The 57,671-nt window shown below is 63.2% G+C and carries 48 protein-coding genes, 1 pseudogene and 1 riboswitch (2 of these 50 only partly in view); of the genes and pseudogenes, 23 read left to right on the top strand and 26 right to left on the bottom strand.

The features are described from left to right. From AB8B20_RS11095 to AB8B20_RS11080, 4 genes are all read right to left on the bottom strand, one after another. A protein-coding gene (locus AB8B20_RS11095) for an MFS transporter (RefSeq protein WP_439072594.1) crosses the window boundary here: on the bottom strand, positions 1 to 476 show its 5' end (the start). 916 nt of this gene lie to the left of the window's left edge; only the first 476 of its 1,392 coding nucleotides appear in the window; it begins with the start codon at positions 474 to 476; the stop codon falls past the left edge of the window. Between the two features lie 168 nt (positions 477 to 644). Then, on the bottom strand, positions 645 to 2,051 hold the full coding sequence (locus tag AB8B20_RS11090; protein ID WP_231079783.1) for an MATE family efflux transporter: 1,407 nt from the start codon (positions 2,049 to 2,051) through the stop codon (positions 645 to 647). Continuing rightward, positions 2,048 to 2,551, bottom strand: a complete 504-nt coding sequence (locus AB8B20_RS11085; protein WP_184519770.1) for a helix-turn-helix transcriptional regulator — start codon at positions 2,549 to 2,551, stop codon at positions 2,048 to 2,050. The genes AB8B20_RS11090 and AB8B20_RS11085 overlap by 4 nt, the downstream gene beginning before the upstream one ends. A 199-nt stretch (positions 2,552 to 2,750) precedes the next feature. After that, complete coding sequence (locus AB8B20_RS11080) at positions 2,751 to 4,313, bottom strand: AMP-binding protein (protein WP_439072593.1); 1,563 nt, start codon at positions 4,311 to 4,313, stop codon at positions 2,751 to 2,753. 188 nt (positions 4,314 to 4,501) lie between these two features. Between AB8B20_RS11080 and AB8B20_RS11075 the strand changes: the two genes are divergently transcribed. From AB8B20_RS11075 to AB8B20_RS11065, 3 genes are read left to right on the top strand one after another with little or no spacing between them, the layout of a single operon-like run. Next, entirely contained in the window at positions 4,502 to 5,110 is a 609-nt protein-coding gene (locus tag AB8B20_RS11075) for a LemA family protein (protein ID WP_089265314.1), read from the top strand. A gap of 24 nt (positions 5,111 to 5,134) precedes the next feature. After that, positions 5,135 to 6,016 (top strand): TPM domain-containing protein, encoded by an 882-nt coding sequence (locus tag AB8B20_RS11070; RefSeq protein WP_439072591.1) that lies wholly within the window; start codon positions 5,135 to 5,137, stop codon positions 6,014 to 6,016. Next, a complete protein-coding gene (locus AB8B20_RS11065) occupies positions 6,016 to 6,513 on the top strand; it encodes a TPM domain-containing protein (RefSeq protein WP_439072590.1) in 498 nt (165 codons plus the stop codon). Before AB8B20_RS11070 ends, AB8B20_RS11065 begins: the two co-directional genes overlap by 1 nt. 122 nt (positions 6,514 to 6,635) lie before the next feature. Here AB8B20_RS11065 and AB8B20_RS11060 read toward each other — a convergent pair whose 3' ends face one another. Further along, on the bottom strand, positions 6,636 to 7,247 hold the full coding sequence (locus AB8B20_RS11060; RefSeq protein ID WP_439072589.1) for a glutathione S-transferase family protein: 612 nt from the start codon (positions 7,245 to 7,247) through the stop codon (positions 6,636 to 6,638). 173 nt (positions 7,248 to 7,420) lie between these two features. Here AB8B20_RS11060 and AB8B20_RS11055 point away from each other — a divergent pair, with 173 nt between their 5' ends. The 3 genes from AB8B20_RS11055 (at position 7,421) to AB8B20_RS11045 (ending at position 10,169) form a co-directional block, all read left to right on the top strand. After that, positions 7,421 to 8,389, top strand: coding sequence for a hypothetical protein (locus AB8B20_RS11055; RefSeq protein ID WP_439072587.1), 969 nt, complete (start codon positions 7,421 to 7,423; stop codon positions 8,387 to 8,389). Between the two features lie 94 nt (positions 8,390 to 8,483). Next, positions 8,484 to 9,998 carry a hypothetical protein gene (locus AB8B20_RS11050; protein ID WP_439072585.1) on the top strand — a complete coding sequence of 505 codons (1,515 nt, stop codon included), beginning with the start codon at positions 8,484 to 8,486 and terminating at the stop codon, positions 9,996 to 9,998. 12 nt (positions 9,999 to 10,010) lie between these two features. Further along, positions 10,011 to 10,169, top strand: coding sequence for a hypothetical protein (locus tag AB8B20_RS11045; protein ID WP_176454609.1), 159 nt, complete (start codon positions 10,011 to 10,013; stop codon positions 10,167 to 10,169). Positions 10,170 to 10,240: 71 nt separating this feature from the next. Here the strand turns inward: AB8B20_RS11045 and AB8B20_RS11040 are convergent, their stop codons facing one another. The 3 genes from AB8B20_RS11040 to putA form a co-directional block, all read right to left on the bottom strand. Continuing rightward, positions 10,241 to 10,807, bottom strand: a complete 567-nt coding sequence (locus tag AB8B20_RS11040; protein ID WP_175368393.1) for a fasciclin domain-containing protein — start codon at positions 10,805 to 10,807, stop codon at positions 10,241 to 10,243. A gap of 218 nt (positions 10,808 to 11,025) precedes the next feature. Next, positions 11,026 to 12,231: a CaiB/BaiF CoA transferase family protein gene (locus AB8B20_RS11035; protein ID WP_439072583.1), complete on the bottom strand. Its 1,206-nt coding sequence runs from the start codon at positions 12,229 to 12,231 to the stop codon at positions 11,026 to 11,028. Positions 12,232 to 12,509: 278 nt separating this feature from the next. Continuing rightward, positions 12,510 to 15,512 carry a bifunctional proline dehydrogenase/L-glutamate gamma-semialdehyde dehydrogenase PutA gene (gene putA, locus AB8B20_RS11030; RefSeq protein ID WP_439072582.1) on the bottom strand — a complete coding sequence of 1,001 codons (3,003 nt, stop codon included), beginning with the start codon at positions 15,510 to 15,512 and terminating at the stop codon, positions 12,510 to 12,512. Between the two features lie 112 nt (positions 15,513 to 15,624). Here putA and AB8B20_RS11025 point away from each other — a divergent pair, with 112 nt between their 5' ends. Together AB8B20_RS11025 and AB8B20_RS11020 are read left to right on the top strand one after the other, a co-directional pair. Further along, complete coding sequence (locus tag AB8B20_RS11025; RefSeq protein WP_439072581.1) at positions 15,625 to 16,089, top strand: Lrp/AsnC ligand binding domain-containing protein; 465 nt, start codon at positions 15,625 to 15,627, stop codon at positions 16,087 to 16,089. Positions 16,090 to 16,218: 129 nt separating this feature from the next. Further along, complete coding sequence (locus AB8B20_RS11020; RefSeq protein ID WP_089265708.1) at positions 16,219 to 16,827, top strand: hypothetical protein; 609 nt, start codon at positions 16,219 to 16,221, stop codon at positions 16,825 to 16,827. Between the two features lie 281 nt (positions 16,828 to 17,108). Here AB8B20_RS11020 and AB8B20_RS11015 read toward each other — a convergent pair whose 3' ends face one another. The 3 genes from AB8B20_RS11015 to AB8B20_RS11005 form a co-directional block, all read right to left on the bottom strand. After that, positions 17,109 to 17,309, bottom strand: a complete 201-nt coding sequence (locus AB8B20_RS11015) for a cold-shock protein (RefSeq protein ID WP_068734210.1) — start codon at positions 17,307 to 17,309, stop codon at positions 17,109 to 17,111. Positions 17,310 to 17,631: 322 nt separating this feature from the next. Further along, on the bottom strand, positions 17,632 to 17,877 hold the full coding sequence (locus tag AB8B20_RS11010) for a hypothetical protein (RefSeq protein WP_089265306.1): 246 nt from the start codon (positions 17,875 to 17,877) through the stop codon (positions 17,632 to 17,634). A gap of 166 nt (positions 17,878 to 18,043) precedes the next feature. Then, a complete protein-coding gene (locus AB8B20_RS11005) occupies positions 18,044 to 19,804 on the bottom strand; it encodes an adenylate/guanylate cyclase domain-containing protein (protein WP_439072580.1) in 1,761 nt (586 codons plus the stop codon). Positions 19,805 to 19,923: 119 nt separating this feature from the next. Here AB8B20_RS11005 and AB8B20_RS11000 point away from each other — a divergent pair, with 119 nt between their 5' ends. Beyond that, complete coding sequence (locus AB8B20_RS11000; RefSeq protein ID WP_439072578.1) at positions 19,924 to 21,522, top strand: glycosyltransferase family 39 protein; 1,599 nt, start codon at positions 19,924 to 19,926, stop codon at positions 21,520 to 21,522. Here the strand turns inward: AB8B20_RS11000 and AB8B20_RS10995 are convergent. Further along, positions 21,504 to 22,247, bottom strand: a complete 744-nt coding sequence (locus AB8B20_RS10995) for an ArsR/SmtB family transcription factor (RefSeq protein WP_439072576.1) — start codon at positions 22,245 to 22,247, stop codon at positions 21,504 to 21,506. The two genes, AB8B20_RS11000 and AB8B20_RS10995, sit on opposite strands and share 19 nt — an antisense overlap. A 111-nt stretch (positions 22,248 to 22,358) precedes the next feature. Between AB8B20_RS10995 and AB8B20_RS10990 the strand changes: the two are divergent. Then, positions 22,359 to 22,772: pseudogene (locus AB8B20_RS10990) on the top strand (RidA family protein); the annotation flags it as partial. Between the two features lie 27 nt (positions 22,773 to 22,799). On the opposite strand, the gene AB8B20_RS10985 reads toward AB8B20_RS10990, so the two are convergent. Both AB8B20_RS10985 and AB8B20_RS10980 read right to left on the bottom strand, forming a co-directional pair. Next, on the bottom strand, positions 22,800 to 23,834 hold the full coding sequence (locus AB8B20_RS10985; RefSeq protein WP_439072575.1) for a YcjF family protein: 1,035 nt from the start codon (positions 23,832 to 23,834) through the stop codon (positions 22,800 to 22,802). Then, complete coding sequence (locus AB8B20_RS10980) at positions 23,831 to 25,294, bottom strand: YcjX family protein (RefSeq protein WP_439072574.1); 1,464 nt, start codon at positions 25,292 to 25,294, stop codon at positions 23,831 to 23,833. The genes AB8B20_RS10985 and AB8B20_RS10980 overlap by 4 nt, the downstream gene beginning before the upstream one ends. Before the next feature lie 224 nt (positions 25,295 to 25,518). Between AB8B20_RS10980 and trhA the strand changes: the two genes are divergently transcribed. From trhA to AB8B20_RS10965, 3 genes are all read left to right on the top strand, one after another. Next, positions 25,519 to 26,217: a PAQR family membrane homeostasis protein TrhA gene (trhA, locus tag AB8B20_RS10975; protein WP_089265299.1), complete on the top strand. Its 699-nt coding sequence runs from the start codon at positions 25,519 to 25,521 to the stop codon at positions 26,215 to 26,217. 83 nt (positions 26,218 to 26,300) lie between these two features. Continuing rightward, positions 26,301 to 27,098: an SDR family oxidoreductase gene (locus tag AB8B20_RS10970; RefSeq protein WP_439072573.1), complete on the top strand. Its 798-nt coding sequence runs from the start codon at positions 26,301 to 26,303 to the stop codon at positions 27,096 to 27,098. Positions 27,099 to 27,492: 394 nt separating this feature from the next. Then, a complete protein-coding gene (locus AB8B20_RS10965) occupies positions 27,493 to 28,431 on the top strand; it encodes an IS110 family transposase (RefSeq protein WP_439072572.1) in 939 nt (312 codons plus the stop codon). A gap of 46 nt (positions 28,432 to 28,477) precedes the next feature. On the opposite strand, the gene AB8B20_RS10960 is transcribed toward AB8B20_RS10965, so the two are convergent. From AB8B20_RS10960 to AB8B20_RS10930, 7 genes are all read right to left on the bottom strand, one after another. Next, the gene (locus AB8B20_RS10960; RefSeq protein ID WP_439072571.1) at positions 28,478 to 30,820 is read right to left on the bottom strand and encodes a molybdopterin guanine dinucleotide-containing S/N-oxide reductase; all 2,343 of its coding nucleotides are present in this window, start codon (positions 30,818 to 30,820) and stop codon (positions 28,478 to 28,480) included. Between the two features lie 29 nt (positions 30,821 to 30,849). Beyond that, entirely contained in the window at positions 30,850 to 32,478 is a 1,629-nt protein-coding gene (mdlC, locus tag AB8B20_RS10955) for a benzoylformate decarboxylase (protein WP_439072570.1), read from the bottom strand. A gap of 339 nt (positions 32,479 to 32,817) precedes the next feature. Further along, entirely contained in the window at positions 32,818 to 33,669 is an 852-nt protein-coding gene (locus AB8B20_RS10950) for an FAS1-like dehydratase domain-containing protein (RefSeq protein ID WP_439072569.1), read from the bottom strand. 25 nt (positions 33,670 to 33,694) lie between these two features. Next, positions 33,695 to 34,789, bottom strand: coding sequence for a CaiB/BaiF CoA transferase family protein (locus AB8B20_RS10945; protein ID WP_439072567.1), 1,095 nt, complete (start codon positions 34,787 to 34,789; stop codon positions 33,695 to 33,697). 9 nt (positions 34,790 to 34,798) lie between these two features. Further along, positions 34,799 to 35,974, bottom strand: a complete 1,176-nt coding sequence (locus AB8B20_RS10940) for an acyl-CoA dehydrogenase family protein (RefSeq protein WP_439072566.1) — start codon at positions 35,972 to 35,974, stop codon at positions 34,799 to 34,801. A 65-nt stretch (positions 35,975 to 36,039) separates the two neighbouring features. Continuing rightward, positions 36,040 to 37,311 (bottom strand): cytochrome P450, encoded by a 1,272-nt coding sequence (locus tag AB8B20_RS10935; protein WP_439072565.1) that lies wholly within the window; start codon positions 37,309 to 37,311, stop codon positions 36,040 to 36,042. Between the two features lie 48 nt (positions 37,312 to 37,359). Then, on the bottom strand, positions 37,360 to 38,556 hold the full coding sequence (locus tag AB8B20_RS10930) for a cytochrome P450 (protein ID WP_439073061.1): 1,197 nt from the start codon (positions 38,554 to 38,556) through the stop codon (positions 37,360 to 37,362). A 259-nt stretch (positions 38,557 to 38,815) separates the two neighbouring features. Here AB8B20_RS10930 and AB8B20_RS10925 point away from each other — a divergent pair, with 259 nt between their 5' ends. Both AB8B20_RS10925 and AB8B20_RS10920 read left to right on the top strand, forming a co-directional pair. Further along, entirely contained in the window at positions 38,816 to 39,988 is a 1,173-nt protein-coding gene (locus AB8B20_RS10925) for an isovaleryl-CoA dehydrogenase (protein WP_089265707.1), read from the top strand. A gap of 970 nt (positions 39,989 to 40,958) precedes the next feature. Further along, positions 40,959 to 42,032 carry an NAD(P)-dependent alcohol dehydrogenase gene (locus AB8B20_RS10920; RefSeq protein ID WP_089265289.1) on the top strand — a complete coding sequence of 358 codons (1,074 nt, stop codon included), beginning with the start codon at positions 40,959 to 40,961 and terminating at the stop codon, positions 42,030 to 42,032. Positions 42,033 to 42,228: 196 nt separating this feature from the next. Here AB8B20_RS10920 and AB8B20_RS10915 read toward each other — a convergent pair whose 3' ends face one another. Next, on the bottom strand, positions 42,229 to 42,972 hold the full coding sequence (locus AB8B20_RS10915; RefSeq protein WP_439072564.1) for an SDR family oxidoreductase: 744 nt from the start codon (positions 42,970 to 42,972) through the stop codon (positions 42,229 to 42,231). A gap of 102 nt (positions 42,973 to 43,074) precedes the next feature. Between AB8B20_RS10915 and AB8B20_RS10910 the strand changes: the two genes are divergently transcribed. After that, positions 43,075 to 44,355, top strand: coding sequence for a Zn-dependent hydrolase (locus AB8B20_RS10910; RefSeq protein WP_439072563.1), 1,281 nt, complete (start codon positions 43,075 to 43,077; stop codon positions 44,353 to 44,355). On the opposite strand, the gene AB8B20_RS10905 is transcribed toward AB8B20_RS10910, so the two are convergent. Next, entirely contained in the window at positions 44,352 to 46,340 is a 1,989-nt protein-coding gene (locus tag AB8B20_RS10905) for a putative bifunctional diguanylate cyclase/phosphodiesterase (protein WP_439072562.1), read from the bottom strand. The two genes, AB8B20_RS10910 and AB8B20_RS10905, sit on opposite strands and share 4 nt — an antisense overlap. 306 nt (positions 46,341 to 46,646) lie before the next feature. Here AB8B20_RS10905 and AB8B20_RS10900 point away from each other — a divergent pair, with 306 nt between their 5' ends. Beyond that, the gene (locus tag AB8B20_RS10900) at positions 46,647 to 47,123 is read left to right on the top strand and encodes a tyrosine phosphatase family protein (RefSeq protein ID WP_439072560.1); all 477 of its coding nucleotides are present in this window, start codon (positions 46,647 to 46,649) and stop codon (positions 47,121 to 47,123) included. Here the strand turns inward: AB8B20_RS10900 and cobS are convergent. Continuing rightward, the gene (gene cobS, locus AB8B20_RS10895) at positions 47,116 to 47,880 is read right to left on the bottom strand and encodes an adenosylcobinamide-GDP ribazoletransferase (RefSeq protein WP_439072559.1); all 765 of its coding nucleotides are present in this window, start codon (positions 47,878 to 47,880) and stop codon (positions 47,116 to 47,118) included. The two genes, AB8B20_RS10900 and cobS, sit on opposite strands and share 8 nt — an antisense overlap. Then, positions 47,881 to 48,936, bottom strand: a complete 1,056-nt coding sequence (gene cobT, locus AB8B20_RS10890; protein ID WP_439072558.1) for a nicotinate-nucleotide--dimethylbenzimidazole phosphoribosyltransferase — start codon at positions 48,934 to 48,936, stop codon at positions 47,881 to 47,883. Positions 48,937 to 49,035: 99 nt separating this feature from the next. Continuing rightward, a riboswitch (cobalamin riboswitch) is annotated at positions 49,036 to 49,226 on the top strand. A gap of 109 nt (positions 49,227 to 49,335) precedes the next feature. Between cobT and AB8B20_RS10885 the strand changes: the two genes are divergently transcribed. From AB8B20_RS10885 to AB8B20_RS10860, 6 genes are read left to right on the top strand one after another with little or no spacing between them, the layout of a single operon-like run. Beyond that, on the top strand, positions 49,336 to 49,785 hold the full coding sequence (locus AB8B20_RS10885; RefSeq protein WP_093756702.1) for a DUF1636 family protein: 450 nt from the start codon (positions 49,336 to 49,338) through the stop codon (positions 49,783 to 49,785). Further along, entirely contained in the window at positions 49,782 to 50,312 is a 531-nt protein-coding gene (gene cobU, locus AB8B20_RS10880; protein ID WP_439072557.1) for a bifunctional adenosylcobinamide kinase/adenosylcobinamide-phosphate guanylyltransferase, read from the top strand. The genes AB8B20_RS10885 and cobU overlap by 4 nt, the downstream gene beginning before the upstream one ends. Continuing rightward, the gene (cobW, locus tag AB8B20_RS10875; protein WP_093756700.1) at positions 50,313 to 51,326 is read left to right on the top strand and encodes a cobalamin biosynthesis protein CobW; all 1,014 of its coding nucleotides are present in this window, start codon (positions 50,313 to 50,315) and stop codon (positions 51,324 to 51,326) included. A 15-nt stretch (positions 51,327 to 51,341) separates the two neighbouring features. Next, positions 51,342 to 55,064 (top strand): cobaltochelatase subunit CobN, encoded by a 3,723-nt coding sequence (gene cobN / locus AB8B20_RS10870; protein ID WP_439072556.1) that lies wholly within the window; start codon positions 51,342 to 51,344, stop codon positions 55,062 to 55,064. Further along, a complete protein-coding gene (cobO, locus tag AB8B20_RS10865) occupies positions 55,061 to 55,687 on the top strand; it encodes a cob(I)yrinic acid a,c-diamide adenosyltransferase (RefSeq protein ID WP_068734347.1) in 627 nt (208 codons plus the stop codon). Before cobN ends, cobO begins: the two co-directional genes overlap by 4 nt. Beyond that, complete coding sequence (locus AB8B20_RS10860; RefSeq protein WP_439072555.1) at positions 55,687 to 57,150, top strand: cobyric acid synthase; 1,464 nt, start codon at positions 55,687 to 55,689, stop codon at positions 57,148 to 57,150. The genes cobO and AB8B20_RS10860 overlap by 1 nt, the downstream gene beginning before the upstream one ends. On the opposite strand, the gene cbiB is transcribed toward AB8B20_RS10860, so the two are convergent. Beyond that, a protein-coding gene (gene cbiB, locus AB8B20_RS10855) for an adenosylcobinamide-phosphate synthase CbiB (RefSeq protein WP_439072554.1) crosses the window boundary here: on the bottom strand, positions 57,147 to 57,671 show its 3' portion. Its footprint extends 444 nt past the window's final position; only the last 525 of its 969 coding nucleotides appear in the window; its start codon lies beyond the right edge, outside the window; its stop codon occupies positions 57,147 to 57,149. The two genes, AB8B20_RS10860 and cbiB, sit on opposite strands and share 4 nt — an antisense overlap.

Genomic DNA, 57,671 nt, shown 5'->3' with positions numbered 1-57,671 from the left:
GCCGTCGCGACGACGAGGGCGTTATGACCGAGCCCGCGGCCGAAATGGCTTGGGGGATAAACCACGCGGACCAGCGCGGCATTGACGCTCATGGCGCCGGCGGCGCCGAGGCCCTGCAGCACCCGCGCGAACAGCAAAGTGTCCAGCGACCACGCGAATGCGCAGGCGACCGACGCGATCGTGAACAGGATCAGTCCGCCGAGATAGATGCGCTGATGGCCGATGATCTCGCCCAGCGCGCCGAACGGCAGCAGCGTGGCGACCATGGCGATCTGGTAGACATTGACCACCCAGATGACATCCGCCGGCGTGGCATGCAGGTCGGCGGCGATGGAGGGCAGCGCGATATTGGCGATGGCGGTATCGAGCGAGGCCATGGCAAGGGCGGTAAAGATGGCAAGCCGCGCCCAACGCTGCTGGCTCGGCGTCAGCCCTTCCGTCGGCTGGGGAGCCTGTGCCGCGATACCGTCTGCCATAGCTGGGGATTCCTGGGTGCGGCCGAACTGACCGTCGATCCGCGCTATCTAGGATAGTTCGCTTTGCCCCTACAGGCGTGCAACTGCATGAGGCATATGCACATCTTTATTCCCAGCGGAAAATCCGCTTTCGGCTGATCACATCGCTGTCAGGCGATTACATCGCCATCAGACCGGCTTGGTCTTGAACCAGGTCCCGGACGCCACCGCCGTGACGATGATGGTGCCGTAGACCACCAAGGCGAATGTCAGGCAGGCAAACAGCCAGGTCAGCGATCCCGTCAGCCGTAGCGCCAGCCAGCCGCCGCCGATCGAGATCAGGAGGCGCAGCACGCCGGCCAGCAGGGGATAGAGCATTTTGCCGGCGCCCTGGGAGGCAAAATAGAGCGACAGGCCGAGGCCAAAGAAGCCATAGGCCGGGCCGACGATGCGCAGATAGGCGCTGCCGGTCTCGATCATCTGTGGGTCCGACCCGAACAGGCCGAGCCACGCGGCTGGCCAGATCGCGGCCGCTAGGCCGACGGTTTCGGTGATCACGAACACCATGCCGCCGCCGATCAGCGCCGCCCGCAGCGCACGCTGCTCTTGGCCGGCGCCGATATTGGTGCCGACCAGGGCGACCAGCGGTCCGCCAAACCCGAAGGCCAGCGGCACCATCAGATATTCCAGCCGGACGCCGGTGCCGAAGCCCGCCACGGCGTCGCCGCCAGCGAAGCCGCCGACCAGTGCGGTGGTCAGCAGCACCGTGAAACTCGTCTGCAGCGAAATCACCGCAGCGATGGCGCCGACGCGCAAGATGTCGGCTGAGAGATCCCAGCGCAGCCGGGCCAGCTTGAAATGGACGATGCAGCGGCCGGAGAGAATGTATCCGGCGAGCACGGCGCCGACGGTGAAGGTGGACAGCACCACGGCCCAGCCGCCGCCGGCAATGCCGAGGGCCGGAATCGGTCCCCAGCCGAAGATCAGCAGCGGCGACAGCGGGATCAGCAGCACGACGCCGATACAGATCGACAGCGAGGGCACCAGCATATTGCCGGTGCCGCGGATGATGCTGGCAAAGCCGTTCATCAGCCAAACTAAAACGCTGCCGCCGAACACCACGTTGGAGTATTGCATGGCCGCGTCCAGCGCGCCGCCGCTGACGCCCATCGCCGTGTAGATCGCACGGCCCCAGATCAGGAAGATCGCCGAGCCGATGAGGCCGAGCAGGATATTGATGAGCGTGGCATGCATCACCAGTGCTTCGGCATCGTCGGTGCGGCGCGCACCGAGCGCGCGCGCAATCGCCGAGGAAATGCCGCCGCCCATGGCGCCGGCCGACAGCATCTGCATCATCATGAAGCCGGGAAACACCACGGCCATGCCGGTCAGCGCATCAGAGCCGAGATGCGACACCCACCAGGTTTCGATCAGGCCGGTGGAAGCCTGCGCCAGCATCACCAGCAGATTGGGCCAAGCCAGCTTGACCAGCGTGGAAGCGATCGGCGCCTGCAGCAGCATCCGCGTCCGCGGGTTCATCTCGTGGACGGGCGCGGCCGTGGCGGCGACGATGGCCTGCGGCGTTTCCAGTTTCATGGTGATCCGTCCTTCTGCGGGCGCGGTTTGCTGAGCCGCCGTTGCACGCGTGCGCTGGCGGCAGGGCCGGGCGCATTGGCGTGGGTGGCTTCGGTGATTGGTTTGCCGGTACGGCGGTCGACCAGGATGGGATCGGCGGTCTCGCCGGTCTCCTTGTCGATCAGAACAACGCTCTCGCCCTCAGGCGCGAAATGCCGGTTACCCCAGCTTTGCAGCGACCACAGCACGGAGCGGAAATCCCGGCCGCGCGGGGTCACGATATATTCGTAGCGCGGCGGCTTTTCGCAATATTGCCGCTTCTCTAGCAGTCCGGCCTCGACCAGCACCCCGAGGCGCCGGGTCAGCATGTTCGGCGCGATGTTGAGGTTCTTCTGGAACTGGTCGAACCGCGTCATGCCGTAGATGGCATCGCGCATGATCAGAATGCTCCACCACTCGCCGACGCGCTCAAGGCTGCGGGCGACCGGGCATTCCAGTTTCTCGAAACTCTTGCGCTCCATGGCGGGAAGATAGGGGAGTAACTATCATCATGCAAGTCACTTGGTGGTGACCCTCCACTGTCATTCCGGAGCGCAGGTCAGCGGCGAAGCCGCTGGCAGGCGAACCCGGAATCCCGAAGTGTTCAGCCATGTCGAGATTCCAGGTTCGCGTGCGCAAGATGCACACGCGCCCCGGAATGACGGCGTTAGTGCTAAGCCCTTACCCCACCATCCGCTCGCGCCCGACCCAGAAGCTTGCGCGCAGCGCCTTCTTGTCGATTTTACCGACGCCGGTCATCGGCAGCTCACTGACGAACTTGATGTGTTTCGGCGCATGAGCCGAACCCTTTCGGGTCTTCACCAGATTGATCAGCTCATCCGCATCCGGCTTCGCACCGCCACGCGCGACCACGATGGCGGTGACGGCTTCGCCCCATTTGTCGTCGGGCACGCCGATTACGGCGCACATGGCGACATCGACATGGGTGGTCAACACATCCTCGATCTCGCGCGGGAAGATGTTGAAGCCGCCGGAGACGATCATGTCCTTCTTGCGGTCGAGGATGAACATGTAGCCGCGCTCGTCGGCGCGGGCGATGTCGCCGGTGTGCAGCCAGCCGTTCTTGAGCGTTTCCGCGGTCTGCTCCGGCCGCTTCCAGTATTCCTTCATGACATGCGGCGCGCGCACGCAGATTTCGCCGGCCTCGCCGGGCGACACTTCCTGATCGTCATCGTCGAGAATGCGGACATCGCAGACTGCGATGGGGAATCCGCAGGACAGGAACAGGTCGGGCTTCCTGGGATCATGATCCGTCTTGCGCAGCACGGACACCGGATAGCATTCGGTCTGTCCATAAAGTTGCGAGAACACCGGGCCGATACGTTCGATGCCTTCCACCAGCCGGCTCGGCGACATCGGAGATGCGCCGTAAAGCACCAGATCGAGCGACGATAGATCGGTCTTTGACAGCGTCGGGTTGTCGAGCAACACATAGATCATGGTCGGCACGAACAGCGTGAAATTGATCCGCTCGCGTTCGATGGTCTTGAGCACCGCTTCGGGATCGAAGCCCTTCAGCATATGCACTGTGCCGCCGCGCATCAGCGTCGGCAATACCTTGGTGCCGGCGACATGGCTGATCGGCGCCACCGTGAGATAGCTCGGCGTGTCCGGAATCTCGAAGTCGGACAGAATGGCGCTGGCAAAGCCCGACACTTCGCGATGCCGGCGCAGCGCGCCCTTGGATTTTCCGGTGGTGCCGCCGGTGTAGTTCAGCACGGCGATGTCATCGACCTGTGCAAAGTCCCGCGCGGTGGCGCTGCCGCCTGAGCCGACGACTTTCAGCAGATCGATGCCGTAGTCTGCACGGCCCAGCGTGAATACGTGTTGCAAGCCCTGCGCGCGCGAGGTGAGCTCGCCGCCGCGCTGCAAGAAATTGTCGGCGTCAATGATCAGGATCGTTGCTTCGGCGTCCTCGATCTGGTCGATCTGGTCCTGCATCGAGCCCAGCGGATGCAGCCAGGAGATTGCGAAACGCGACAGTTGCGCCGCGACCCCGGCGCACCAGGTGTCGGCGCGATTGGCCGTGAGCAGCGCCACTTTCGTGCCGGGCTGTGCGCCGAGGTTCATGAACACATTCTGCAGCCGCGCGATCAGGTCCGTGGTGCCGCGATAGGTGATCGAGCCGCCGGGCCAGCTGAAAGCGATGCGATCCGGATAGCGCGCCAGCGCCCGCAAGGTCTGCGCCCCGACCGTCGGAAACGTGTTCAGCACGTCCGTCATGGAAACCTCCCCAAATGTCCTCGGCTTCTGTGGGCCGATGGTTGCGGCAAGGCTAACAACGAATGCCGGGCATGCAAACATAAACCCGTATGGGCATTGCAGCATTCGCGATGAACTTGTGGCGGCTTTCGTCGTTTGCCTGTGCTAGAAGCGGTCGAGCCATTTGAGCCGCGTCACAGGAGAATTTCATGCGCAAGTTTTTGACCGTGCTGGCAGCACTGGCGACCCTCAGCCTGACCAATTGCGGTTACAACGCGATCCAGACCAATGATGAGCAGGTCAAGTCGGCCTGGTCGGAGGTGGTCAATCAGTATCAGCGCCGCGCGGACCTCGTGCCGAATCTCGTGAATTCCGTGAAGGGCTTTGCGCAACAGGAGAAGGACGTTCTTCTGGGCGTCACAAATGCACGCGCCAAGGTCGGCTCGGTGCAGGCGACGCCTGATGTGGTCAACGATCCCGCCGCGCTGCAGAAATTCCAGGCCGCGCAAGGCGAACTCTCCAGCGCGCTGTCGCGCTTGCTCGTGGTCACCGAGAACTATCCGCAGCTCAAGTCGGACGCGCTGTTCAAGGATCTGATGTCGCAGCTCGAAGGCACCGAGAACCGCATCACCGTGGCGCGCAACCGCTACATCAAGTCGGTGCAGGATTATAACGTCGGCGTGCGCACCTTCCCGAACAATCTCACGGCCATGATGTTCGGCTACAAGGAGAAGGCGAATTTCTCCGTCGCCAATGAGAGCGAGATCTCGACCGCGCCGAAGGTCGACTTCAACCCGACGCCGGCGCCCGCGAAATAGGCGGGTGCCGATCAGGCCGATCCGATGAAGGTGATCAAAGCCTGTCTGCTGGCATTGCTGCTGTGCTGGAGCGCCGTCGCTCTGGCCGATGTGGCCGTGCCGGCTTTGACGGGGCGCGTGGTCGATCAGACCGCGACGCTGAGCCAGAGCGAACAGGCGTCCCTCGACAGCGCGCTGCGTGATTTCGAGTCGCGCAAGGGCAGCCAGATCGTGGTGCTGATCGTGCCCACCACGGCGCCGGAAGCCATCGCGCAATACTCTATCCGCGTTGCTGAAGCCTGGAAGATCGGCCGCAAGAAAGTCGATGACGGCGCGATCCTGCTGGTCGCCAAGGACGATCGCAAGCTCCGCATCGAAGTTGGCTACGGCCTCGAAGGCGCGCTGACCGACGTCACGACAAAACGGATCATGGACGAGATCATCACACCGCGCTTCAAGACCGGCGATTTTGCCGGTGGCATCTCGGCGGGTGTCAACCAGATCATCAAGGTGGTCGACGGCGAGCCGCTGCCGGCGCCGGATGAATGGAAGGGCAATTCGAATGCCCTCGATCAGATCATGGAATATGCGCCGTTCCTGCTGTTCGGCGTTCTGATTTTCGGCAGCATCCTGCGCAACATTTTCGGCCGGCTGTTCGGCTCGCTGGCGACCGGCGGGCTCGTCACCACGGTGGTCTGGTTGGTCGCCGGCAGCCTGCTGTTCGGCGGCATTCTCGGCGCGGTCGCGTTTTTCTTTACGCTGATCAGCGAGGCCCTCATGTCGGGCGGCGGAGGCGGTGGACGCCGTGGTGGTGGCTATATCGGGGGCGGCGGCGGTTCCTGGTCATCAGGGAGTTCATCGAGCAGCGGCGGCTTCAGCGGAGGCGGCGGCAGTTTCGGTGGCGGCGGCGCTTCGGGGAGTTGGTGATGAGCCTGAAACGCATCGGCAACCATCTGCTCGGCAATCGCTCGCGGGTCCGCAAGGCGTTCCCGCCGCAATCGCTCGCAAGGATCGAGCAGGCCATCAAGGCCTCCGAAGCCAGCCATGCCGGACAGATCCGCTTTGTCGTCGAAGGTGCGCTGGACGGCGCGCCGCTGTTCCGCAATCAGTCCGCCCGCGAACGCGCCATCGATGTGTTCGCGCAACTGCGCGTCTGGGACACCGCGCATAACAACGGCGTGCTGATCTATCTGCTGCTCGCCGATCGCGATGTCGAGATCGTGGTCGATCGCGGCATCGATGCCCGCGTCGGCAAAGCCGGCTGGGAAGCGATCTGCCAGATGATGGAGGCGGAGTTTCGCGCCGGGCATTTCGAGCGCGGCGTGATCAAGGGGATCGACGCGGTGACGCAGCATCTGGTGACGCATTTCCCACGTGATGCCGGCTCGGTGAACGAGCTGCCGGATGCGCCGGTGGTGCTGTAGCGCGCTGCTCCCTCAGCCGTCATTGCGAGCGTAGCGAAGCAATCCAGTCTTCGCTTGTGGCCTTCTGGATTGCCGCGTCGCTTCGCTCCTCGCAATGACGTGGAGAGGCCATTGACCTCCGCTCACGCCTTCGCCGACTCCCGCGCGCCGACGCGCTCGAACCACGCCGCGACCTTCGCATTTTCGCGATCCCACGGCTGCTTCACCTTGTCGGCGAAATCGAGCCAGCAAAACAGCACGATGTCGGCCATCGTGAACCGCTCGCCGCAGATGAAGGTCTTGCTGCCCATCTGTCCGTCGAGCCAGCGCAGCCGGTCGATGGCGATTGTCTTCAGGCCCGGCGCGCCATCGGGTACGCAGACGATGCGCGTCTCGAAGCGCTTCAACCCCTCGGCGAAGCGATAGCCATTGGCGATGTGCTGGCAGATGTTGAGATCGACGCGCTGCCGCCACATCCGTGCCTCCGCGCGCTGTTCCGGCGTAGTGCCGATCAGCGGCGGCGTCGGATGCGTCTCCTCGACATATTCGCAGATCGCGACGGTTTCGGACACATAGGCGCCATCATCGAGTTCGAGCGTCGGCATCTGCCCATGCGGATTGCGCGCCAGATGAGCGGGCTCGCGGTTCTCGCCGGCAGCCAGATCGACGGTCTGGACGGGGAGGCTGATGCCCTTCTCGGCCAAGAACATGCGCACCACGCGCGGATTCGGTCCGATGGAATCGTAGAGCTTCATGGCATTTCCCCGATTGTTCTGTTTGCAGGTGTTGTGCGAGCGGGGCGCGTGCGCGTCAAGCAACGGTTCCGCCGCCGGATAAGAGGTGAAATTTTCGTAAGCACGGTGGCCGGTAAGGATTTGGCAAGCAATGAAAGTTACCAAAGTGTTCATCTATTCCGGAGAATTTGATCGTGAGCGAGCACAAGGCCGATTCCACCCCAGACGTCAGCGGCGATCACGTCGATACCGGCGCGGCGGCGGCGGCCGGTTCCCACGATGCTGATATCCATGTGGATTCGCCGAAGCTCGCACCGGAGCAGGGCGACGATCGCAGCGGTGCTGAGCGCCCCGCCCAGATGCCGAAGAGGGAAGCGCCGAAGCTCGGTGCGCCAGGTCGGATCACCATCATGGCTCCCTCCCGCGACAGCGGCCCGCGTGACGGCGCATCCCGCGAGAGTGCATCGCGCGAGCACTCCTGGGAAGACTTCGTCAATTCAGAGCCGAAGATTGAGTCGGCAGAGAAGGCTGGCCGCAGCCGGATGATGGCGATTGCCGCGATGATCGCGCTGGGTATCACCGTCGGCGCAGTCGGCGGTTCGGTGGCCATGTCGGGCCTCGGCAAGCTGTTTGCCGCCGACGACACCAAGTCGACCAACCAGGCACTGGAAGAACACATTGCCCGTCTCGACGGCGAACTCTCGGCGCTCAAGGCCGAGGTCGACCGCAACGCCAAGCAGTCCATTGCGGCGCGCGCGAAGTCTGCCGAGCGTCTCGACAAGCTTGAGAAGGGCCAGGCCGAACCGGCCGCGAAACTCGCGAAGCTGAGCGAGACCGTCGAAAAGCTGCGCACCACGCCGCAGCCTGCTGCTGCGCCGGCCCCTGCACCGGTTGCCTCGGCACCGGCCAAGGAAGTGACAGGTTCGATCAACGCCCCGGTGCCGACCCCGACACCGAAGCCCGAAGTTGCGCGCCTGCCCATGGTCGAAGGCTGGCGCATCATCGACATCGCCGGCGGCGGCGCCACCATCGAGGGCCGTGCCGGAATCTTCGAAGTCTATGCCGGCGACCCGGTTCCCGGTCTCGGCCGCGTCGATGCGATCCGCAAGCAGGACGGCCGCTGGACGGTGGTCACGAGCCGCGGCCTGATCGTCGCCCGCTGATCCGCTCTTCCTGTGATGACTGCGCTCAGGCCGCTGCTGGTGCAGCGGCCTTTGTTTTGGGCTAGCCTCCCGGCGTGACGTCTGGGATTGCACCGTGCGACTTCGCTTGAGCCTCATTGCCGCGCTGCTCGGCCTCGTAGCTCCTGTCGCTGTCGCGCAGGCTAACGAGGGCAACGGTCTCGCCGTCACCGATCCCGGTGTGTTGTGGGCACTGGAAACGCACAACACCCACGGTCTCGGCCTCGCGCAGCTGCTCGATCCCGCGCGGACAACACCGATCCCCAACGATGCCCTGTTCGCCCTGCCTCCGATGACGCCGGTCCGCGCCGTGCTGGACGATGCCTTCGCGCGCTATCTCGCCGATCACCGCACACACCAGCCGGGCGTGAGCATCGGCGTCGGCCCTGGACACGATGTGCAACTGTTCGACCAGGCGATGCTGACATCGCCCGATGCGCGGTTCGTGCTCGCCGGAATCGTCAATCGTATGGACCGGGCCTATGTCGCGCCGGATACCTGCGGGGAGATCAGGCTGATCTATCGCCTCACGCGCACGGCCGCTGGCACAACGCCGCCGCGCCTGCCGATGACGCTCAATCTTGTGCTTCGTGCGAAGGATCCGAACGATGCGTCGGTGACATGCGCGGATCTCGCCGGGCGCTGGCTCGATTCTGCGTTGTTCACCGAGACTGGCGCTGCGCGCGCGGATCGCTTGCTGAAACCGGATGGCCCGCTTGCGACAATCACAGCCGCGCATATTGATCGCATCGAGACCAATCTGCAGATTGCGCATCAGTCGAAATCCGATACGCAGGAATTTCGCACCGACTATTTGCAGAAGGTGTTTCGCTTCGATGCCAGCGCGAAGCAGTTTCGCGAGACACCCATGGAGAACCAGATCGACCGTGACCGGTTGCTGGCTGACGCGGCGCTCGGTCGCGCGTTTCGCGACTGGCTGCTCGCGCCGAACAATCTGCGCAGCTTCGATCGCGGTATGGTGTTGATCCCCGAGAAATTCCTTGCCACCTCGTCGCTGTCGTCGACACCAGCCGGCTTTGCACCGTCGGCCCTGCAGCCGGAGTTCGGGCTGATAGACAGCAAGGGGAAGGGCGTGTTCAGCGAGCGTGACGTCGTCGCCGCGCTGGAGCGGGCAGTGGCGCAGGGCGGCGCCTTGGAGAATATCCGTTCGCCGGCTGGCTTCGCGCGGCGGCTGAACGACATCACCTGCGGTGGTTGCCACCAGATCCGCGGCATCGGTGGCTTCCATTTTCCGGGTGCGGACACGCTGGCAGACCAATCGCAGGGAACGGTTGCCGCATCGCCGCATTTCATCGGTGACCAGCCCCGCCGTCGCGATATCGTCATGGCGATACGCGATGGAAAGGCGCCGGATTTTTCGCGCGGGTTTTCGGATCGTCCGCAGATGCGTGGTAACAATGAACTCGCGGGATCGCCTCTCCTCGATGGCTGGGGTGCGACATGTTATCGACCGAAGCAGAAGGGCGTCGCGGACAAGAGCTTCGCGTCCTGGACCTGTGCCGAAGGTCTCGCCTGTCAGCAGGTTGGCGCGGATGCGTCGTCTGCGATTGGCATGTGTTTCGTGAAATGAAATGAGGGCGCGATGAACGAGACCGACAAAGAGATCAAGGAACGCGACATCGCGATCGCCGAGAACGAGAGCAAACAGCAGACGACAAGCAGCATCCGCGTCAGCGTCTGGGCTATCGGTGTGGCGGTTCTGCTCGGGCTCGGCTTCTTCGGCTGGCTGCTGGCGCGCTAGTCGAAAAATATGCCTCTCCCTGCGGATAGGGAGAGGCGAGATGCGTCAATTCGGACTGTGCGTTGGAACGATCAGCCCGGCATCAGCACGGTATTGACGACGTGGATCACGCCGTTCGACTGGTTGACGTTCGGGATCGTCACCGTGGAGGCGCCACCCTTGGCATCGACGATCGTGACCTTGCCGCCCGAACGCTTGACGGTGAGCTGTTCGCCTTCGACGGTGGTCAGCTTCTTGCCATCGGTGAGGTCGGCCGCCGAGAGCCGTCCGGGCACCACATGATAGGTGAGGATCTTGGTGAGGGTCATCTTGTTCTCGGGCTGCACCAGCGTATTGACCGTGCCCTTCGGTAGTTTGCCGAATGCGGCATTGGTCGGCGCGAAGACGGTAAACGGGCCGGGGCTGGCCAGCGTATCGACGAGGCCGGCGGCCTTCACGGCGGCGACCAGCGTGGTGTGATCCTTCGAATTCACCGCGTTCTCGACGATGTTCTTCGACGGATACATCGCGGCGCCGCCTACCATGACGGTGTTCTCGCCCTTCATCATCTTGGCAGCAGCAGGCTCAAGGAAGCTCGCCGAAATCATCAGCGTGCTGAAAGCGGCAAATGACAGTAGTGCAATGCGCTTCTTGGACATGGTCGTCTCCCGGTTGATAGTGGCGTCGCCGGCGGGGAATCCGCAGACGTCGTGATCTCGTGGCCGCACGACATGGCGGGTGCCTGTTGCGCTAACGAGATCAGTTACGCGTGCTGGGAGAGGCGGTTTCAGATCGGCCCGTGACCACTTCGTGATCACAGGCCGCATCGCAATTTGAAACTCTTTCGCGCGGGCTGCGTAGTCCGCGGCTTGCGCGACTATGCTACCGTGCCGGAAGCGCGCAACCGCGCGATATCGGCATCATCGAAGCCGGCGGCGCGCAGGATCTCGTCGCTGTGCTGGCCGATGGACGGCGGCAGATGCGGCTTGCGCTTGGTCTCGCCGCCGACCCAGATCGGGCTGTTGATGGTGAGGATGTCGGTTCCTTCGAACGGGATCAGCACGTCATTGTCCTTCATCTGCTGATCGTTCGGAATATCGTCGAGAATGCCGACAAAGCCGAACACGAGGCCATTGCCGTCGAGCCGCTCGCGCCAGTCGGCGAGGTCGCGGGTCGCGAACACCTCGTCGAGGATCCTGATCAGCTCGACCGAGCGCGCATGGCGATCGGGTTTGGTTGCGAAGCGCGGATCGTCGCGCAGGTCCTCGCGGCCGAGGCATTTGGTGAAAGCCGGCCATTGCCGCTCTTCGGCAAGCAGCGACAGCATGATCCAGCGACCGTCGCGGCACCTGTAGTGATTGGTGACGGCATTGAGCGCTTCCTCGCGCGAGCGGCGCTTCTCGAACTTGGCACCCACCAGCTTGGCCTGCGCCAGCACGCTCGACGACCACACGCCATTGGCCATCAGGTTGGATTTCACCTGGCAACCCTTACCGGTCTTCTCGCGCTTGTAGAGTGCGGTGACGATGGCGCCATACAGCGCCATGGCGCAGGGATGGTCGCCCATGCCGGCGATCGAACGCGCGGGTGTCGTGTCCTCGTCGGCGCGCACCAGATCCATCATGCCGGAGCGCGCCCACCAGGCCGTCGAGTCGAAACCTGGCTTGTCGGCTTCCGCGCCCTTGTCGCCATAGCCTGTGAAGCAGGCATAGATCAGCCGCTCGTTCAGCGGCGCGATATCCTCATAGGCAATCTTCAGGCGCTTGCGCACCGGCGGCGGGAAATTGGTGATGAACACATCCGCCTCGGCGATCAATTTGTAGAGCACCGCCTGACCTTCCGGCTTGGCCAGATCGAGCGCGAGGCTCTTCTTGTTCCGGCTCTCCATCATCCACGCATAATTGTGCTCGCTCTTGGGATAACCGGGCAGGTTGGGCAGATTGCGATAGGGATCGCCAGCACCGGGCGGTTCGATCTTGATGACGTCGGCGCCGAAGTCGGACAGCACTGTGGCTGCGGCGGGCGCGGCGATGAAACTCGCACAGTCAAGCACCTTCAGCCCCTTGAACAGACCGTCTTCCATGCGTCACTCCCGTCGCTTTTGTTCTGCGTGTTGTTCTTGCCGTCTGCCGGAATTTAATTCCATCCGGAATCCGGTGACGCATTTGACCCATCTTCGATGGGTGATGCAACGGCCTCAGCTAACCCTCCCCTGGAGGGGGAGGGTCGCTGCGTGCATAGCGCGCAGCGGGGTGCGGTGAAGCAGCAAGCTCCGTCGTTGTGGCTTCACCCCACCCCGTCTCGCAACACGCGTTGCGTGCTGCTCACCGACCCTCCCCCTCCAGGGGAGGGTAAGAAGGATCAGTTTTGATCTGTCATCAATGCTGCATTGCCACCCGCGGCAGCCGTATTGATCGTCACCGTCTGTTCGGTGGCAAAGCGGGCGAGGTAATGCGGGCCGCCGGCTTTCGGGCCGGTGCCGGACAGACCGAAGCCGCCGAAGGGTTGCACGCCGACCACGGCGCCGATCATGTTGCGGTTCACATAGACATTGCCGACCGGCAGGCGGGCTATCACGCGCTCAACCATATCGTCGATCCGCGAATGCACGCCGAGCGTGAGCCCGAAGCCGGTGTCGGCAATATCCTGCAGCACCTTGTCGAAGTCGGCAGCGCGGTACCGCACCACATGCAGGACCGGGCCGAACACTTCCTCGGTCAGTTGCCGCGCGCTCGCGAGCTCGAAGATATGCGGCGCGACGAAATTGCCTGCAGGTGCTGTGCCCGCGAGATGCACGCGTGCTTCGATGGTCATGCGCGCGATATGCGCATCCAGCTTCTGCTTCGCTTCGGCATCGATCACCGGGCCGATATGGGTGGCGGTATCACGGGGATCGCCCAGCTTGAGTTCCCGGGCTGCGCCCACGATCATCTCGATCATGCGGTCGGCGACATCGTCCTGCACCAATAGCAGCCGCAACGCGGAGCAACGCTGCCCGGCCGACCGGAACGCCGACATCACCACATCGTCGGCGACCTGTTCCGGCAGCGCGGTGGCATCGACGATCATCGCATTGATGCCGCCGGTCTCGGCGATCAGTGGCACGATCGGGCCATCCTTGGCGGCGAGGGTGCGGTTGATGGATCGGGCCACCTCGGTCGAGCCGGTGAACACCACACCGGCGATGGCGGGATGCGCGACGAGCGCTGCCCCGGTGCGGCCGTCGCCCTGGATCAGATGCAATGCTGATGTGGGCACACCGGCTTCATGAAGCAGGCGTACGGCTTGCGTCGCGATGCGTGGCGTTTGCTCGGCCGGTTTCGCCACAACTACATTGCCGGCCACCAGCGCGGCGCTCACCTGGCCGAGAAAGATCGCCAGCGGAAAATTCCACGGCGAGATGGCGACAAAGACGCCGCGGCCGCGCAGGCTCAACACGTTGCTCTCGCCGGTGGGGCCGGGCATTGTCTGGCCAGTGCCGAATTGCTTGCGGCCCTGCGCGGCGTAATAGCGGCAGAAGTCGATGGCTTCGCGGACCTCCGACAGCGCGTCATCGAGCGTCTTGCCGCCTTCCTGTTGCAGCAATGCGGTGAAGGACGCGCGGCGCTGTTCCAGACGATCGGCGGCGTTGTCGAGGATCGCCGCGCGTTCATGTGCTGGGGTGTGGCTCCATGACGCAAAGCCTGTGCGCGCTGCCGTCACCGCGCCATTTGCCTGCTCGGCATTGGCATCAACGACCTCGTCCATGTCTGGCTTGCTGGCCGCAATCTCGGCCAGCAATTCATCCAATGCAGCGCGTTCGCCAAATTCGATGCCGTGTGAATTGGTCCGCTCGGGTCGATAGAGATCGGCCGGCAAAGGGATCTTCGGATGGTGCGCACCATTCGAAGAGCCGATGATCGCGGCAGGCCGCTTAAGCAGCGTCGCGACCGGCACGGCGTCATCTGCGGCGATCGCCACGAAGGACGAGTTCGCGCCGTTCTCCAGCAGGCGCCGCACCAGATAGGCCAGCAGATCGCGATGGCTGCCGACCGGCGCATAGGTGCGCCAGCGGATAGCGGGGTGGTCCTTGCCGAGTTGATCGTAAAGCGCGTCGCCCATGCCGTGCAGGCGCTGGAATTCGTAGCCGCCGCTGGTGCCGGCCAGTTCGAGGATGGTCGCGACCGTCAGCGCGTTGTGCGTGGCGAATTGCGGGAAGATGCGCGGCCGCATCGCGAGCAGCTTCTGTGCGCAGGCGATGTAGTTGAGGTCGGTCATCGCCTTTCGCGTAAACACGGGATAGCCAGCGAGCCCGCGTTCCTGTGCGCGCTTGATCTCGGTGTCCCAATAGGCGCCTTTCACGAGGCGCACCATCATCTTGCGATCATGACGACGCGCCAGCGCGTCGATGTGGTCGATCACGTCGGCGCAGCGCTTCTGATAGGCCTGGATCGCAAGCCCGAAGCCATCCCAACCTGCCAGCGAGGGATCGGCAAAGGCCGCATCGATGACATCGAGCGACAATTCGAGTCGGTCGGCTTCTTCGGCATCGACGGTGAAATTGAGGTCATAGCTCTTCGCTTGCTGCGCCAGCACGATCAGGCGCGGCACCAGTTCACGCATCACGCGCCGATGGCTCACCGCCTCATAGCGCGGATGCAGCGCCGAGAGTTTGACCGAGATGCCCGGCCGGTCAGGCAGCGGGTTGTTGCCCGCGGCGTGGCCGATGGCCGAGATGGCCGAGGCATAGGAGTCGAAATAACGTTGCGCGTCGTCGGCAGTGCGGGCGCCTTCGCCGAGCATGTCGAAGGAATAGCGCGCCGGACGCTCGGACGGCGTGCGGGCGCGGGCCAGCGCCGCGTCGATGGTTTCGCCGAGCACGAAATGGCTGCCCATCAGCCGCATCGCCTGGCGCGTCGCGGTGCGCACTGCGGGCAGGCCGATCCGCTTTGCCAGCCGGCCGAGCGTTCCCGTCGGCGTCTCGCCGGGCTGGATCGCGCGCTGCGAGATGCCGAGCGCCCAGGCCGAGGCGTTGACCAGGAAGGCGCTGGATCTGGTCTCGTGATGAATGAAGTCACCCTGACCGAGCTTGTCCTCGATGAAGGCGTCGGCGGTCCGCGCGTCCGGCACCCGCAAGAGCGCCTCGGCCAGCACCATCAGCGCAAGGCCCTCCTTGGTGGAGAGCGCATATTCCCGCAGCATGTCCTCGACACCGCCGAAACGGTCGTCCTTGGTGCGGATCGCGTCGATCAGGCGCGTGGCCGCTGCGTCGATCTGTGCGTCCTGGGCGGGCGTCATTGCTGCGTCGGCCAGAAGCCGGGCGGCGATGGCCCCATCATCCGGTGCATAGGGAGCGGTGAAGGGAGGCATGAAATCGGGCGGCATGGGCGTTTCCTCGGATATCCTGCAAGCCTAGTCCCGGTCTTCCCGTAGTTCGATAGGAGATATCGCGATTTTACCTTAGATAATCTGGAAATGATCGTGCTATACCTCCGATATGAGCGATATCGACAAGGTTGACCGGAAAATCCTCGCCGTCCTGCAGGCTGACGGCCGAATCGCCAATGTTGAGCTCGCCGAGAAGGTCGGCCTGTCCCCGACCTCGGTTGGCGAGCGGCTGAAGCGGCTGCAACGCGACGGCTATATCGAAGGCTATGGCGCGCGGCTGAATCCGCAGATGCTCGGCCTTGGCCTGCTGGTGTTCGTCGAGGTGCTGCTCGACAAGACCACGCCCGACGTATTCGAGCGCTTCGCCCGCGCGGTGCGGCTCGCGCCGGAAGTGCTGGAGTGCCACATGGTGGCCGGCGGTTTCGATTATCTGGTGAAGGCGCGCGTCGCCGACATGAGCGCCTATCGTCGCTTTCTCGGCGAGAGTCTGCTGGCACTGCCCGGCGTGCGCGAGAGCCGCACCTACGCCGTCATGGAAGAAGTGAAGCGCGACGCACCGCTGCCGGTGGGATAGCGAGCCGGGATAACGCCGCCGTTGCCTTGGCAGTCCGAGAACGCTGCGTTAGGTTTCCGCGCGTTTCTCTCGGAGCAAATCATGCGGGCAGGCCACTTCAATCTTCGTGTCACCGATTTTCGTATTCTGATGGCGGCAGGTGTCATCGCAGTGACCGGCCTGTTCTCGATGTCGCATGCGCGCGCGATCGAAATGTCCCGCGAGGTCAGCGATCTCTACACGTCGGTGTCGATCTACCCGCCATCGGCCGGTTCCATGACCATCTGCTACGGCTTCGTCTGCCGGCGTCGCCACGCCTTCGATTTCACGCCTGCCGACAGGGCCGCGCTCACCAAGCTTCTCGCCGCGGGCAAGGCGTCGGCCGCGGCGGAACGCGCGGCCGTGCAGAAGGCGGTGGTGTGGTGGGACCGCCGCGTCGGCCCGGTGCTCGGCACCGACAAGCGGATCGCCAATGCGGATTTCCGCTACTTCGACGACAAGCATAATTTCGATTGCTGGGACACGACGCGCAACGTCACCAGCCTGCTGCTGATCATCCAGGACTGGGGTTTGCTGAAGCATCACACGGTGGGCAATCCGCGCTATCGCGGCAATGCGCTGGTGCTGCAGACGCCGCACAATACCGCCGTGCTGCTGGACCGCGCGACGGGCACCGAATGGGTGGTCGACATGTGGACGCGCGGCTATGCACAGCTGCCGGACGTCAAGCCGGCCGATCAGTGGGTCAAGGAAAACTGAAGCAGGGAATGGAGGGCCGTCGCGTCGCTGAGGCGTGCGTCACGTCAACTGGCGGCTCTAAGGAGCGGACCTTACAAAGATCTCAGCTCGGGTTTTTGGAGTTAGGCTAGAGCGCACACCGCGGATCGAATTAGCGCAATCCTGCGTGAAACTGATTGCGTTGCAGGAGAGGTGCCCCTTTGGAGGAAACCGCTCGTGCCGAATGCGCTCTACATTGTTGAGGCGTGATCTGGAAAACTTCAGGGAAGCAGCCGGATCACACTGGTATCAAACCAGATGTATCAGACCTTGAGGTTCTCAGCCGAGGTCTTGCCGCGGTTGGCAACTTCCTCGAATTCAACGGTCTGTCCTTCGTTCAGTGTCGAAAGGCCAGCCTTCTCAACTGCCGAAATATGAACGAACACGTCCTTGCCGCCATTCGCCGGCTGGATGAATCCATAACCCTTCGTCGGGTTGAACCACTTCACAGTGCCTTTAGTCATCACGTCGTCTCCGCGGGATCAAAATCGATAACGAACTGCCGGTCCCCGCAAACCGGCATATCCGACATGCGCACGTTACCCGCGGATTGCCAAGCTTGATAGCTCAAACGGCGTGCAGAAATCGTCCAAACCGACCGTTATCTGTCCAATTTGCCGGGATTCGTCGCTATTCAGGATGTTTCCGACGCGGCGGAAGGTCGCAAAAGCAGAGTGCCAGGATCAGCCGCGATACGACCATGCGTTGTCGCCTGCACGCGAGTGATATCGCTGCAATGCAAAACCCCGGCCGAGACGGCCGGGGTTCGCAGCCCTCATGCGAGGACTAGTAGCAGACGTTAACCGTGCGCCAGCGCAGGCCGTAGGGCGTCATCACACGGCGGCTCACATAGCATCCACCGCCGCCACCGACATAGCCAATGCCGAAAGTGGGGCCGTAGAAGCCGCCGCCATGGAAGTGGTGGTGATGGCCATGCCAGCCCCAGCCATGGGCCGATGCGGTGGACGGCGTCAGCGCCATCGCGCCGAGAGAAGCTGCAGCAACGAATGCGAGTGCGAGTTTGCGAAACATGATCATTCTCCTTCAGTGATGCGCGGAGCGCTGGTTGCGGGATCTGTCTGTTCGATCCATCGCAAATTCGTCGCATCGATTTCGGAGCGGGTTCGAAGAAATTCCGTAGGAATTTTCTGAATGCCTGTTCAGGCGGGCAAAGCGTGTGCGCCCTGCAGGAACAGCGTTAAAGCGCGGAAACCATGTCGCTGGTCACGAGAGATGAAAGTACCTTGGCATCTGTGATCGTGCGTACATTCATCGGCGCGGCGCGACCACGGATCGCAACGTCCTGTTGTGGCAGCGCGTCACCCGCGAGGCCTGCAGTGGTGCTGACTTCTTCGGAGATGATGACTTCGCAAGCGAGGCTCTTGGTCATGTCCTGCAGGCGTGCAGCGACATTGACCGCATCGCCGAGTGCGGTGAACACCATGTGGTCGCGATAGCCGATATCGCCGACGATGACTTCGCCGCCGTGAATGCCGATGCCGAAACGCAGCGGCTTCGGCAGGTCATGGGCGAGGGCGCGATTGAGTTCCTCGATATTCTCGGCAATGAGCTGTGCAGCCTGCAGGGCCTGACGACATGCGGTCTGCGGATCGCAGGCGAGGCCGAACAGCGCTAGCTCGCCGTCGCCGATGAACTGGTTGGGCTTGCCGCCGCTTGCGATCACAGCTCGCGAGACGGCATCGAGAAAACGGTTGACGATGAACACGGTGTCGTAAGGCAGCCGCTTCTCGGCGAGCATGGTGGAGCCGCGCATGTCGACGAACATGCAGACGAGATAACGCTCCTGGCCGATCCGCGCCGGCTGCGACGCATGCGCATTCGCGCTGGTCACCTGCGGTGCGAACAGTTGAACGAAGGCCACATCAGTTGTCGGTCGCAACTGGCAGGCCAGCCGGACCGCGGGATCTGCAGCGCCGCCGATCCTGCTCAGCACGAAGGCTTCGCGCGCGGAAGGTGCCGGCAATGTCTCGACACCGCTGGTGACGCGAATGCGGCAGGTCGAACAGCGCGCGCGTCCGCCGCAGACGCTGGCATGCGGCACGCGATGACGCAGGCTCGCTTCCAGCACGCTGAGGCCGAGAGGGACGCGCAGCTTGCGACCGTCGCTATAGGACAGATTGATCATCCCGGCGCGGCGTTCGACGACCATGCGGATGGCCCGGGCTGCGAGCACGATACCGAGCAGCGCGAGATAGCCGATCAGGAGATCGTCGGTGATGTCGCCCAGTGTCTGCTGCTGTGGAGCGGTGCCCATCCGGTCCGGGCCGAAATTCTCGGCCTGCCATTGCGGCGATGCCAGCTTGGCCTCGACCTCACGCTTGCCCTGGAAGATGCCAAGCAGCGCCAGTGTCGGGATCAGCACGGCAGCCGATAGAAGATAGGGCGCGAGGCTCTTGAAATGGGCTTTCAGCCGCAGCCAGAAATACAGTCCGATACACCCGTGCAGCCAGGACACGACCACCACGAGATACATCGACCACGTCTTCGCGGGTGAGGTGATCCAGCCATAGAACACCTGAGGATAGCTGCGATTGATGTCGTACAGGTTTTCTCCCAGGCGGACGGCGACCACATGGCCGACGATGAGTGCGGGAATGCTGAGCCCGAGTACCAGTTGCAGCGGCTCGACGGCTCGCCAGCGGAACTGCCGGCGTTCGAACAGCGCCCAGATGCCGAGCACGCCATGGATCGTCACCGCCGAATAGAAGGTCACGGCGACTGGAAAGAACTGCCAGAAGCCGGCATGGATGACGACGCCGGTCTGCAACGCGTCGAGCGAGATATTGCCAAGCGCGTGATTCAGAAAATGGCTGAGCAGATAGGTGAACAGCACGAGTCCGCAGACCAGCCTGACCTGGCGCAGCCCGATGCCGCGCCACCATGTGGTGGCGGGGGTGGCCCCGGGAGGCTTGCCGGCTGTCTTGAACGTCGCGTCCATGGCGAAACCCTACGGCGAGACGCGCTCCGATGCCATCCGGAGCGGCCTGCGGACAGACCTTATCCAGCAGTAAAGTCAACAAGTTGACAGCATGGCGAAGTCCGCCGAAAAGCTCGGCGATGACGTCTTTTCCCGACCCTTACCTCGATCGGAATGTCTCCCGCCGCGCCTTTTGGGTGATCGGTGCATTGCTGGTCGCGCTGACAGCGATGCGGCTGGTCTATGCCGGGCTGTTCGATCTGCGCACCGACGAGGCCTATTACTGGACCTGGTCGAAGGAAAACGTGCTGTCGTTCCTCGATCATCCGCCGATGATCTCATGGTTCATCCGTGCAGGCACGCTGATCTTTGGCGACACCAATTTCGGCGCGCGTTTCGCCGGCATCGTGGCGATGGCGGTGACGCAATTGCTGCTCGCCGACATCGTTCGCCGCGTCACGCAGGATCTGCGCGCGGTGCTGCTGACGGTGCTGATGTCGGAAGCGGCGCTGTATTACGGATTGCTGATGGCCAAGGTCGCGCCGGATGTCGCGTTGATCCCGTTCGCCATGGCGATGCTGTGGTCGCTGGTGCGGCTTGCCGAAAGCCATGACGGGCGCTGGTGGCTCGCGGCCGGCGTCTTCGGTGGTCTCGCGCTGCTGTCGAAGCTGACCGTGGTGATGTTCGTACCGGGCATTCTCGCTTTCATGCTGGTGCCGGAATGGCGCGGGCGCTGGCTGCGCAGCCCGTATCCATGGCTGGCCGTGCTGATCGCACTGGCGATCTCGTCGCCGGTCCTGATCTGGAATGCCGGCCACGACTGGGCATCGTTCAGGTTCCAGTTCATCCGCGCCACCACGAACAACGAGGTGTCGCTGCGCACGCTCGGCGATTTTCTCGGCCTGCAGTTCGGTCAGGTCGGCTTCATCCTGATGCCGGTCATTCTCTCCGCGGTTGTCGTCACGGCATGGCGTGGCTATCGCCGCCGCGAACCGGTCGCGATCCTGCTCGCCACCTGCGTATTGGTGCCGGTTTTTTTCTTTGCATGGAAGTCGCTGACCCTGCGTGTGGGCGATACCTGGCCGATGTTCCTGTGGCCCGCCGGCATCGCTGCGGCGGCGATCAACCTGACGAAGCTCGCGGGCGACGGCTGGTCGCAGCGCATGGTGCGTGCCTCCTATGGCTGGAGCATCGCCGCCATCGCCACCGGCATTCCGCTGGTGGTGCTGGTCTTCCTCTACAGCGTGGCCGCGCCGTGGAACCTGATCGGCAAGAACGATCCGCTCGGCGGCGAGGGCGGCTATCAGGTGTTGGCCGATCGCGCACTGGCTGAGATGAAGAGCACCGGCGCCACCTGGATCGCGACGACCGACTACCGCACCTATGCGATGCTGCGCTGGCATCTGAAGGACAAGGTGCCGGTGGTGCAGGTCAACGAGCGCGCCAGATTTATCGGCTTCCGCGATCCCGGTATGGACAGAATTAAGGGGCACACTGGACTTTACATCGCGCAGACCGCGGACAACCAGCGCCCGCTGCTGGCGACGACGAGTGCAGTGCTCACGCCTGTCACCGAAGTCGATACCATCTGGCGCGGCACGGCCATGAAGCACTATGCGATCGACAAGCTCACCGGCTGGACGCCTGACCTGACGCCGAAGCCTGATACACCGTTCTATCGCTGGCCGGCGCTGGCCGAAATGTCTGTGCCGTCACGCATTCAGCTGGCGGCGCGCTGAGGACTCTCTCCCGGCTGACGAGGCGAAAGGAGGCCGCGATTGGTGCATGCGACGTCCAGGTCGATGCCAAATATATCTTTCAATTCAACCTTGCCGGCATCCGTTACTTTAAAGGCGCGAGTCGCGCCCGTTCGCGCAACCCATCCGAGTTCCAGAAACCGCCGTTGCAGCTCGGCGCCGACCAATCCACCCACATGATAGCGCCGCTCGCTCCAGTCCAGGCAGGCCCGGCAGAAGATGCGCTTGCTGCGACGGTCGGTTTCAAGCCTGGCTCCGAAGTCGCAGAGGAAGCGGTGGCCTGCGTCGGTAAGCACTCCGCCGTCTGCGCTCAGATGCATGTAGTCTCGTTCGATCAGCGCGTCCGCGACTGCAACGCCCAACCGTCCGGCCATGTGATCGTAGCAACTGCGTGCAAGGCACAACGCTTCATCGCGGGCGGAGCGCGGTCGATGCCTCGGTGGCATTTCCAGGGCCGCGACGGCGATCATGCTTTCCAGCATCTGGGCCACGAGCGGTGATGTGATCCGATAGTAACGAAACCGTCCGCTCGGTGTCACCGATATCAATCGCGCGTTGAGCAGCTGAGCCAAATGTTCGCTCGCGGTGGGGCGGGATATCCGCGCCTGAAACGCCAGCTCGGTTGCCGTGAGCGCCTGACCTCCCATGAGTGCCGCAAGCATGGTCGCGCGCGCAGTGTCGCCAACCAGCGCTGCGACTTCGACCATGTTTGCGGAGGCGACCATATCCCAGCGTAGCGGCTCGCCGGATATTCCGCCACTCCCGTCGGTTCGGCCGGCGCCGAACCAATTGGCCCGGCGCCAGCCGTCCCCCGTGCGATGATGCGATCAATCATGGCAGCCGGGAGCGGAAACATGCAGGCACAGTTCATTCGCGTCGAACCGTTCTCATCCTATTTCGAGGCACGAAAGGTTCCAGTCGCGCCGGCCGTGCGCTATGGCGATCTCGTCTATGTCTCGCAATTGCCGCCCTATGATCCCGAGACCGGGGAGATCAAGCGCTTCCCGCTGGAGCGGCAGATCGAGATTGTCCTCGATCAGATGGCGCTGTGCCTTACGGCTGCGGGCTCATCGATCGACAGGGTGATCAAGTGCAACGTCTATTGCACGGGGGCCGATCAGTTCGAAACCATCAATCGGGTTTATGCGCGTTACTTCTCTGCGGATCCGCCGGCGCGCGGCTTTTTCATCGTTGCAGGGTGGCATGGCCCGTTCGACGTTGAGGTCGACTGCGTGGCAGCGGTCTTGAAGTCGTGCGGATTACGTATTCTCTTCTCCGTCGCGCTTGCGCAGCAGATCCTTCGCGAGATCGCCAAGCTGCGGGCGTGGCAGCGCCGTGAACGGCAATGGCCGCGTCACGTCGATGGCGGCGAGACCCAGGCGCGCAGTGAGCAGGCCATTGAGCACGCCTTCGCCGAGCCGCTGCGAGAGCTTTGCCGCAATGCCGTGGCCGAGCACCTGCTGGATCATGCTGTCGCTGGCGGCCATGCCGCCGGTGATGGCGAGATGGCTGATGGCATGACGCATCAGCGTGATCATCCCGAGCGTTCCCGGCCGGCCGCCATAGAGTTTTGCGAGCTGCCGGACCAACCGGATCGCCGCGGCGGCGACGAACAGCACATCGACCACCGCGCGCGGGCTGACGGCCGTCACCACCGAGACGCGCTGCGCGGCGACCGAGACAAGGCGACGCGCTTCGATGTCGAGCGGGCTCATCAATTCGCGTTCGGCCACGCGAATGAGATCGGCGCCGTCGATGATGTCATCGGCATGGCCCTGCAGAGCCGTGCGCGCGCGGGCGAGGCGCGGATTGGTATGAGCGAGTTTCAGCAGGTCGGCGAGAACGGCGCGGCTCTCGGCGCGGTCGTCGCTGGCGATCACGGCCAGCGCGCGCGCATGCAGCTTCTCGATGGTGGCGAGCCGCATCAGGCTCAGCGCTTCGCGTGTGATGATGGCGATCAGCGCGATGCTGACCAGTGCCGCGAAGCCGAGGCCGAGAAAGCCGAGGCCGTCATTGATGGCGAACAGGTCACGGACCAGTCGCGTGACGCCGAGACCCGTGCCGAGCAGCACGAGGCCGCCGAGCCCGGTCCAGAACAGCGTGCCCCAGCGGAAACCTGATCGCACCGGCCGTAGCGGCTCGTCGATGACGACGGGCATCGCCATCGGATCGGCTTCGGGCGTGATGCGGATGGTGCCGCGTTTGAGGTGGCCGGCGTCCTCGTCGGCGTCCATGACGGTGACGTGGGGATCGTCGAGCCGGAACGTGGCCGGGCGGCGCGTACGGTCGGTCATTGCAGCCTGTCTCCGATCAGGAACTGGAGCGCGCGGTCGAGGCGGATGTGAGGCAGCGCCGGCTCCTCGCCGCCATCGCGCGTGAGCAGCGGCGGGCGGAAGCGCAGGAAGCGATAGTCGGCCTTGTCGGCGGCATCTGTCGAGAGGCCTTTGAAAGAACCGCCGGTGAACAAGCCATCGAGATCGGTCGGCAGATCGCCGGGGAAGGTCGCGACTTCGGTCTCGCCGTCGAACGTCTCGCCATTGGCGACCTCGCCGGCGATCGGCGTTCCCAATATCGATGGCAGCTTGTCGCGGCCTCGTTGTACCAGCGCTTCCTTGGTGGCGCGCACCGCAGCGATGGCGACGACGTCAACCGATGCGCCGGCGAGTTCCGAGCGAGACACGGCCTTGGTCACGGTTCGCCGCAGCACGTCTTCCAGCCGATCGTGGCTGAGATGATGGAGATGATCGGCCTTGGTCGCCGCAAACAGGATGCGATCGACGCGCGGGCGGAATAGCGTGCTGAGGATCGTGCTACGGCCGATACGGAAACAATCGAGAATGCCGGCGAGGGCGGCTTCGAGATCGTGCAGTGCTTCGGGTCCCGCGTTGAAGGCGGAGAGCGCATCGACGAGTACGATTTGCCGATCCAGCCTGGAGAAGTGATCGCGGAAGAAAGGGCGGACGACGACGTCCTTGTAGGCCTCATAGCGTCGCTTCATCATCGCCCACAGCGAACCATCCGGTGCACTGCCATCGCTGGCGACGTCGAGCGGCGCAAAGGTGAGCGCCGGCGAGCCCGCGAGATTGCCGGGCATCAGGAAGCGGCCCGGCGGCAGCAGGCTCATGGCAAAGCGTTCGTCGCGGCAGGCGCGCAGATAGTCGGTGAAGAGTTTTGCTGCGATCAGCGTCGCCTGCTCATTCTCTGGCGCATTGGGATCGAGCGTGGCGAGATGCGCGTGAAACGCCGCAGCCAGCGCCCTGCGCGGTCCTTGCCGCGACAGCTCAAGGCTCTCCGCGGACCATTCCTCATAGCTCTTGTTGAGCAGCGGCAGGTCGAGCAGCCATTCGCCGGGATAGTCGACGATGTCGAGGGTCAGCGTGCGGTCGGCGCCGCTCGTGCGCTGATAGTCGATGACCAGACGCAGCTCGCTGATATCGGTGGTGGAGTTCGGCCAGCGGCGGTCGTCGATCAGCGTGCGCAGATGCTCTTCATAGGCGAACCGGGGAACGGCATCGTCGGGCTGCGGCGCGAGACGCGCCTTGGCGATGCGTCCGGTGGCGAGCGACTCGAAGACGGGAAAGCGTCCGCCGCGCGTCAGGCCATGCACCAGCGCGGTAATGAAGACCGTCTTGCCGGCGCGCGACAGACCTGTGACCCCAAGCCGCACCGTGGGATTGAACAGACCATCGCCATAATCGAGCAATGCGCGCGCGGACAGCCGTGCTTCTTCGACGAGTTCGGACAGGCTGGGCATCGTGCGGGAAAGCTCATCATGGTGAATGGTGCGCGGGTGTTGGTCTGCCTCTCAAAATGGCGATTGTCTGACTGAAATCAAGTTCGTCACGAAAGCGTCGTTACTTCGTCGTTTGGCTTTCGTTGACGATCTCCAGCCTATGATCTATCGCTGATTTCAGGGGAAGTCACAGGCGGGCTTACGGGGCAAGCTCACCGCATCGCACCGGCCGGGTTGACGCCACCATGACCGTTTTCCGATTCAAAGAACTGACCAGTAATTCCGCTCACATGGTGGCCGGCGCGATCCGCTGGAATTACGACCGTGCCGAACTGATCGCCGACGGCATCGTTCACGGTCTCGGCGTGTTCTCCGGCCTGATCGCCGCCACCGTCCTCATCGTGCTCGCCGCCGTGTTTGCGACGGCGTATGAGGTCGTGACCGTCTCGGTCTATTCCGTTGGCCTGCTGGCCATGCTGGTGCTGTCGGCCATCTACAATATGTGGCCGGTGTCACCGCGAAAGTGGTTCCTGCGTCGCTTCGATCACTCCGCGATCTATCTTCTGATCGCGGCGACGTACACGCCGTTCTTTGCGCAGATCGCCAACACACGGCTCGCGATCTCGCTGCTCGCCGGCGTGTGGAGCGTCGCCATCACCGGCATCGTCATCAAGCTCGTTTATCCCGGCCGTTTCGATCGGCTCGCCGTGGTGCTCTATCTCGCCATGGGCTGGAGTGGGCTGATGGCCTATGACGCAGTGTTCACGCCGCTGCCGCCGCTCACCATGTGGTTCGTCGCCGCCGGCGGCACGCTGTATACGCTGGGCGTCGTATTCCACGCCTGGCAGCGGCTGCGTTTCCAGAACGCCATCTGGCACGCATTTGTCCTGCTCGGCGCCGCATGCCACTATACGGCCGTGCTCGACATGGTGCTGAGCACCTAGAGCATCATCCCGAAAAGTGGGTACCGGTTTTCGGATCAGATCATGCTCTAATAAGAGACAAAAACAAACAAAGGGAGTGCGGCATGCGGGTAGACGGCAAGGTCGTCGTCGTGACCGGTGGCGCCAATGGCATCGGCCAGGCGCTATGCGAGACATTTCATAAAGCAGGCGCAGCGAAAGTCGTCGTCGTCGATCTCGATGGTGAGCGGGCGACGGCCGTTGCGGAGGCCATCGGCGGCGCCGCGTTCCGATGCGATGTCGGCAAGGAAAAAGACATCCAGCATGTGATCGAACTGACCGAACGGCATTATGGGCCGATCGCTTTGTTCTGCTCCAATGCTGGCATCGGCGGCGGCTTCGATCCCATGAGCCCGAATGCCGGTGGCACGTCGGATGAACCATGGGCGAAGAGCTGGGCGATTCATGTGATGGCCCATGTCTATGCGGCGCGGCATCTGATCCCGCTCTACAAAGCGCGCGGCGGCGGCTACTTCCTCAACACGATCTCTGCCGCGGGGCTCCTCTCGCAAGTCGGCAGCCCGGCCTACTCGACCACCAAACATGCCGCGGTGGGGTTCGCCGAAAATCTCGCGATCTCCCACCGAGCAGATAACATCAAGGTCTCGATCCTGTGCCCGCAGGGCGTCGATACCAACATGCTGAAGAACATTCCGAAGGGCCCGCAATCCAATGACGGCAACCTGTCGCCGGAGCAGGTGGCGCAGGATGCGCTCGCGGGGATCGAGGCGGAGACGTTCCTGATCCTGCCGCACAAGCAGGTTATCGACTACATGCGCAAGAAGACCGAGAACTACGACCGCTGGATCGGCGGCATGGCCAAGATCCAGGCGAAGATGCGGGAGACGTTTGGGACGAAGTGAGGGGCGCAGGGCCTTCCTTAACCTCGCCCCGCATTTGCGGGGAGAGGTCGGCGCGCAGCGCCGGGTGAGGGGCTGGGCACGCGGCTAGCCACACAGAAGCCCTCTCGGATCTCTCTGAATGATGCCGTGTCGTTCAAGGAATTTCACAGCCCGAGAGACTGGCGCTGTGGCGAATGTCGCGCGCGGCCCCTCACCCGCCGCGAAGACGCGGCGACCTTGTAACTTGCCAGCCGCCGGATCTGCTAAGTTGTGCGGAGCGGTGGCAGGCGGGAGACCGAGTGACCTGAGGGACACCAAGCCCGTGGGAGAGCGCGGGTCCTTGCTTGCCGTTCCATCGAACCCGAACAGTCGCTTGGGCCGCTCAGCAAGCCCGGTTGCGCAAGGATGGGATCAGATGGACGCGATTTATGTTGGCATCGATGTGTCGAAGGATCGGCTGGATGTGGCGTTGCGTCCGGGCGGTGAGAGTTTTGCGGTTGCCCGCAATGGTGCGGGGATCGATGATCTGATCGCGCGGCTGAAAGCGCGGCCGCCACGGATGGTGGCGATCGAGGCGACGGGCGGCTTTGAGACGGTCGTCGCCGCAGGATTGGCCGGCGCCGATCTGCCTGTGGTGGTGGTCAATCCGGCGCAGGTGCGCGCCTTTGCCAATGCCCTCGGCAAGCGCGCCAAGACCGATCCGATCGATGCCATGGTGATCGCGCATTTTGCCGAGGCGACCAAACCGCAACTGCGGCCGCTTCCCGATGCGACGACGCGGCTGCTAGCCGATCTGGTGGCACGTCGGCGCCAGATCGTCGAGATGATTGCCGCGGAAAGCCAGCGTGCACGGCGCGTCAGCAATCTGCGGCTGAAGAAGAGCATCGCCCGGCTCCACAAGGCACTGGAGAAGGAGTTGTCCGAACTGGACGACGACATCGGCGATCACGTGCGGGGATCGCCGGCCTGGGCCGAGAAAGAAGACTTGCTGGTGTCGGTGCCCGGCATCGGTCCGACCATCGCGCGCAGCCTGATTGCCGAACTGCCGGAGCTCGGCACACTAGATCGTCGTCAGATTGCGGCGCTCGCCGGTTTGGCGCCATGGACTCGGCAATCCGGCCAGTGGCGCGGCAAGAGCTTCATCGGCGGCGGCCGGGCCAATGTACGCCGCGTGTTGTTCATGGGAGCGATGGTGGCCGCCCGCTTCAATCCGCAGCTCAAACTGTTCCGCGACAAGCTTGTCGCCGCCGGCAAGCCCAAGCTCGTCGCTATCATCGCCCTCGCCCGCAAGCTGCTCACCATCCTCAACGCCATCCTGCGAGACAAGACCCCATGGCAGCATCAAAACGCTTGACCAACAAGACAGTCGCTCTCCCCGTAAAGAGCGGGGAGAGGTAAGATCACTCCGCTGCTTCGAGCTTCGGCGGCCGTGGCCAGATCACCGGGACCGGCGGATCATAGGCCTGGATCGGCGGCAGGTTGCCGGTGAACTTCTCGACATTCACCACCGTGAGCTGGCCGGTGCAGCCTTGCGCGAGGCGCGAGGTACCGGTGTCCCGCGTCAGCACGTTCGGATTGCCGTGCACGCAGAGCGGCTTCTCCTCGTTCGGATCCTCGGGATCGTAGTAGGCGCCGGTCGGCAGCTGCACAACGCCGGCCATGACGTCTTCGGTGACCACCACCGAGGCGAGGCACGAACCGCGTTGGTTGAACAGCCTGATGATGTCGCCGTCCTTGATGCCGCGCACATCCGCATCGACCGGATGCATGCGGGCCACTTCGCGGCCGCGGCGCTTCTCGGCGCTGCTATGGCCGCCGAAGTCGAGCTGGCTGTGCAGACGCGACGCCGGCTGGTTGGCGACGAGCTGCAAGGGATTGGTCGCATCGACGGTGTCTTCCGGCGTCAGCCACACCGGATGGCCGGGGCAGTCATCGTAACCGAAACTGGCGATGGTGTCGGACGTGATCTCGATCTTGCCGCTGGTGGTCGGCAGCGGCGTGCCCTCAGGGTCTTCCCGGAAGGCGCGCAGCGTGCCGCCATCCAGCGGTAGCTGCGGCAGCATGACTTCGCCGGCCGTCCAGAAGGCGTCGAAGTCAGGCGCGTCGAGACCCTTGGCGACCAGGCCATCGTACGTCGGCTGATAGAGATGTTTCAGCCATTCACGCGGCGTGCGGCCCTCGGTGAACTCGTGCGATTTGCCGAGGCGCTCAGCGAGGCCGGTGAAGATCGCATAGTCGTCGCGCGCGTCGCCAAACGGCTCGGCCATCTGATGCATCGCCACCATCATCGGATCGGTCTGCGACGAGCCGATGTCCTCGCGCTCCAGGCTCATGGTGCAGGGGAGCACGAAGTCGGCATGGCGTGCCGATGCGGTCCAGGCGAGGTCATGCACCACCAGCGTATCGACCTGCGCAAAGGCCTTGCGCAGGCGATTGAGGTCCTGATGGTGATGGAACGGATTTCCGCCGGCCCAATAGACCAGCTTGATATCCGGATAGGTCATATGCGCGCCGTTATATTCGAACGGTGCGCCGGGATTGAGCAGCATGTCGCTGACACGCGCCACCGGGATGAATTCGCTGACGCCGTTCTTGCCCTGCGGCAGGCCGGCGATCGGCACGGCATTCTGGCGACGACCATAGTTTGCGATGGCGCCGAGCGCATAGCCGAAGCCGCCGCCGGGCAGGCCCGATTGTCCGAACATCGCCGACAGCACCGAGGCCATCCAGACTGGTTGCTCGCCATGCTTCGCGCGCTGCAGCGAATGCGCGACCACGAATAGCGCGCGCTTGCCGGGCAGGCGACGCGCCAGCGTGAAAATAGCGTCGGCGGTGAGGCCGGTGATGCCGGCAGCCCAGGCGGCATCCTTCGGCTGGCCGTCGCTGCGGCCCATCAGATAATCTTCGAACGTATCCCAGCCATGGGTGTGGCTGGCGAGGAAGGCGCGATCATGCGTGCCGTCCATCACCGCGGTGTGCGCGATGCCGAGCATCAGTGCCACATCGGTGCCGGGACGCGCGGCGACCCAGTCCTGGTTCACTTCATCCGGCAGGTCACTCTTCAGCGGCGAGATCAGCACGAGTTCGCCGCCGCGCTTGCTCAGTGCGATCATGTCGCGATGTTCGGTGTGCTTGCTGATGCCGCCGCCGGCAACGCGCGAGTTCTTGGTGTTCATGCCGCCGAAGGCGAGAATAATATCGGTGTGCTCGACGATTTCATCCCAGCCGATATTGCGGCGGGTCATGTCTTCGTAGTTGCCGAGGATGTGCGGAATGAGAACCGTCGATGCGCCGGCCGAGTAGCTGTTGACCGAACGCACATAGCCGCCAAGCGCGACATTCAGAAACCGATGGATCTGGCTCTGCGCATGATGGAAACGCCCCGCGCTCGACCAGCCATAGGAGCCGCCATAGATCGCCTTGGCACTGTAGGTGTCCTTGACGCGCTTCAGCTCGCCGGCGAGCAGGTCGAGCACCTCGTCCCACTCCATCTCGACGAATGCGTCGCGGCCGCGACGCTCGTCCGGGCCCGGCCCATTCTCAAGCCAGCCACGGCGCACCATCGGCTTGGCGATGCGCGCCTTGTGGCGGAGCGCCTCGGGGAAATTCTGAATGATCGGATTCGGATCGGGATCGATCGGATGCGGTGTGATGACCAGCTTGCCGTCGACCCATTGTCCGGAAAAGGCACCCCAGTGGGAGCTGTGCGTTTTCTTCGAGGAGTCGCTTGCCTGCTTCGTCATGCCTGACCTTCCGTTATGATCCCGTCATATCAGTGCTTCTGTCCATAAAGCACGGGAACGGCCGAGTCGACGATGACTTCGACAAGGCTGACGCCCGGATGTTGCAGACTGGCAGTAAATGCACCCGTAAGTTCCGATGATTTGCTGACGCGCACCGCATGCGCGCCCATGCCTTCCGCCAATTTGACGAAATCCAGACCGGGAAGATCCAGCCCGGGAACATTGCGCACCTGCATCACCTGGCTGAACGAGCGCATCGCGCCGTAACCGGAATTGTTGATAACCACTATGGTTAAAGGCAATTTGCGCTGCGCGGCGGTCCACAGTGCCTGGATCGAATACATCGCCGAGCCATCGCCGATCAGGCAGACGGTGCGCCGATCCGGATAGCCTAGTGCCATGCCGACAGAGGCGGGGAGGGAGTGGCCGAGACCGCCTGAGGTCATGGTGTAGAAACTGTTGGCGCCGCGCATCGGAAGATACTTCTGCATCGCCGGGCGATGCGAGGGTGCCTCTTCCACCAGCATCGCATCTGCAGGCATGGCCCGCGACAGCGTGTGCAGCAGATAATCTATCGGGATCGGGTCAGCACCTGCGGGCGGCGGCGGCAGGATGCGGCCCTTGGCGACTGCCCGTTTGGTATCGGGCAGCAGCTCAAGTAGCAGCGTCAGCGCCGGCTTCATGGTCGCGATGATGCTGGTACCGATCGGTGCCACGGCGGCGGAGTCCGCATCATCGGTGATCTGGAAGATCGTGGTATCGCCGTCGAAGATCGCGGCATGACCTTCGACGTGGAAGGTGAATACCGGCGCGCCGATCACGACGACCAGATCGTGTTCGCGTAGCGCGTCGGAGAGTTGTGCCGGCGACGCATGCAGGAACCCCGCAAATTGCGGATGAAGTTCCGGGAAACTGCAACGCGCCGAGAACGGACTGACCCAGACGGCGGCCTTCGTTTTCTCAGCAACGCTGACCATGAGATCGACGGCGTTTGCGCGGTCGATGCCGGGGCCGACGATCAATGCAGGGTTCTTGCTTGTGTTGAGTGCGGCGACGAGTTCCTGCATCGCCTTGGGATCTGGCCCGAGCTCGCGGCTCACATGGCGCGCCTCAAGAGGTTGGGCCTGATGCGTCCAGTCGTCGATCGGCACCGACACGAAAGTCGGTCCGCAAGGCGGCTGCATCGCGACATAATAGGCGCGGGCGATCGCGGCGGGCACATCCTCTGCACGCGCAGGCTCGACGCTGTATTTTACATAGGGCCGCGGAAATTCCGACGCGCGCTCGGCATAGAGAAACGCCTGCAGCGGCAGGATGCTGCGCGCCTGCTGGCCGGCGGTGATGACCATCGGCGTCTGGTTGCGGTGCGCGGTATAGATATTGCCCTGCGCATGGCCGACGCCGGCGGCGGAATGCAGATTGACGAAGGCGGCATTGCGCGTCGCCTGCGCATAGCCATCGGCCATGCCGATCACGGAAGCTTCCTGCAGGCCGAGCACATAATCGATATCGTCCGGCCAGTCGGACAGAAACGGCAGTTCCGTCGAGCCGGGATTGCCAAAGACTTTGCTGATGCCGAAGCCGCGCAGCAGATTGAGCGTGGCGTCTTTGACACTGACGGGAGTACGGGCGGCGGTTGTCTTGCTGTCGCGGGCCAAGGTCGTTTCCTCACGGGATCGGGCAGTTGTCTGCCGTGTGTTGTTGACTCATCAACAGCAGGAGGGGGCCGGGAGTCAATCGGGGAGGAGGCGCAAAACCGCCCCGACGGAGCGGAGGCGCGCTGTCGCTCCCTCTCCCCGCTCTTGCGCGGGGAGAGGGGTGGGGTGAGGGGCGGACACATAGCCCGCAAAATTTGCAGGATGCTCGGGTCGAAGAATTGAGCGATCCGAAAGCGGAGTGAGTTGGGCTCTTACAGCGCAATGCCCCTCACTCGCCGCGAAGACTCGGCGACCTCTCCCCGCAATGCGGGGAGAGGTTAGGTCGGAGTGTCGCTGCGGCTACCAGCTCGCCGTCGCCTTCATGGTCGGCGCGCCCTGATTGTTCGCCGTCCAGACGTCGAGCCCGTCCGCCGTCTCGTTCGCATTCACCGAAAAATCCGCGCCATCGAACAGCGGCGACACGCCGCGATAGCTGAATTTCGCGGGCGCCTTGCCACCCTTCAGCTTAGCCGCGAATTCCACCAGCAGAGCCGCCTGCAGCGGTCCATGAAACACGAGCCCCGGATAGAACTCGACCTTGGTGACATAGTCGCGGTCGTAATGGATGCGGTGACCGTTGAAGGTCAGCGCGCTGTAGCGAAACAGCAGCACGGGATCGGCGTAATGCGTTTCCTGATGCTGGGCCTTTGGCACTTCCTTGGGCGCGGGCGCCGGCGGCGCCATGCTGGTCGGCATGTCGCGATAGACGATGTCCTGGCGCTCGCGGATGGCGAGGCCACGCTTGGTGGTGATCAGGTGCTCGACATTGACGAAGCAAAGCGCGCCGGTGGAGCCGGTCTTCAGGTTGACGTCGAGGATCTTCGAGGAGCGCGTGACCTCGTCGCCGACAAGCAACGGTTCGATGAACTGCACTTCACCGCCCGCCCACATGCGACGCGGCAGCGGCACAGGCGGGAGAAACCCGCCGCGCGCCGGGTGACCGTCGGGGCCGAGCTTGTCCATTGCCGCCACCGGCTGCGCCAGGCACCACTGTGTGGTGAACGGCGCGGCGTCGCCGGGCTTCGGCGTGCCGATGTCGAGAAACAGCGTCGCGCGCAGACCCTTCACGAGCTGCGCAGTCACGACGTCGGAGGCCTCGTCGGTGCGACCGATCCACTGCTTGAGATGATCGATGTCGAGCTTGTCGGTCATAGCGACCTCCGTCTGATCTTGAAGTTCACTTCTGCACTTCGCCGATGCCGGGCACCGCGCCATAGCTGCGCGGCGCGTCGACCCAGATCGCGGCCGGCGCCGGATACGACACTTCGCCATTCGGCGTGTTCACGGTGATGCGGCGCAGATGCGGATGGGTGGTGAGGTCCGCCATGGTATTCACTTCGGCAAAGGCGATATCGGCGTCGGTCAGGCGCTTCAGGAGTTCGTCGCGGCTGAGCGATCCGAAGATGTCGCTGACGGTCTGGTCGGTGAAGGCGCGGTTGCGCACGCGCTCGACGCCGTTGACGAGGCGCGGATCGGCGGCGAGGTCGGCATTCCCCAGCACCTTGGCGCAGAGGATCTTCCACTCGCGCTCGCTCTGGATCGAGATCAGGATGTCCTTGCCGTCCTTGGAGCGAAACACGCCGTAGGGCGCGATCGAGGGATGGGCGAGACCCATGCGCTTCGGCTCGTTGCCGGCTTCGGCATTGAGCAGCGGCACGGTGAGCCAGTCGGCCATCACATCGAACATCGAGATGCGGATATCGGCGCCTTCGCCGGTCACCGAGCGGCCGATCAACGCTTCCAGGATCGCCGCATGCGCGGCGGCGCCGGTGGCGACATCGACAATGGAGACGCCGACGCGCGACGGGCCTTCGGGGCCGCCGGTGATGGAGGCGAGGCCGCTTTCGGCCTGGATCAGCAGGTCATAGGCCTTGCGATGGGCATAGGGGCCGGTGTCGCCATAGCCGGTGATGGTGCAGCAGATCAGCCGCGGATAGTCCTTGCGCAGCCGCTCGCGGGTGAAGCCGAGCTTGTCCATCGACCCGGGCTTGAGGTTCTGGATCAGCACGTCGGCGGTGGCGATCAGCTCTTCCATGGCCTTGCGACCGTCCGGCGTGGAGAGATCAACGACGACGGAATCCTTGCCGCGGTTGAGCCAGACGAAATAGCTGCTCTGGCCCTTCGCCGCGGCGTCGTAACCGCGGGCGAAGTCGCCTTCGGGTCGCTCGATCTTGATGACATGCGCGCCGGCATCCGCGAGACGCGAACTGCAGAATGGTGCAGCCACCGCCTGTTCAACGGCGATGACGGTCAGTCCCTTGAGCGGCAGCATGGGTCTATCTCAATATGAGCGCGGCATGCCGAGCACGTGCTCGGCCACGAAGGACAGGATCAGGTTGGTCGAGATCGGCGCCACCTGATACAGACGGGTCTCGCGGAATTTGCGCTCGACGTCGTATTCCTCGGCAAATCCAAAACCGCCATGGGTCTGGATACAGGCATTGGCCGCTTCGAAGGACGCATCGGCCGCGAGCATCTTGGCCATGTTGGCTTCGGCGCCGCATTCCACGCCGGCTTCGTATTTGCGCAGCGCTTCCTTCACCATCAGTTCGGCCGCGCGCATATTCGCATAGGCCTTGGCGATGGGGAATTGAATGCCCTGGTTCTGGCCGATCGGACGCCCGAACACCTGGCGCTCCTTGGCGTAAGCGCTCGCCTTGGCGATGAACCACTTGGCATCGCCGACGCATTCGCTGGCGATCAGGATGCGCTCGGCATTCATGCCGGAGAGGATGTAGCGGAAGCCCTTGCCCTCTTCACCGATCAGGTTTTCCGCCGGCACCTTCATGTCGGTGAAGAACACTTCGGTGGTGGCATGGTTCATCATGGTGCGGATCGGGCGGATCTCGAGGCCGTTCTTCTTGGCCTCCTTCATGTCCACCAGAAACACCGACAGACCATCGGTGCGCTTCGCTGCCTGTTCCTTTGGCGTGGTGCGTGCGAGCAGCACCATCAGGTCGGAATATTCGGCGCGGCTGGTCCAGATCTTCTGGCCGTTGACGATGTAGTCGCCGTTATCGTCCTTCTTCGCCACCGTCTTCAGCGAGGATGTGTCGGTGCCCGAGGTCGGCTCGGTGACGCCGAAGGCCTGCAGGCGAACTTCGCCACTGGCGATCTTCGGCAGCCACTTGGCCTTCTGCTCGTCATTGCCATGACGCAGCACGGTGCCCATCGTGTACATCTGCGCGTGGCAGCCGCCGCCATTGCAACCGGCGCGCTGGATCTCTTCGAGGATCGCCGCCGCAGCCGACAGCTTGAGGCCGGAGCCGCCATATTCCTCGGGGATCAGAACCGACAGGTAGCCGGCTTCCGTCAATGCATCGACAAAAGCCTTCGGATAGGCCATCTCGCGGTCGAGCTTGCGCCAGTATTCACCGGGGAACTGTGCGCACAGTTTGGCAACGGCATCGCGGATATCGTGGAATTCGTCCTGTTCCGCGGGATGGTGTTTCGTCAAGGAATTGAGCTTCTCTTCTTGAGGGGAAAATTATGAATCCTGACCGGCTAGGAGATTCTGCGGTCTTACGTGATTTTAACCGGCAGGGTCTCGTAGCCTTTAACGAAGCTCGAATACACGCGCTTGGGTTCCCCCACAACTTCGATGTTCTCGAACCGTTTCAGTATCTCCTCCCAAACGATCCTCAATTGCAACTCCGCCAGGCGCATGCCCACGCAGCGGTGTATGCCAAAACCGAATGACAGGTGAATCTTGGGCCGCGCGCGGTCGATGATGAACTCGTTGGGGCGCTCGATCACCTCCTCGTCGCGGTTGCCCGAGACGTACCACATCACCACGCGGTCGCCTTTTTTGATGGTCTTGCCGCCGAGCTCAGTATCCTGCATGGCGGTACGGCGCATATGCGCCAGCGGCGTCTGCCAGCGGATCACTTCGGGGACCATGGTCTCGATAAGCGACGGATTGTCGCGCAACTTCTGATACTGGTCGGGGTTCTCGTTCAGCGCCAGCACCGAGCCGGTCATGGTGTTGCGGGTAGTATCGTTGCCGCCGACGATGAGCAGGATGATATTGCCCATCAGCGTGTCGGGATCCAGGAAGCGTGTGGCGTCGCTATGCGCCATCATGGAAATCAGGTCATTCCGTGGGTCGGAATTCACGCGCTCATTCCAGAGTTTCTGGAAATAGGCGGCGCATTCGTCCATCTCGCGGCGGCGCTCTTCCTCCGACGACACGATGCCACTTTTTGGCAGCGCTGTGGACACGTCCGACCAGCGCGTCAGCTTGCGGCGCTCCTCCCACGGGAAGTCGAACAGGGTCGCAAGCATCTGCGTGGTGAGTTCGACCGAGACGCGTTCGACCCAGTCGAAGGTCTCGCCGCGCGGTAGTCCGTCGAGCACCTTGCACACGCGCCCACGGATCAGCACCGCCATCTCGTCGAGATGCGTTGGCGTGAACATCGGCGTCACGGTCTTGCGCTGCGCGCTGTGCTTCGGCTCATCCATGGCGATGAAGCTCGGCCAGTCATAGCCTTCCGGCACGTCGCGGATCGCGATGCCGCCATGCTTCACGTCGGACGAGAAGATGCCGTGATTGGTGTCGACATGCATGATGTCGTGATACTTGGTCACCGACCAGTAGGGCTCGATCGGTGCATTGGTGCAGTAATGCACCGGCTCTTCCTTGCGCAGCCGTTCGAAGAACGGCCACAGCGTATCGGTCGCGAACAGTTTCGGCGCGCCGGGATGGAAGTCCTTCAGCGGCGTCGAATAGGCGATCTCGCGCGCGACGCGCTGGATCTCGGCTTTGTCAGGATTGATCCTGGCTTGGATATTCATGGCGTCTGCTCTCCAAAAAATCGATCCTGAGCTGTTGCGGTCGCTGGTTCAGCCAGCGATCCGCACAGGCAGTGTCTCGTAGCCCTTCACGAAGCTCGAAAAGACGCGGCGCGGCACGCCGACGACTTCGATCCTGTCGAAGCGCTTGATGATCTCTTCCCACACAATCTTCAATTGAAGTTCGGCAAGTCTGAGGCCGACGCAGCGGTGGATGCCGAAGCCGAATGACAGATGGCGGTTTGGGCGCACACGGTCGATGATGAATTCGTTGGGGTTTTCGATGACCTCGTCATCGCGATTACCCGAGACGTACCACATTACGACCTTGTCCCCCTTCCTGATCTGCTTGCCGCCGAGCTCGGTGTCCTGCACCGCCGTGCGCCGCATATGTGCCAGCGGCGTCTGCCAGCGGATGATCTCCGGCACCATGCTCTCGATCAGCGCCGGGTTGGCGCGCAGCTTGTCATATTCACCAGGGAATTGATTGAGTGCGTAGACGCCGCCGGACATCGAATTGCGCGTGGTATCGTTGCCGCCGACGATCAGCAGAATGATGTTGCCGAGAAAACTCTCCGGATCGAGATGCCGCGTGGCCTCGCTATGCGCCATCATCGATATCAGGTCGCTCTTCGGCGGCGCATTGAGTCGCCCCTGAAACAGTCGCCCGAAATACTCGCCGCATTCGCGCAGTTCTCTCTGCCGCTCCAGCTCGGCCTCAGGCGTGGGTGGCAACATTGTGGCGACATCCGACCAGTGGGTGAGCTTGCGGCGCTCCTCCCAGGGAAAGTCGAACAGGGTTGCCAGCATCTGTGTGGTCAATTCGATCGACACGCGATCGACCCAGTCGAAGGTCTCGTTGCGGGGCAGGGAGTCCAGCACCTCGGCAGTACGGCTGCGGATCAGGCTGGAGAGCTCGTCCATGTGGTGAGGCGCAAACATCGGCGCCACGGTCTTGCGCTGGGCGCTGTGATGCGGCGGATCTGTCGCAATGAACATCGGCCGGCGAAACTGCACACCGGCATCGCGGATGGTGATGCCGCCGAAAGCCGCGGCGGAGGAGTAGGTGGAGTGATTGGTCTCGACCTGCATGATGTCGTTGTACTTGGTCACCGACCAATACGGTCCGAACATGCTGTCCTTGCAGTAGTGGACGGGATCCTCGCGGCGCAGCCGTTCGAAATAAGGCCAGAACGTATCGGTGCGGAATAGTTCGGGATTGCCGGGATCGAACTCATCGAGCGGCATCCCGTAAGCTTGGGCGTGAGCGGCGGCTTGGGCGGATTTGCTGCTGTCGGAATCCTGGACGCGATCGAGCATCGGTTCTCTCCCTGGCATGTCCTCCGTGGTTGGTCCCGGAGGGCTTATTTGGATGAATTACAACCCGTTGCGCGGCCAAGAGCAAGGACCACTTTATGCCTCTTCTCAGCCCGTTCGGCCCGTGACATGGTGATTTCAATCAACAAAACCGGCGCGCTTGCGCGCCGTTCTGACCGGAGGCGACCCTGTGATTGCGAACGCTCAACGGATGTTCAATTTTGATCTCGGCGAGACTGCGGACGCGATTCGCGAGACCGTGCGTGACTTCTCCCAGAACGAGATCGCGCCGCGCGCCGAAGCCATCGACAAGACCAACCAGTTTCCGCTCGATCTCTGGCCCAAGATCGGCGCGCTCGGCCTGCACGGTATCACGGTGGAGGAAGAGTTCGGCGGCGCCGGGCTCGGCTATCTCGAACACGTTATCGCGGTAGAAGAGATTTCGCGCGCCTCGGCGTCGGTGGGACTGTCCTATGGCGCGCATTCCAACCTCTGCGTCAATCAACTCCGCCGCAACGGTAATGAAGCACAGAAGCGCAAATATCTGCCGAAGCTGATCTCGGGCGAACATGTGGGATCCCTCGCGATGTCCGAGCCGGGCTCGGGCTCGGACGTGGTGTCGATGAAGACCCGCGCCGACAAGAAGGGCGACCGCTACGTTCTCAACGGCAACAAGATGTGGATCACCAATGGCCCGGTGGCGCAGACGCTGGTGGTCTATGCCAAGACCGATCCGGCTGCCGGACCGCGCGGTATCACCGCCTTCATCATCGAAAAGGGCATGAAGGGTTTTTCGACGGCGCAGAAGCTCGACAAGCTGGGTATGCGCGGCTCGGATACTTGCGAACTCGTTTTCGAGGATTGCGAGGTGCCCGAGGAGAACGTGCTCGCCGAGGTCGGTCGTGGCGTCAATGTCCTGATGTCCGGCCTCGATTACGAGCGCGCGGTGCTCGCGGCGGGCCCGCTCGGCATCATGCAGGCCTGTCTCGACGTCGCGCAGCCTTATGTGCACGAGCGCAAGCAGTTCGGTGAGCCGATCGGCAACTTCCAGCTCGTGCAGGGCAAGATCGCCGATATGTATGTGGCGCTGAGTTCGGCCCGCGCTTACGTTTATGCAGTCGCGAAAGCCTGCGACCGCGGCGAAACCACCCGCGAGGATGCCGCCGGCGCCATCCTCTACGCATCGGAACGCGCCACGCAATGCGCGCTCGACGCGATCCAGCTGCTCGGCGGCAATGGCTATATCAACGACTATCCCACCGGCCGCCTGCTGCGCGACGCCAAACTCTACGAGATCGGCGCCGGCACCAGCGAGATCAGGCGGATGCTGATCGGGCGGGAGCTGTTCGCGAAGAACGGGTGAGGGGGCGATTCCTTGTATCCGAAGCGCTGACCTCTCCATTGTCATTCCGGGGCGCGCGTCGCCGGCGAAGCCGGCAGAGCGCGAACCCGGAATCCCGACGTGTTTTGCGCTGAACATGTCGAGATTCCGGGTTCACGTGCGCGAAGACGCGCCCGCGCCCTCAGGCAAACCAATTGGTTTGCCGGGGAATGACAGTGTGGGGCGGGAAGACAGCGCCCAAACATTTATTCCTATATCCCGTTGACAATGTTTCCGTCAGGTTTATATTCCCCTCCGTCCTGCCCCACCGAGAGGGGCGATCGCGATCGTCACGTTCGCGGGGTGGGATGCGGTGGACGCTGGAGATGCGGCGTCACGCGGTTTGGGGGTGACGTCTGTCTTCGGGCAGGACGGATCTGCGCCAGCACTGCCACTGGCAAGGAGACGGCCGACCTTCGGATGGAAAGAGCCCTGGACAGCGTGACGGACGACCAAATCGAAACGCGTTCGGCCCAGTCGCTTGAGGCTACCCTGTCCCTCCGCCCTGGGACATTAATTTTGGTGATGGGACCGTTCGCCATGGCAGATGTGCAAGCAACCGAAAAAACACCGCATGCGGAACGCCGGGCAATCGCTCGGCGCCTCCGAAAGTCCTGATGCACACTCAATTGCGGAAGACCGCATCGCATCAGGCCCAAGGGTGCAACGGGCACCCGGCGTTCCGCACGCCCTCTCACAAGGGGGCGGGAATGCAAACCACGACGGCGCCCCCGCGCCGCAAACAATGGGGGCGATGACGCATGTCTGAAGAGCCGTGGCTGTTTGACAAATCGAATCAAGAGCAACGCGGAAGCGCGGCTGTGTGTCCGCCATCTGCAGAGACATTCAAAAGGCGTCGCCACTTGATCCACCTCAATCCGGTCACGGCAAAATGCGCAGATGATTGGCTCATCGCGTCGATCGACGCACCGTCGCAAGCAGGAGCAGGATCATGCCGAAAATGAAGGCTGCGATATTTGTCGAACCGGGGCGTATCGTTCTGGATGACAAGCCGATCCCCGACGTCGGCCCGCTTGATGCGCTGATGCGCATCACGACCACCACGATCTGCGGCACCGATGTGCATATCCTCAAGGGTGAATATCCGGTCGCGAAAGGGCTGACCATTGGACACGAGCCGGTTGGTATCATTGAGAAGCTCGGCAGCGCCGTCACCGGCTATCGCGAGGGCCAGCGCGTCATTGCCGGCGCCATCACGCCGAGCGGCCACAGTTACGCATGTCTCTGTGGCTGCTCATCGCAGGATGGCGCTGGAACCAAGCACGGTTTCAAGGCGGCCGGCGGCTGGCGGTTCGGCAATACGATCGATGGTGCGCAGGCCGAGTATGTGTTGGTACCCGATGCCATGGTCAATCTCAGTCCGGTGCCCGACGCGTTGACGGATGAGCAGGTGCTGATGTGTCCGGACATCATGTCGACGGGATTTGCCGGTGCCGAGCGCGGCGGCATCAGGATCGGGGACACGGTGGTGGTGTTCGCTCTGGGGCCGATCGGACTCTGCGCCCTCGCCGGCGCCAAGCTGATGGGCGCGACCACCATCATCGGTGTCGATACGGTACCCGCGCGCATCGAGGTCGCCAAACGGCTCGGCGCCGATATCGTCGTCGACTTCAAGAAGGGTGATCCGGTCAAGCAGATCATGGACCTCACCGACGGCCGCGGCGTCGATGTGGCTATCGAAGCGCTCGGTACGCAAGGCACCTTCGAATCGGCACTGCGCGCGCTGCGGCCGGGTGGCACGCTGAGCAGCCTTGGCGTCTATTCGACGGATCTGCAGATTCCCCTGAGCGCCTTTTCGGCGGGCCTCGGCGATAACACGATTGTCACCAGCCTGTGCCCCGGTGGGAAGGAGCGGATGCGACGGCTGATGAACGTCGTCGCTTCCGGCCGCGTCGACCTGACGTCGCTGGTCACGCATCATTACAGGCTGGACGATATCGAAAAAGCCTACGATCTGTTCTCGCACCAGCGCGATGGCGTGTTGAAGGTCGCAATCACGCCGTGAGGTGAGGAGGGTAGTGAGGCTTCACCGCAATGGCGCGCTGGCGTCCGCGATATCCCTCCCCCTTGCGGGGAGGGTCGGCCGATAGGCCGGGGTGGGGGTGCCACAAGTGACGCTCTCACGTGGACGCCCCCACCCGACCGGCCAAGTGGCCGGCCACCCTCCCCACGCAAGAGCGGGGGAGGGAAAAGACAACTTCTCACATGGCCAGGAACGAGCGATTCCAGGTCGGGCTGATCAGCACTTCGTTGATGCAGACATGCGGCGGCATGCTGGCGATGAAGGCGATGGTCTTGCCGAGATCGTCCGGCTGCAGCATCCGCGCCATCACCTCGTCACTCGGCGGCACCGGACGGTTCTTCATGATGTCAGTGGCGACCTCGCCCGGCGACAGGCAGCAGGCGCGCAAGCCATTGACGCATTCGTCCATGTTAAAGGAATGCGTCAGCGCCAGCACCGCATGTTTGGTGGCCGTGTAGGCCGGCCCCGTCATCTTGGAGACGATGCGGCCCGCCCATGAGGCGACATTGATGGTGCAGCCGTCCTTCTGCGCGCGCATCGCGGGCAGCACCGCGCGCATGCAATACATCACGCCATTCAGATTGATGTCGACGATCTGGTCCCAGCCGTCCTGCGTGACGTCTTCCCAGCTGCGCTTCGGCAGGTTGACGCCGGCGCTGTTGACAAGAAGATCGATACGGCCATGTTTGGCGAGGATGGCCTGCGCAACCTTGTTGACGTCGTCGGCATTGCTGACATCCAGCGCCATCGCCTCCACGGGCTTGCCGCCGGCGCCGAGTTCATCGGCGACGCCCTGCAGCACATCGGCGCGGCGGCCGGAAATGACCACCGTCCAGCCATCCGCCAGCAGCGCCGCTGCGCCCGCTCTGCCGATTCCGGTGCCGCCGCCGGTCACCCATGCGATCCTGGTCTTGCTGCTCACGATTTTCTCCCCGACGTTTCTTGCTTCACGATGTCCATCGTCTTGCTTCACGATGGCCAAAGTGTTCAACAATAATCGCGCCGGCGCCAGTGCCGCCAACTCATGAGCCTCATGCCGATCATGCCGACCGACACCAAACCGCCCATCGATCAGAATCGCCTCTGGGACGACCATATGGCGCTGGCCGCTATCACCGATCCCGACAAGCCATGGACGCGGCGATCGTTCTCGCAGCGCTTTCTCGACGGCCGTGCGTGGCTGCATCAGCAATATATCGCGGCCGGCATGACGGTGCGGATGGATGCCGCCGCCAATGTGATTGCGCGGCTGGAGGGCAGCGTCGCAGGCCTGCCGCCGATCATGCTCGGTTCGCATTCCGACACGGTGCCATCCGGCGGCCGCTTCGACGGCATTTCCGGCATCCTCACGGCGTTGGAAGCGGTCAGAGCGCTGCAGGCGTCCGGCTACAAGCCCCGGCATCCGATCGAGATCGTGGATTTCCTCGCCGAGGAGCCCAGCGAATACGGTATGTCCTGCGTCGGCAGCCGCGCCATGGTCGGCGAGCTCGATGCCAGGATGCTGACTTACACCAACGCAGCAGGCGAGACGCTGGCCGATGCCATCAAGCGCGTCGGCGGTGATCCCGCCGCCATCGCCGCGATGCCGAAGCCGGAATTCGTCGGCTATCTTGAATTGCATATCGAGCAGGGCGTCGTGCTGGAACGCAAGAAGCTCGATCTTGGCCTCGTCACCGGGATCGCCGGCATCACCCGCGTCGAGATCGTGCTGCAAGGTGCCGCCGATCACGCCGGCTCGACGCTGATGGAGTATCGCAAAGACGCGAGCCTTCCCGCCGCCGAACTCGTGCTGCTGGTCGCGCAGCAAGCCAATGCCTTTGCCGCGCGCAAACAAGGCCACTTCGTCGCCACCACAGGGATCCTCGAGATCAGCCCGAATGCCGCCAACGTCGTCCCTGGCGGTGCGCGCATGATCCTCGATATTCGCGCCGAGAAGGCCGCGCTGGTCGATGAATTTGTGGCACTGCTCGATCGCGAGAGCCTCGCCATCGCCAAACGCGCTAAGGTCGAACGCGAACGTTTCGCGTTGATTTCGCAAAATCCTCCCGCGCCTTGCGACGATCATCTGCTTGACGTTCTCGGGCGTAGCGCCGCCAAGCTTGGTTATTCCACGACGCGGCTGGCGTCGGGGGCCGGTCACGACGCGGCTTTCATGTCGCATATCGGCCGCAGCGCGATGCTGTTCATTCCGTCAAAGGACGGCAAGAGCCATTGCCCGGAAGAATGGTCGGAGCCCGAGCAACTGGCCGTCGGGGCGGCGACGCTGTTCGAGGCGGTGCGGTTGCTGGACGGACAGAACGACTAGCTGGCGGTGCGTTCGGCCAGCACGCCGTGTTGAACGGAGGCCAGATAATCGCCGACCTGCTCGATGCCCATGGGCTTGGCGAAGAAGTAGCCCTGCATGAAACGGCAGTTCTCCTTGCGCAGGAAGTCGACCTGTTCGTCGCTCTCGACGCCTTCGACGATGCAGTCGTGACCGAGGCCGTTGCACAGTCCAAGCATGGTGCGCAGGATCAGGCGCGCGGCAGAATCCGTCTCGATCTTGCTGATGAAGCTGCGATCGATCTTGACCTTGTCCAGCGGCAATTCGCGGATGCAGCTTAGGCTCGAATAGCCGGTGCCGAAATCGTCCAGCGAGATGCGGGCGCCCAGAGCCTTCAGGGCATTCAGCGCTTCGGTCGCCTGTACGAGATTCCCCATCACGGCCGTCTCGGTAATCTCGAAGTCGATGCGGCTGGCCTTCACCTTGCTTTGCTGGACAACAGCAATGATCTTGAGGATCGACAGGGGAGAGGCGACGTCCACCGCAGAGAGGTTGAACGAAATCCGGACATGCTCCGGCCATGTCGCTGCACCTTCAAGGGCCTTGCGCAGCAGCAACGGTGTCAACTGGCCGATCATGCCTGAGCGCTCGGCGGCGACAATGAAGCTCATCGGTGGAACATTGCCGAGCTCCGGGCTCTTCCAGCGCGCTAGGGCTTCGAAGCTCGCGGGCTGTTGTGTTTCAGCGTCGATGATCGGCTGGTAGGCGATCCACAATTCCCGTTCGAGGTCGGCACTGGCCAGAGCCCGACTCACGGAGCTGGCTTCGCGGATATCGGCTTCGTGTTCTGCAGAAAACCGGACGGCCTTGCCACGCTTGTGCTGCTTGGCAAAGAACAGCGCGTAATCGGCGCGCTCGAACAAATCCTGCGCGGTCCTGGCTGTGTCCGGAAATTCCGCATATCCGATCGAGCAGCTGATGCTGACTGTAATGTCATCAATCTCGAACGGGATGTCGAACAGGTTCTCGATGCTCTCTTCCGCCTCAACAATTGCATCCGGGTCGAGCAATTGGTCGCTGAACATGACGAATTCGTCGCCTCCCAGTCTGCCCAGAAACACGTGAGGGGCGAGATGTGCGCGCAGTCTGTCTGCGACTTCGACCAGCAAGCGATCACCCGTGTGGTGCCCATGGATGTCGTTGATCGGCTTGAAGCCGTCAAGATCCAGGATACCGAGCAGCAGGCCGCCGCTACTGTGCTCAGTGTTGACAATGCCGCGCTCAAGCTCGGCAAAGAAGTTCCGGCGATTGGGGAGACCGGTGAGGCTGTCGATATTCGAATTCCGAAAATTCTTGTCGCTCAGCACCTGCAGCTCAGCCTGCTTGATACGCAGCGCCTTCTCCGAGTTCACCCGCTTCTCGAAATCGGAGTAATTGCCGAGCAGCATGAAGAGAACGGCCCCGATGACCACGACGAAGTTGAAGGCGATGGAGACGAAGACGACATTGTCGCTGGAGCCGAAAAAGAACGCGAAAGGCACGACAACCAGCGCCATCACGATCAGCGCTGCCGCGCGCAGATGCATGAGGCAGAAGCCGCAGCCGATCGACGTCACGGCCATAAAGAACGCAACGTGGCTCTTGCTATAGGCGTCGCCATAGGGAAACAGGCTGAGGCTCCAGGCAGTGAACGCGACGCCGAGAATGCCTGCAAAGATGATCGAGCCGGTGAGCTTCTCTACGGCCTGGTTGAGCGACAGCGTGGTGTTCCGCGCTCTCAACCAGCTCAGTATCCGGATCACACAGATTGCATCGAATGCAGCAGGGAGATAGACGGTAAGCAGATGTGGCGCAGTACCATAAAAGGTGATTGCAAGTGCCGTCGTGTTGACGACCACCAGCGCATACATCATCGGCACCTGACGGGTGAAGGCAGCGAGTTTCGCTTCCACCAGTTCGGGGTTTTCGCGCGGCACGCGGAAGATCGTTCCGATTTGTGATGCCGCCATTTCGAAGTAATTCAGCATCGTACCGTCCTGGACTCTGCACTGGTAAGTTAGATACCTATCGCAACTTCTTTAAGATTGGCCTGCCTCGGTTGTCTAAAGTTCGAACGAGTAACCGATTGTTCTGATTGGCGTATTTTCTTCTGTTTGCGATGGTGCAGGTGCGAAAAGGTCGGGGGTGGTATTAAGAAACCGACCTTGCATCAGCGACATCGCAGCGGCATGAGGTTGAAGAAGGTCAATGCGCGGCAGTGAGAGCAAGGACATGACGACAGCGAGCAGGGTGTTCCAATGATCTATGTGAGCTCGCTCGGAGGCCTTTCTGCTGTGGCAGATTCGCTGCCGCCCTTCGATCTGCTGACCCTTCTGTCGCCCGCCGCGAGCGAGCGCGACTGGAGCGGGTTGGCGCGTGAGCGGCATGTGGAGCTAACCTTTCACGATATCGTCGAAGCAGCGCCGGACCTGATCGCGCCCGATGCCGACGTCGTGGATGCCATTCTTCAATTCGGCCGCGGCAGCATCGCTGACCGCCCGATGCTCATTCACTGCTGGGCCGGTATCAGCCGTTCCAGCGCCGCCGCTTACGCCATCGCCTGCGATCGCAATCCTGGCTATGAGGCGGTGATCGCCGATGAACTACGCAAGCGTTCGCCTTATGTGACGCCGAACAAATTGATGGTGCAATTGGCCGACGAACAGCTTGGCCGCGACGGCCGCATGGTCGAAGCCATCGCACGCATCGGCCGCGGCGCGGACGCTTCTGAAGGTGAGCCTTATCGATTGCCGCTTAACTGGCCTATCTGATCAGGGCCGCAACGCCGAGAAGAAATCCGATCTCGAAGAGTTGCTCGACGGCACCGAGCACGTCGCCGGTGTAACCACCGATCAGACGACGCGACCAGAGTGCGAGCAGTGCGGCGAGCGCTGCGCCGAGCAGAAGACCCGCAAAAAGCGATGCGACCGAGACGAGCGCAAGCGGGATTGCTGCAAGCACAACCACACCAAGTGCAAACAACGATTCCTCAAATCGCACCGGCGCCGCGGCGTAAGTGACCTTCATCGCACTGGTATCGCCGCTATAGGGCAGGCGGTTCATCACGAAGGCCGGCATGGCGCGTGCTGCGGCGTGGACGGCGATCAGCGCTGCCGCACCTGCCCACAGCGGCAATATGGCGAGCGCCGCGATACGCAGCGCTACGCCGAGGCCGAGTGCCAGCGCCCCGTAAGTGCCGATGCGGCTGTCCTTCATGATCGCGAGGCGTTTTTCGATCGTCCAGCCTCCGCCGAAACTGTCGGCCGTATCGGCAAGGCCGTCCTCATGTAGCGCGCTGGTGATAACGATGCTTGTTGTAATCGCCAGCAAAGCCGCGATCAGCGGTGACCAGAATTCGCTGGCAACGAGAAACACAACCGCGGAGGCGGCGCCAATGCCGACACCGACGATCGGAAAATACTTCATCGCACGCGCGAGCCAGTCAGGATCCTGCGCGTCGCCATTTGCCGGTACCGGTACCACCGTCAGGAAACGGATCGCATTCAAGAGATGCGGATCCGGCCTCATCTAGATCTTTCCGGCCAGCACGTCGTCGAGGCTCGCAACGTCGGTCAGCATGCGCGCGGCGGCGCGGACCAACGGCACCGCAAGCAGCGAGCCGGTGCCTTCACCAAGCCGCAAGCCGAGATCGAGTAGCGGCTGGGCATCGAGCGCGTTGAGTACGATGTCGTGGCCGCGTTCGGCCGAACGGTGCGCGAAGACGCAGTAGTCGCGTGCGGCCGGGCACAGACGAACGGCGAGCAATGCCGCGGCGCTGGAGATGAAGCCGTCAATGATCACCGGCCGCCGTTGCGAAGCTGCGCCGAGGATCGCTCCGGCCATGCCTGCGATTTCCAGTCCGCCGAATTCGGCAAGCACATCCAGCGGCGCAGTTGCGTCGCTGCGCGCTGCCGCCTTCGTGATCGCCGCGCGCTTGCGCGCCATGCCGGCATCATCCTGCCCGGCGCCAACGCCGATACAATCATCCAGGGGTGCCGGCGCGAGTCGATGAACCACCAGTGCCGATGAGGCCGTGTTGCCAATTCCCATCTCGCCGAGCGCGATGATGTCTGCGCCGGCCTTGATCTCACCGACGGCGATTCTGAAGCCGCGCGTCAGCGCATCGGCCGCGTGCTCTGCCGTCATCGCTGGCTCGCGCGCGGCATTCGCCGTACCCATGCGGACCTTGGCGTCGATCAGCTTCGGATGGACAGGCAGTTCCGCAGCGACGCCGATGTCGATCACGCGCACACCGATGTCATTGGCCGCGGCGAAAGCATTGGCCGTGGCGCGGCCGGCCAGATAGGTCATCACCATCGCGACCGTGACCGCCGACGGATATTGCGACACGCCTTCGGCTACGAGTCCGTGATCCCCCGCGAAGACCAGCAGCACGGCATTGTCGCCGCGCGGCTCGCCCGGATGCCGGATCATGCCGAGCTGCAGCGCCAGGTCCTCGATTCTCCCCAGCGACCCCGGCGGCTTGGCCTTGCCGTCGATGGCAGCGCGGATTCCTGCCGCGATCTGCGGGTCAACAGGCGCAATGGCGGGCGGCTGCCACAAGGACTGAGAATGGGCGGACATAGGGTTCCTTTTCGCGGCCTAACTGACGCAAGACGACCTGCAAGGTCAACAGGTCCGGGCGTCAGTCCGTCGGCGCGGTTGACCCCGGCGCACCCGGCAGATAGCGTCTTTTGCGATGGTCCTTCCGCGTGGAAGGTGAATAGGGAAGCCGGTTTGAGGCCGGCGCTGCCCCCGCAACTGTAAGCGACGAGCCCGCGCCGGTGCCACTGGGAATTCTTCAGAATTCTTGGGAAGGCGGCAACAGGCTGTGACTCGCAAGCCAGGAGACCTGCCATCACGAACTGTGCTTTGGAGGCGTCGTCGGGGCGGGGTGCACCGGACGGGAGCGAACCGACGGCAATGCTGTCGGCGCGATCCAACAAAGCTCGTAAGCCCGTGAGGGCGTGAACTGAGCATGTGATGGATCACGACAGCGCCGATATCTCTGGCGAACAAATTTCGGTCGAACCGCCGCGCCCCGTGCCCGCTGGTCCCGTTGTCGTGAGTGTGTGCATCAGCTGCAAGGCCGCCGAAACTGGCACGATCGTCGGGCCGGACATGTTCGATGCGGTGAAGGCCGCCCTCGGCGATGGCGATGGCGCCGTGATGGTGCGTCCGGTGCAGTGCCTCAGCGTCTGCAAGCGACCGGCGACCGTCGCGGTGACGAGCCCTGATGGCTACACGTTCTTGTTCGGCGATCTGCAGACCGATAGCGGCAGCGCGGCGCTGGTGTCTTTCGTGGAGTCCTATCAGAAGGCCGATTACGGTCTGGTGCCATGGCGCGAGCGCGCCGAGGTGCTGCGCAAGGGCATGGTCGCGCGCGTGCCGCCGATGCGTTGGTCGCCTGAAGATGGGCGTGCGCCGAAATGACCGCGACCTCTACCACGTTGGTGCTGGGCGGTGCGCGCTCGGGCAAGTCGTCCTTCGCCGAAAAGCTGGTCGATGGCATCGGCCTGACGAAAATCTATCTGGCCACTGCGACGGCCGGTGACGACGAGATGCATGCCCGCATCGCGCAGCATCGCAAGCAGCGCGGCGAAGGCTGGATCACTGTGGAAGAGCCGCTGGCGCTTGTCGATGCGCTGACGCGCGAGGCCACGGTCGGGCGCGTCGTGCTGGTGGATTGCCTGACACTGTGGCTGTCGAACCTGATGTTTGCCGAGCGCGATCCAGAGATTGAAGCGAAGCGCCTGGTGCGCTTCCTCGATGTCTCGCGCTATCCGATCGTGTTCGTGTCCAACGAAGTCGGCCTCGGCCTCGTGCCGGAGACACCGCTCGGCCGCGCGTTTCGCGATGCGCAGGGCCGCCTCAACCAGATCATCGCGGCCGCCGTGCCGAATGTTGCGTTCATTGCCGCCGGGCTTCCGCTCTGGCTCAAGCGTTCCCAGGAGAATTGAATGTCCCGCGTTCCCGTCACCGTCCTCACCGGATTTCTCGGCGCCGGCAAGACCACGCTGCTGCGCTCGCTGCTGACCCAGGCCGATGGCCGCCGCATCGCCGTGATCGTCAATGAGTTCGGCGATGCCGGTTTCGATGGCGGTCTGGTCGAGGAATGCGCGGCAAAGGCCTGTGCGCCCGGCGATATCGTCGAGCTTACCAATGGCTGCATCTGCTGCACCGTGGCCGATGATTTCGTGCCGACCATGGACAAGCTGCTGTCGCGCGAGCGTCCACTCGATGCCATCGTCATCGAGACCTCCGGCCTCGCGCTGCCGCAGCCGCTGTTGAAGGCCTTTGCCTGGCCGGCGGTGAAGACTCGCGCCACTGTCGATGGCGTCGTCACTGTCGTCGACGCACTGGCGCTCTCTGAAGGCCGTGTCACGCTGGACGAAGACGCTGTTGCCGAACAGCGCGCCAAGGACGAAGGCATCGAACACGACGACCCCATCGAGGAAGTGTTCGAGGACCAGCTCGCTTGCGCTGATCTGGTGGTTTTGTCGAAAAGCGATCTCGTCGCTCCGGAAAAACTCGCCGAGATCGAGACCAAGCTCAAAGCCGTGCTGCGTCCCGGCGTGAGCATCGTGCGCTCCAAGGGCGATCTCGCGCCATCGGTGCTGATCGGCCTCAATGCCGCCGCCGAGGACGACATGGCCGCTCGTGTCGGCCATCACGGCGAGGAAGAAGAACACGACCATGACGATTTCGACAGCATCGTCGTCAAACCCACCGCTGCTGCGAGCATCGACGCGATGCGTGCGCGCATCAGCGACGCGCTTGGCCTCGATGGCGTGCTGCGCGTGAAGGGTCATGCACGCATTACGGACAAGCCCGCGCCGATCGTGGTGCAGGCCGTCGGCGCTCGCGTTGAACTCGCCTTCGCCCGGCCGGACGTGATGCAGGCCGAGCATCTGGTGGTCATCGGCCTCAAGGGATTCGACGGCGACGCCGTGCGAAAGGCACTCGCCGGGTAACGCAGGTTCACCCGCATGCATCTGAAGCTCGATACCTCCGGCAGCATTGACGACGGTGACGTCGCCCGCGATCTCGGGCAGGACACCGCCGATATCGTCGTGCTGTCGGCGGCTGACAGCGATCTGGCGGCGTTCAATGCGGCGCATGCGACACTGCCGGGCGATTTCCCCAGCGTGCGGTTCACCAACATGCTGGCGCTCGGTCATCCCGCGTCGGTCGATCTCTATGTCGAGCGCACGCTGGCTGAGGCGAAGATCGTGGTGCTGCGCATGCTCGGCGGCATCAGCTATTGGCCCCATGGTGTGGAGAGTCTGCGCAGCGACGCGCTGAGCCGCGGTAGCAAGTTCGCCTGCCTGCCCGGCGAGATGGATTGGAATGCCGAACTGGCCGCCCGCGGCACGGTCAGCAGCGATGAAACGCACGCGCTGTGGCGCTATTGCAGCGAGGGCGGCGTCGACAACGCGCAGCTTGCACTGCGCTATGCCGCGCATCTGATCGGCCATGGTGATGTGCCACCTGCGGCACGGCCAATGCCGTCGGCCGGCTTCTGGCCGAACGAGCCGGCGGCGGATAACCGGCCGAATGCCATCGTGATCTTCTACCGCGCGCTGGTGGCCGGCGGCGATACGGCGGCAATTGATGCATTACGTCTGTCGCTCGACGCGCGCGGCCTCAACACCGTCTGCCTCTATGTGACCAGCCTGAAGGATGAGCGCTCCGCAGCTTTCCTGCGCGCCGCGCTTGCGGCCTATCCGCCCGATATCATCATCAACGCCACGGCCTTCGCCACCGCGACCGCGCATGATGATGCCGGCGTGCTGTCGGCCTCCGGCTGTCCCATTCTGCAGGTCGCGCAAGCAGGCATCTCGCGCGCCAGTTGGGAAGCCTCGACCCGGGGTCTCACGCCGCGCGATCTGGCGATGCATGTGGTGTTGCCGGAAGTCGATGGCCGCATCTTCGCCAATGCCATCGCCTTCAAGGAACGTGGCGCCAGCGACGGCGGCTTTGCGCCGACAACATTGCAGCCGGTGCAGGATCGGATTGATGCGACCGCTGATCTGGCGCGTGCCTGGGTCCGCTTGCGTCGTTCGTTAGCGAGCGAGCGTCGCGTCGCGCTGATCCTGGCCAATTATCCCAATCGCGATGGACGCCTTGCCAATGGCGTGGGCCTCGATACGCCGCAGAGCCTGATCGATGTGATCGCCGCGATGCGCGAAGCCGGCTACGGCACTGGTGACGCGCCTGACACGACGACCGCCATGATGCAGTTATTGCAACAGGGTCCAACGAATGCGCTTGCCGATCGCGCGGAGCGAAGCGGTGGCGTGGCGTGGCCGCTGGCTGAGTATCACGCGGCCTTTGCGACGCTGCCGGCCAATGTGCGGGCTGCTATTGAAACCCGCTGGGGCAAAGCTGCGAGCGATCCGCATGTCGTCGATGGCGCCTTCCGCCTTGGCCTGCATCGTTTCGGCAACATCACCGTCGGCGTGCAGCCGGCACGCGGTTACAATATCGATCCCAAGAGCACCTATCACGATCCCGATCTGGTACCGCCGCATCACTATCTCGCCTTTTATCTCTGGCTGCGCCGCGGCTTTGATAGCCATGCGGTGGTGCATCTCGGCAAGCACGGCAATCTCGAATGGCTGCCGGGGAAAAGCGCCGGTCTGTCAGCCGATTGTCTGCCCGATGCCGTACTCGGTCCGCTGCCGCATCTCTATCCGTTCATCGTCAACGATCCCGGCGAGGGCATTCAGGCAAAGCGCCGCACCTCCGCCGTGATCATCGATCACCTGACACCACCGATGACGCGTGCCGAATTGCACGACGATCTGGCGCGGCTGGAGAATTTGGTCGACGAATATGTCATGGCGACCGATCTCGATCCCAAGCGCGCTGCCGTGATCGCCGAAGACATCCTGTCGCTCGCCCGCGCGCAGCAGATCGATGCCGACGTCAATGTCACCCGCGACACGCCCACGGGCGAGGCGGTGCGCGCGCTCGACGCCCATCTGTGCGATCTCAAGGAAATGCAGATCCGCGACGGATTGCACATATTTGGCCGCGTGCCTGAGGACGCGCAGCGCAATGATCTCCTTGTATCCATCGCGCGCCTGCCGCGCTCGGACATCAAGCCGCAGGATGCGTCACTGCATCGCGCATTGGCTGCCGATCTCGGTCTTGGCACGTTCGACCCGCTCACCCGTGATATGGCCGATGACTATCTCGGCCCGCGCCCCGGCGTTCTTGCCGATGTCAGCGATGCAGTGTGGCGCACCACAGGTGATACCGTCGAACGGATCGAAGGGATGGCGCTGCAACTTGTCTCCGGCAAGCTGCACTGCGATCCCGCCTGGACGCGCACTGCCGAAGTGCTCGGCTGGATCACTACGACATTGCGACCCGCCATCGATGCCTGCGGGGACGCGGAGACGGCCGCATTCCTCGGAGGACTCGACGGTCAGTTCGTGCGGCCCGGTCCATCTGGCGCGCCGACGCGTGGACGCCCCGATGTGCTGCCGACCGGACGTAACTTCTTCGCCGTCGATGTCCGCGCGGTGCCGACGCCATCAGCCTGGCGCATCGGACAGCTGGCGGCCGAACGGCTGGTCGAGAGCTATTGGCAGGAGGCCGGCGAATGGCCGCGGGCAATCGCGCTATCGGCCTGGGGCACGGCCAATATGCGCACCGGCGGCGACGATGTCGCGCAGGCGCTTGCGCTGATCGGCGCACGGCCGTTGTGGGAGGAAACCTCGGGCCGCGTCACGGGCTTTGCGATCACTCCGCTGTCGGAACTGAAACGCCCGCGTGTGGATGTGACCTTCCGTGTCTCCGGCCTGTTCCGCGATGCATTCCCGACCCAGATGGACATCATCGGCTCCGCCGTGAGCGCCGTGGCCGAACTCGACGAACCCGACGACGCCAATCCCATCGCCGCCAATGTCCGCGCCCGCACCCGGACGCTAGAAGCTGGTGGCATGACCTGCGAGATTGCGCGGCGGCAGGCGACGCGCCGTGTGTTCGGCTCCAAGCCTGGCGCTTATGGTGCGGGCCTGCAGGCGCTGATGGATGAGGGTGGCTGGAGTAATCGCGCTGATATCTCCGAGGTCTATCTCGATTGGGGCGGCTATGCCTATGGCGGTGGAACCGATGGCGAGGACGCGCGCGGTGAATTCGCCGAACGGCTGAGGGGCGTCGATCTCGTCGCGCAGGCGCAGGACAATCGCGAGCACGACATTCTGGATTCCGACGACTACTACCAGTTCATCGGCGGCCTCGCGGCGACGGTGCAGACGCTGCGTGGCTCAGCGCCGCGCATCGCCCATATCGATACGTCGCGACCGGAAGCGCCGATTGCCCGGCCGCTTGCGCATGAGATCTCGCGCGTGGTGCGCGGCCGCGGCGCCAATCCGAAATGGATCGCTGGCGTCATGCGTCACGGCTACAAAGGCGCCTTCGAGATCGCGGCGACGGTTGATTATCTGTTCGGTTTCGCGGCCTCCACCAATGCGGTCGCCAATCACCATTTCGATCAGCTGTTCGCCTCCTATCTGGAAAATGACGAGGTTCGAGGCTTCATGGCATCCGCCAATCCCGCGGCGCTGCGCGAGACGGCTGCGCGCTTTGCGGAAGCGATGCGCAGGGGCCTGTGGACGCCACGTTCCAATCGCGCTGCCGATCTGATCGCCGAACTTCTGCCGCAGGCACACAAAGAGATCGCAAAGGAAATCGCATGACCGAACTCGCCCACGACGATGAAGAAAATGCCCGCCACAAGATCAAGGCGGCCAAGCACAAGGCCGCCAAGGACAAAATCATGGCGACCAAGGTCGGCGAGAAAGGCCTGTTGATCGTCCATACCGGCACCGGCAAGGGCAAGACCTCGGCAGCGCTGGGCATGGTGTTCCGCCATATCGGTCACGGCTATCCCGTCGGCATCGTGCAGTTCACCAAGTCACCGGAATGGGACACCGGCGAAGCGCGGCTGCTGAAGACCTTCCCGGATCTCGTCACGCTGCACATCATGGGCGAGGGCTTCACCTGGATCACGCAGGACCGCGAACGCGACATTGCTGCCGCGACCGCGGGCTGGGAGCGCGCCAAGGAAATGATCCGCGATGACCGCCATCGCCTGGTGTTGCTCGACGAACTCAATATCGTGTTGCGCTATGACTATCTCGACCTCAATGAGGTGCTGACCTTCCTGCGCGACGAGAAGCCGGCCGACAAGCACGTGGTCATCACCGGCCGGAACGCCAAGCCCGAGCTGATCGAGATGGCCGATCTGGTCACCGAGATGACGCTGATCAAGCATCCGTTCCGCGCTGGCATCAAGGGCCAGAAGGGCATCGAGTTCTGATGAACCTGAATACGCCCGCGCTGATGATCCAGGCGACCGGCTCCAATGCCGGCAAGTCGACGATCGTCGCTGGGCTGGCGCGGGCACTGGTGCGGCGTGGCTTGAATGTGGCACCGTTCAAGCCGCAGAACATGTCGAACAATGCTGCTGTCGCGGTCGATGGCGGCGAGATCGGCCGCGCGCAGGCGGTGCAGGCGCGGGCCGCCAGGTTGCCGCCAAGTGTCCACATGAATCCGGTGCTGTTGAAGCCGGAGACGGACACCGGCGCCCAGGTGATCGTTCAGGGCAAGCGCTGGGGCACGCTGCGGGCGAAGAACTATCTGGAGAAGAAAGCTGCACTCCTACCGGCGGTGCTTGAAAGTTTCTCGCTGCTGGCCGATCAGGCGGACATCGTTCTCATCGAGGGCGCCGGCAGCCCGGCCGAGATCAATCTGCGCGCCGGCGACATCGCCAATATGGGTTTTGCTGCCGCGGCCAACATTCCCGTAGTGCTCGCCGGCGATATCGATCGCGGCGGCGTCATTGCGAGCCTCGCCGGCACGCATCTGGTGCTGGAGCCGGAAGAACGTGCGCGCATCCACGGCTTCATCGTCAACAAGTTTCGCGGCGATCCCAGCCTGTTCGACAACGGCCTCAGGGCGATCACGCGGCTGACGGGGTGGCCATCCATCGGTGTGTTGCCCTGGCTGCCGCAGGCGGCGTTCCTGCCCGCCGAAGACGCCGTCGATCTCGACCGCACTCACGCCTCGTCATCGACGCGTATCATCGCGGTGCCGGTGCTGGCGCGGATCGCCAATTTCGACGATCTCGATCCGCTTGGCATGGAGCCCGGCGTGAAGCTCGTCTTCATCAGGCCGGGCGAAGCCATTCCGGGCAATGCCGACGTGATCATCATTCCCGGCAGTAAATCCACCATCGGCGATCTCGCCTTTCTCCGCGCTCAAGGCTGGGACATCGATATCAAGGCGCATGTGCGCCGCGGCGGTCACGTGCTTGGCCTGTGCGGAGGCTATCAGATGCTGGGTAAGACGATCGCCGATCCCGATGGCGTTGACGGTTCGCCAGGGACCGTCGACGGGCTTGGCCTGCTCGATATTGCGACGTTGATGAGCGCGGACAAGTCCACCACGCTGGTGGCAGGAACGCATTGCGCAACTGGCGCCGCCATCGAAGGCTATGAGATTCATCTCGGTCGCAGCGAGGGTGACGACTGCGCGCGGCCGCTGCTGATGATCGATGGACGACCTGATGGTGCTGCGTCAGTCGATGGACGGGTGCAGGGCACTTATGTCCATGGCTTGTTCACCGGCGATGCGTTCCGCAAGGCATGGCTGGCCAATCTCGGCATTGCGTCGTCGCTGGCCTATGACGCGCAGATCGAAGCCGCGCTCGATGCGCTGGCCGATCATTGCGAAAAGCATCTCGATATCGATCGGCTGATCGAGATTGCCCGCAGCCGTTAGAGCGGCAGCGCCAGCGCCGCATAGATCATCACCTGCAAAAGGCAGGCTGCGACGAATACGCGAAGTGCTCGCCTGATGTCGTCAGGTTTTGCGGTTCGACCTTCGGCATTGAGATAGAGATCGTTGACGGCGCCCTCGGCATAGACGCGCGGTCCAGCGATCGCGATTCCGAGCGCGCCAGCCATGGCGCTTTCCGGCCAGCCGGCATTGGGCGAACGATGCTTGGAAGCGTCGCGCATCATGATCTTCAATGACGCGATGATTGATCCGCGTGCGACCGGCGCAGAGAGCGCGACCAATATTCCCGAAAGGCGCGCCGGGATCAGATTGACGAGATCGTCGAGCCGCGCCGCCGCCCAGCCGAAATCCTGATACCGCACGCTGCGATGACCGATCATGGAGTCGGCCGTGTTTATGGCCTTGTAGGTGATCAGGCCGGGCAATCCGAGCAATGCCAGCCAGAACACCGGCGCGACGATGCCGTCGGAGAAATTTTCGGCGGTGGATTCGATCGCCGCGCG

The organism is Tardiphaga sp. 866_E4_N1_4 (genome assembly GCF_052076075.1).
GTDB classification, from domain to species: Bacteria; Pseudomonadota; Alphaproteobacteria; order Rhizobiales; family Xanthobacteraceae; genus Tardiphaga; species Tardiphaga robiniae.
This window is presented reverse-complemented; position numbering and strand designations above follow the sequence as displayed.

Excerpts from the sequence above, each read along its gene's own strand:
- AB8B20_RS11080 (WP_439072593.1), bottom strand. The coding sequence starts at position 4,313 with ATGACGGACGTGCTGAACACGTTTCCGACGGTCGGGGCGCAGACCTTG.
- cobW (WP_093756700.1), top strand. The coding sequence starts at position 50,313 with ATGTCCCGCGTTCCCGTCACCGTCCTCACCGGATTTCTCGGCGCCGGC.
- AB8B20_RS11075 (WP_089265314.1), top strand. The coding sequence starts at position 4,502 with ATGCGCAAGTTTTTGACCGTGCTGGCAGCACTGGCGACCCTCAGCCTG.
- cobS (WP_439072559.1), bottom strand. The coding sequence starts at position 47,880 with ATGAGGCCGGATCCGCATCTCTTGAATGCGATCCGTTTCCTGACGGTG.
- AB8B20_RS10980 (WP_439072574.1), bottom strand. The coding sequence starts at position 25,294 with ATGCCCAGCCTGTCCGAACTCGTCGAAGAAGCACGGCTGTCCGCGCGC.
- AB8B20_RS11090 (WP_231079783.1), bottom strand. The coding sequence starts at position 2,051 with ATGAAACTGGAAACGCCGCAGGCCATCGTCGCCGCCACGGCCGCGCCC.
- cobN (WP_439072556.1), top strand. The coding sequence starts at position 51,342 with ATGCATCTGAAGCTCGATACCTCCGGCAGCATTGACGACGGTGACGTC.
- AB8B20_RS11070 (WP_439072591.1), top strand. The coding sequence starts at position 5,135 with ATGAAGGTGATCAAAGCCTGTCTGCTGGCATTGCTGCTGTGCTGGAGC.
- AB8B20_RS11085 (WP_184519770.1), bottom strand. The coding sequence starts at position 2,551 with ATGGAGCGCAAGAGTTTCGAGAAACTGGAATGCCCGGTCGCCCGCAGC.
- AB8B20_RS10970 (WP_439072573.1), top strand. The coding sequence starts at position 26,301 with ATGCGGGTAGACGGCAAGGTCGTCGTCGTGACCGGTGGCGCCAATGGC.
- AB8B20_RS10920 (WP_089265289.1), top strand. The coding sequence starts at position 40,959 with ATGCCGAAAATGAAGGCTGCGATATTTGTCGAACCGGGGCGTATCGTT.
- AB8B20_RS10995 (WP_439072576.1), bottom strand. The coding sequence starts at position 22,247 with ATGGTCGAAGTCGCAGCGCTGGTTGGCGACACTGCGCGCGCGACCATG.
- trhA (WP_089265299.1), top strand. The coding sequence starts at position 25,519 with ATGACCGTTTTCCGATTCAAAGAACTGACCAGTAATTCCGCTCACATG.
- AB8B20_RS10930 (WP_439073061.1), bottom strand. The coding sequence starts at position 38,556 with ATGCCGCTCGATGAGTTCGATCCCGGCAATCCCGAACTATTCCGCACC.
- AB8B20_RS11015 (WP_068734210.1), bottom strand. The coding sequence starts at position 17,309 with ATGACTAAAGGCACTGTGAAGTGGTTCAACCCGACGAAGGGTTATGGA.
- AB8B20_RS10960 (WP_439072571.1), bottom strand. The coding sequence starts at position 30,820 with ATGACGAAGCAGGCAAGCGACTCCTCGAAGAAAACGCACAGCTCCCAC.
- AB8B20_RS10905 (WP_439072562.1), bottom strand. The coding sequence starts at position 46,340 with ATGCTGAATTACTTCGAAATGGCGGCATCACAAATCGGAACGATCTTC.
- AB8B20_RS11000 (WP_439072578.1), top strand. The coding sequence starts at position 19,924 with ATGACGTCTTTTCCCGACCCTTACCTCGATCGGAATGTCTCCCGCCGC.
- AB8B20_RS11005 (WP_439072580.1), bottom strand. The coding sequence starts at position 19,804 with ATGGACGCGACGTTCAAGACAGCCGGCAAGCCTCCCGGGGCCACCCCC.
- AB8B20_RS11035 (WP_439072583.1), bottom strand. The coding sequence starts at position 12,231 with ATGGAAGACGGTCTGTTCAAGGGGCTGAAGGTGCTTGACTGTGCGAGT.
- AB8B20_RS10910 (WP_439072563.1), top strand. The coding sequence starts at position 43,075 with ATGAGCCTCATGCCGATCATGCCGACCGACACCAAACCGCCCATCGAT.
- AB8B20_RS11020 (WP_089265708.1), top strand. The coding sequence starts at position 16,219 with ATGGCGGCAGGTGTCATCGCAGTGACCGGCCTGTTCTCGATGTCGCAT.
- AB8B20_RS10935 (WP_439072565.1), bottom strand. The coding sequence starts at position 37,311 with ATGAATATCCAAGCCAGGATCAATCCTGACAAAGCCGAGATCCAGCGC.
- AB8B20_RS11010 (WP_089265306.1), bottom strand. The coding sequence starts at position 17,877 with ATGTTTCGCAAACTCGCACTCGCATTCGTTGCTGCAGCTTCTCTCGGC.
- AB8B20_RS11065 (WP_439072590.1), top strand. The coding sequence starts at position 6,016 with ATGAGCCTGAAACGCATCGGCAACCATCTGCTCGGCAATCGCTCGCGG.
- AB8B20_RS11040 (WP_175368393.1), bottom strand. The coding sequence starts at position 10,807 with ATGTCCAAGAAGCGCATTGCACTACTGTCATTTGCCGCTTTCAGCACG.
- cobU (WP_439072557.1), top strand. The coding sequence starts at position 49,782 with ATGACCGCGACCTCTACCACGTTGGTGCTGGGCGGTGCGCGCTCGGGC.
- AB8B20_RS10985 (WP_439072575.1), bottom strand. The coding sequence starts at position 23,834 with ATGACCGACCGTACGCGCCGCCCGGCCACGTTCCGGCTCGACGATCCC.
- cobT (WP_439072558.1), bottom strand. The coding sequence starts at position 48,936 with ATGTCCGCCCATTCTCAGTCCTTGTGGCAGCCGCCCGCCATTGCGCCT.
- AB8B20_RS11060 (WP_439072589.1), bottom strand. The coding sequence starts at position 7,247 with ATGAAGCTCTACGATTCCATCGGACCGAATCCGCGCGTGGTGCGCATG.
- AB8B20_RS10860 (WP_439072555.1), top strand. The coding sequence starts at position 55,687 with ATGAACCTGAATACGCCCGCGCTGATGATCCAGGCGACCGGCTCCAAT.
- AB8B20_RS10965 (WP_439072572.1), top strand. The coding sequence starts at position 27,493 with ATGGACGCGATTTATGTTGGCATCGATGTGTCGAAGGATCGGCTGGAT.
- AB8B20_RS10885 (WP_093756702.1), top strand. The coding sequence starts at position 49,336 with ATGGATCACGACAGCGCCGATATCTCTGGCGAACAAATTTCGGTCGAA.
- putA (WP_439072582.1), bottom strand. The coding sequence starts at position 15,512 with ATGCCGCCCGATTTCATGCCTCCCTTCACCGCTCCCTATGCACCGGAT.
- AB8B20_RS10945 (WP_439072567.1), bottom strand. The coding sequence starts at position 34,789 with ATGCTGCCGCTCAAGGGACTGACCGTCATCGCCGTTGAACAGGCGGTG.
- cobO (WP_068734347.1), top strand. The coding sequence starts at position 55,061 with ATGACCGAACTCGCCCACGACGATGAAGAAAATGCCCGCCACAAGATC.
- AB8B20_RS11025 (WP_439072581.1), top strand. The coding sequence starts at position 15,625 with ATGAGCGATATCGACAAGGTTGACCGGAAAATCCTCGCCGTCCTGCAG.
- AB8B20_RS11045 (WP_176454609.1), top strand. The coding sequence starts at position 10,011 with ATGAACGAGACCGACAAAGAGATCAAGGAACGCGACATCGCGATCGCC.
- AB8B20_RS10950 (WP_439072569.1), bottom strand. The coding sequence starts at position 33,669 with ATGACCGACAAGCTCGACATCGATCATCTCAAGCAGTGGATCGGTCGC.